The organism is Thermoanaerobacterium thermosulfurigenes (assembly GCF_051201035.1).
GTDB classification, from domain to species: Bacteria; Bacillota; Thermoanaerobacteria; order Thermoanaerobacterales; family Thermoanaerobacteraceae; genus Thermoanaerobacterium; species Thermoanaerobacterium thermosulfurigenes.
Genome location: NZ_JBPODR010000009.1, coordinates 1 through 57,671, shown reverse-complemented (window position 1 = coordinate 57,671; position 57,671 = coordinate 1). Strand labels below are relative to the sequence as shown.

Annotated in this window: 54 protein-coding genes and 2 riboswitches (1 of these 56 running past the window's edge); of the genes, 45 read left to right on the top strand and 9 right to left on the bottom strand. The window is 34.9% G+C overall.

Translation table 11 applies throughout. From position 1 onward, the window contains the following. The 3 genes in view from lpdA to HNR52_RS05160 are tightly spaced (at most 58 nt apart) and all read left to right on the top strand, a layout consistent with a single transcriptional unit that may run on beyond the window. On the top strand, positions 1-1,001 hold the 3' portion of the coding sequence (lpdA, locus tag HNR52_RS05170) for a dihydrolipoyl dehydrogenase (protein WP_435619892.1). Its footprint begins 664 nt before the window's first position; 1,001 of the gene's 1,665 nt are visible here — the last part of the coding sequence; its start codon lies off the left edge, out of view; its stop codon occupies positions 999-1,001. Positions 1,002-1,059: 58 nt separating this feature from the next. Beyond that, on the top strand, positions 1,060-1,392 hold the full coding sequence (locus HNR52_RS05165; protein WP_435619891.1) for a carboxymuconolactone decarboxylase family protein: 333 nt from the start codon (positions 1,060-1,062) through the stop codon (positions 1,390-1,392). Between the two features lie 27 nt (positions 1,393-1,419). Next, on the top strand, positions 1,420-1,863 hold the full coding sequence (locus HNR52_RS05160; RefSeq protein ID WP_013787700.1) for an OsmC family protein: 444 nt from the start codon (positions 1,420-1,422) through the stop codon (positions 1,861-1,863). Positions 1,864-1,883: 20 nt separating this feature from the next. Here the strand turns inward: HNR52_RS05160 and gcvPB are convergent, their stop codons facing one another. The 5 genes from gcvPB to HNR52_RS05135 form a co-directional block, all read right to left on the bottom strand. Then, positions 1,884-3,335, bottom strand: a complete 1,452-nt coding sequence (gene gcvPB / locus HNR52_RS05155; RefSeq protein WP_435619890.1) for an aminomethyl-transferring glycine dehydrogenase subunit GcvPB — start codon at positions 3,333-3,335, stop codon at positions 1,884-1,886. Next, the gene (gene gcvPA, locus HNR52_RS05150; RefSeq protein WP_435619889.1) at positions 3,322-4,677 is read right to left on the bottom strand and encodes an aminomethyl-transferring glycine dehydrogenase subunit GcvPA; all 1,356 of its coding nucleotides are present in this window, start codon (positions 4,675-4,677) and stop codon (positions 3,322-3,324) included. Before gcvPA ends, gcvPB begins: the two co-directional genes overlap by 14 nt. Before the next feature lie 29 nt (positions 4,678-4,706). After that, positions 4,707-5,081, bottom strand: a complete 375-nt coding sequence (gene gcvH / locus HNR52_RS05145) for a glycine cleavage system protein GcvH (protein ID WP_013787703.1) — start codon at positions 5,079-5,081, stop codon at positions 4,707-4,709. A gap of 12 nt (positions 5,082-5,093) precedes the next feature. Then, a complete protein-coding gene (gene gcvT / locus HNR52_RS05140; protein WP_492226507.1) occupies positions 5,094-6,194 on the bottom strand; it encodes a glycine cleavage system aminomethyltransferase GcvT in 1,101 nt (366 codons plus the stop codon). Positions 6,195-6,262: 68 nt separating this feature from the next. After that, positions 6,263-6,331: riboswitch (glycine riboswitch) on the bottom strand. A gap of 3 nt (positions 6,332-6,334) precedes the next feature. Then, positions 6,335-6,435, bottom strand: a riboswitch (glycine riboswitch). A gap of 52 nt (positions 6,436-6,487) precedes the next feature. After that, positions 6,488-7,375, bottom strand: a complete 888-nt coding sequence (locus HNR52_RS05135) for an N-acetylmuramoyl-L-alanine amidase family protein (protein ID WP_435619887.1) — start codon at positions 7,373-7,375, stop codon at positions 6,488-6,490. A 131-nt stretch (positions 7,376-7,506) separates the two neighbouring features. On the opposite strand from HNR52_RS05135, the gene HNR52_RS05130 reads away from it, so the two are divergent. The 29 genes from HNR52_RS05130 (at position 7,507) to HNR52_RS04990 (ending at position 42,459) form a co-directional block, all read left to right on the top strand. After that, positions 7,507-8,208, top strand: a complete 702-nt coding sequence (locus tag HNR52_RS05130; RefSeq protein WP_435619886.1) for a coenzyme F420-0:L-glutamate ligase — start codon at positions 7,507-7,509, stop codon at positions 8,206-8,208. Positions 8,209-8,533: 325 nt separating this feature from the next. Further along, entirely contained in the window at positions 8,534-11,308 is a 2,775-nt protein-coding gene (locus HNR52_RS05125; RefSeq protein ID WP_435619885.1) for a cation-translocating P-type ATPase, read from the top strand. 9 nt (positions 11,309-11,317) lie between these two features. Next, positions 11,318-11,962, top strand: coding sequence for a potassium channel family protein (locus HNR52_RS05120; protein WP_435619884.1), 645 nt, complete (start codon positions 11,318-11,320; stop codon positions 11,960-11,962). A gap of 68 nt (positions 11,963-12,030) precedes the next feature. After that, positions 12,031-12,693, top strand: a complete 663-nt coding sequence (locus HNR52_RS05115) for a potassium channel family protein (protein ID WP_435619883.1) — start codon at positions 12,031-12,033, stop codon at positions 12,691-12,693. 222 nt (positions 12,694-12,915) lie between these two features. Continuing rightward, positions 12,916-15,051, top strand: coding sequence for a sodium-translocating pyrophosphatase (locus HNR52_RS05110; RefSeq protein WP_435619882.1), 2,136 nt, complete (start codon positions 12,916-12,918; stop codon positions 15,049-15,051). A 253-nt stretch (positions 15,052-15,304) separates the two neighbouring features. Further along, on the top strand, positions 15,305-17,371 hold the full coding sequence (locus HNR52_RS05105; protein ID WP_435619913.1) for a ribonucleoside triphosphate reductase: 2,067 nt from the start codon (positions 15,305-15,307) through the stop codon (positions 17,369-17,371). Further along, positions 17,368-18,051, top strand: coding sequence for an anaerobic ribonucleoside-triphosphate reductase activating protein (locus HNR52_RS05100; RefSeq protein WP_435619881.1), 684 nt, complete (start codon positions 17,368-17,370; stop codon positions 18,049-18,051). Before HNR52_RS05105 ends, HNR52_RS05100 begins: the two co-directional genes overlap by 4 nt. 109 nt (positions 18,052-18,160) lie before the next feature. Continuing rightward, entirely contained in the window at positions 18,161-18,391 is a 231-nt protein-coding gene (locus HNR52_RS05095; RefSeq protein ID WP_435619880.1) for a VOC family protein, read from the top strand. A 134-nt stretch (positions 18,392-18,525) separates the two neighbouring features. Then, positions 18,526-18,684, top strand: a complete 159-nt coding sequence (locus HNR52_RS05090) for a hypothetical protein (protein WP_435619879.1) — start codon at positions 18,526-18,528, stop codon at positions 18,682-18,684. Positions 18,685-19,194: 510 nt separating this feature from the next. Then, entirely contained in the window at positions 19,195-20,241 is a 1,047-nt protein-coding gene (locus tag HNR52_RS05085) for a LacI family DNA-binding transcriptional regulator (RefSeq protein WP_435619912.1), read from the top strand. A 71-nt stretch (positions 20,242-20,312) separates the two neighbouring features. Beyond that, positions 20,313-21,650 carry an ABC transporter substrate-binding protein gene (locus HNR52_RS05080; protein ID WP_435619878.1) on the top strand — a complete coding sequence of 446 codons (1,338 nt, stop codon included), beginning with the start codon at positions 20,313-20,315 and terminating at the stop codon, positions 21,648-21,650. A 106-nt stretch (positions 21,651-21,756) separates the two neighbouring features. After that, on the top strand, positions 21,757-22,746 hold the full coding sequence (locus HNR52_RS05075; protein WP_435619877.1) for a carbohydrate ABC transporter permease: 990 nt from the start codon (positions 21,757-21,759) through the stop codon (positions 22,744-22,746). Positions 22,747-22,764: 18 nt separating this feature from the next. Then, positions 22,765-23,637, top strand: a complete 873-nt coding sequence (locus HNR52_RS05070) for a carbohydrate ABC transporter permease (RefSeq protein WP_435619876.1) — start codon at positions 22,765-22,767, stop codon at positions 23,635-23,637. A gap of 45 nt (positions 23,638-23,682) precedes the next feature. After that, a complete protein-coding gene (locus HNR52_RS05065) occupies positions 23,683-25,551 on the top strand; it encodes a beta-galactosidase trimerization domain-containing protein (RefSeq protein WP_435619875.1) in 1,869 nt (622 codons plus the stop codon). A gap of 14 nt (positions 25,552-25,565) precedes the next feature. Continuing rightward, a complete protein-coding gene (locus tag HNR52_RS05060) occupies positions 25,566-26,474 on the top strand; it encodes a beta-1,2-mannobiose phosphorylase (RefSeq protein ID WP_435619874.1) in 909 nt (302 codons plus the stop codon). A gap of 12 nt (positions 26,475-26,486) precedes the next feature. Beyond that, positions 26,487-27,380, top strand: coding sequence for a 1,2-beta-oligomannan phosphorylase (locus HNR52_RS05055; RefSeq protein WP_013787715.1), 894 nt, complete (start codon positions 26,487-26,489; stop codon positions 27,378-27,380). 195 nt (positions 27,381-27,575) lie between these two features. Continuing rightward, complete coding sequence (locus HNR52_RS05050) at positions 27,576-28,901, top strand: ABC transporter substrate-binding protein (protein WP_013787716.1); 1,326 nt, start codon at positions 27,576-27,578, stop codon at positions 28,899-28,901. A gap of 73 nt (positions 28,902-28,974) precedes the next feature. Further along, the gene (locus tag HNR52_RS05045; protein WP_013787717.1) at positions 28,975-29,859 is read left to right on the top strand and encodes a carbohydrate ABC transporter permease; all 885 of its coding nucleotides are present in this window, start codon (positions 28,975-28,977) and stop codon (positions 29,857-29,859) included. Continuing rightward, positions 29,859-30,686, top strand: a complete 828-nt coding sequence (locus tag HNR52_RS05040) for a carbohydrate ABC transporter permease (protein ID WP_435619873.1) — start codon at positions 29,859-29,861, stop codon at positions 30,684-30,686. Before HNR52_RS05045 ends, HNR52_RS05040 begins: the two co-directional genes overlap by 1 nt. 15 nt (positions 30,687-30,701) lie before the next feature. Then, entirely contained in the window at positions 30,702-32,159 is a 1,458-nt protein-coding gene (locus HNR52_RS05035; RefSeq protein ID WP_435619872.1) for a glycoside hydrolase family 32 protein, read from the top strand. 26 nt (positions 32,160-32,185) lie between these two features. Next, on the top strand, positions 32,186-33,136 hold the full coding sequence (locus tag HNR52_RS05030; protein ID WP_435619871.1) for a carbohydrate kinase family protein: 951 nt from the start codon (positions 32,186-32,188) through the stop codon (positions 33,134-33,136). A gap of 29 nt (positions 33,137-33,165) precedes the next feature. Continuing rightward, complete coding sequence (locus HNR52_RS05025) at positions 33,166-34,152, top strand: carbohydrate kinase family protein (protein ID WP_013787721.1); 987 nt, start codon at positions 33,166-33,168, stop codon at positions 34,150-34,152. Beyond that, positions 34,142-35,608: a sucrose phosphorylase gene (gene gtfA, locus HNR52_RS05020; RefSeq protein WP_435619870.1), complete on the top strand. Its 1,467-nt coding sequence runs from the start codon at positions 34,142-34,144 to the stop codon at positions 35,606-35,608. The genes HNR52_RS05025 and gtfA overlap by 11 nt, the downstream gene beginning before the upstream one ends. A gap of 175 nt (positions 35,609-35,783) precedes the next feature. Continuing rightward, positions 35,784-36,761, top strand: a complete 978-nt coding sequence (locus tag HNR52_RS05015) for a LacI family DNA-binding transcriptional regulator (protein ID WP_435619869.1) — start codon at positions 35,784-35,786, stop codon at positions 36,759-36,761. 30 nt (positions 36,762-36,791) lie between these two features. Beyond that, the gene (locus HNR52_RS05010) at positions 36,792-37,205 is read left to right on the top strand and encodes an EamA family transporter (RefSeq protein WP_209453348.1); all 414 of its coding nucleotides are present in this window, start codon (positions 36,792-36,794) and stop codon (positions 37,203-37,205) included. Positions 37,206-37,357: 152 nt separating this feature from the next. Then, complete coding sequence (locus HNR52_RS05005) at positions 37,358-38,782, top strand: PTS mannitol transporter subunit IIBC (RefSeq protein ID WP_435619868.1); 1,425 nt, start codon at positions 37,358-37,360, stop codon at positions 38,780-38,782. A gap of 8 nt (positions 38,783-38,790) precedes the next feature. After that, positions 38,791-40,845 carry a BglG family transcription antiterminator gene (locus HNR52_RS05000; RefSeq protein WP_435619867.1) on the top strand — a complete coding sequence of 685 codons (2,055 nt, stop codon included), beginning with the start codon at positions 38,791-38,793 and terminating at the stop codon, positions 40,843-40,845. 13 nt (positions 40,846-40,858) lie between these two features. Continuing rightward, positions 40,859-41,299 (top strand): PTS mannitol transporter subunit IIA, encoded by a 441-nt coding sequence (locus HNR52_RS04995; RefSeq protein ID WP_013787727.1) that lies wholly within the window; start codon positions 40,859-40,861, stop codon positions 41,297-41,299. Then, positions 41,299-42,459, top strand: coding sequence for a mannitol-1-phosphate 5-dehydrogenase (locus HNR52_RS04990; protein WP_435619866.1), 1,161 nt, complete (start codon positions 41,299-41,301; stop codon positions 42,457-42,459). Before HNR52_RS04995 ends, HNR52_RS04990 begins: the two co-directional genes overlap by 1 nt. A 63-nt stretch (positions 42,460-42,522) precedes the next feature. Here HNR52_RS04990 and HNR52_RS04985 read toward each other — a convergent pair whose 3' ends face one another. After that, positions 42,523-43,086, bottom strand: a complete 564-nt coding sequence (locus HNR52_RS04985; RefSeq protein WP_013787729.1) for a Uma2 family endonuclease — start codon at positions 43,084-43,086, stop codon at positions 42,523-42,525. 191 nt (positions 43,087-43,277) lie between these two features. Here HNR52_RS04985 and HNR52_RS04980 point away from each other — a divergent pair, with 191 nt between their 5' ends. From HNR52_RS04980 to HNR52_RS04945, 8 genes are all read left to right on the top strand, one after another. Then, complete coding sequence (locus HNR52_RS04980) at positions 43,278-46,205, top strand: sigma 54-interacting transcriptional regulator (RefSeq protein ID WP_435619865.1); 2,928 nt, start codon at positions 43,278-43,280, stop codon at positions 46,203-46,205. Positions 46,206-46,258: 53 nt separating this feature from the next. Then, positions 46,259-46,738, top strand: a complete 480-nt coding sequence (locus HNR52_RS04975) for a PTS sugar transporter subunit IIA (protein ID WP_435619864.1) — start codon at positions 46,259-46,261, stop codon at positions 46,736-46,738. A gap of 21 nt (positions 46,739-46,759) precedes the next feature. Continuing rightward, positions 46,760-47,044, top strand: a complete 285-nt coding sequence (locus HNR52_RS04970) for a PTS sugar transporter subunit IIB (RefSeq protein WP_240495873.1) — start codon at positions 46,760-46,762, stop codon at positions 47,042-47,044. A 10-nt stretch (positions 47,045-47,054) separates the two neighbouring features. Then, the gene (locus HNR52_RS04965; RefSeq protein ID WP_435619863.1) at positions 47,055-48,302 is read left to right on the top strand and encodes a PTS galactitol transporter subunit IIC; all 1,248 of its coding nucleotides are present in this window, start codon (positions 47,055-47,057) and stop codon (positions 48,300-48,302) included. A 93-nt stretch (positions 48,303-48,395) separates the two neighbouring features. Further along, the gene (locus HNR52_RS04960) at positions 48,396-49,295 is read left to right on the top strand and encodes a class II fructose-bisphosphate aldolase (protein WP_435619862.1); all 900 of its coding nucleotides are present in this window, start codon (positions 48,396-48,398) and stop codon (positions 49,293-49,295) included. Continuing rightward, positions 49,261-49,950 carry a triose-phosphate isomerase gene (locus HNR52_RS04955; protein ID WP_435619861.1) on the top strand — a complete coding sequence of 230 codons (690 nt, stop codon included), beginning with the start codon at positions 49,261-49,263 and terminating at the stop codon, positions 49,948-49,950. Before HNR52_RS04960 ends, HNR52_RS04955 begins: the two co-directional genes overlap by 35 nt. Before the next feature lie 16 nt (positions 49,951-49,966). Beyond that, positions 49,967-50,488 (top strand): YjbQ family protein, encoded by a 522-nt coding sequence (locus HNR52_RS04950; RefSeq protein WP_435619860.1) that lies wholly within the window; start codon positions 49,967-49,969, stop codon positions 50,486-50,488. A 164-nt stretch (positions 50,489-50,652) separates the two neighbouring features. Then, positions 50,653-50,940 (top strand): hypothetical protein, encoded by a 288-nt coding sequence (locus HNR52_RS04945; RefSeq protein ID WP_435619859.1) that lies wholly within the window; start codon positions 50,653-50,655, stop codon positions 50,938-50,940. A gap of 34 nt (positions 50,941-50,974) precedes the next feature. Here HNR52_RS04945 and HNR52_RS04940 read toward each other — a convergent pair whose 3' ends face one another. The 3 genes from HNR52_RS04940 to HNR52_RS04930 all read right to left on the bottom strand — a co-directional run bounded on the left by HNR52_RS04940 (position 50,975) and on the right by HNR52_RS04930 (position 53,431). Further along, a complete protein-coding gene (locus HNR52_RS04940; RefSeq protein ID WP_435619858.1) occupies positions 50,975-51,376 on the bottom strand; it encodes a nucleotidyltransferase domain-containing protein in 402 nt (133 codons plus the stop codon). Positions 51,377-51,452: 76 nt separating this feature from the next. Then, the gene (locus HNR52_RS04935) at positions 51,453-52,295 is read right to left on the bottom strand and encodes an aldo/keto reductase (RefSeq protein ID WP_435619857.1); all 843 of its coding nucleotides are present in this window, start codon (positions 52,293-52,295) and stop codon (positions 51,453-51,455) included. A gap of 50 nt (positions 52,296-52,345) precedes the next feature. Then, entirely contained in the window at positions 52,346-53,431 is a 1,086-nt protein-coding gene (locus tag HNR52_RS04930) for a GerAB/ArcD/ProY family transporter (RefSeq protein ID WP_435619856.1), read from the bottom strand. 147 nt (positions 53,432-53,578) lie between these two features. Between HNR52_RS04930 and HNR52_RS04925 the strand changes: the two genes are divergently transcribed. The 5 genes from HNR52_RS04925 to HNR52_RS04905 form a co-directional block, all read left to right on the top strand. Further along, positions 53,579-54,145, top strand: coding sequence for a GNAT family N-acetyltransferase (locus HNR52_RS04925; RefSeq protein WP_013787748.1), 567 nt, complete (start codon positions 53,579-53,581; stop codon positions 54,143-54,145). Between the two features lie 75 nt (positions 54,146-54,220). Next, on the top strand, positions 54,221-55,195 hold the full coding sequence (locus HNR52_RS04920) for a hypothetical protein (protein ID WP_435619855.1): 975 nt from the start codon (positions 54,221-54,223) through the stop codon (positions 55,193-55,195). A gap of 99 nt (positions 55,196-55,294) precedes the next feature. Beyond that, entirely contained in the window at positions 55,295-56,257 is a 963-nt protein-coding gene (locus tag HNR52_RS04915; RefSeq protein WP_435619854.1) for a DNA adenine methylase, read from the top strand. Positions 56,258-56,283: 26 nt separating this feature from the next. After that, positions 56,284-57,207 carry a type II restriction endonuclease gene (locus tag HNR52_RS04910; protein ID WP_435619853.1) on the top strand — a complete coding sequence of 308 codons (924 nt, stop codon included), beginning with the start codon at positions 56,284-56,286 and terminating at the stop codon, positions 57,205-57,207. Next, positions 57,164-57,671, top strand: a 508-nt coding sequence (locus HNR52_RS04905) for a TRM11 family SAM-dependent methyltransferase (protein ID WP_435619852.1), incomplete at its 3' end; no start/stop codon positions are given. The genes HNR52_RS04910 and HNR52_RS04905, both read left to right, overlap by 44 nt.

Below are 57,671 nucleotides of genomic sequence, written 5' to 3'. Positions count from 1 at the left end.
AAAATAAGATAAAGGCAAAAAACATAATAATAGCAACTGGTTCTGAGCCTCAAGAATTGCCTATTGAAGGCATAAAATCAAAGAATGTCATAAATAGCAACGACATTTTGGAGATTACATCATTGCCTGAAAGTTTGTGCATAATAGGTGGTGGAGTAATTGGCATGGAGTTTGCCTTTATAATGAACCAATTTGGAGTACAAGTATCTATCGTTGAGATGATGCCAAGACTTCTTCCTCAACTTGATAAAGAAGTAAGCAATTTAATAAAGTCTGAGGCGCAGAAGCGTGGCATGAAGATTTACACATCTTCTAAGGTCGAAAAGATTTTAGAAGAAGAAAATGGTGGAAGCATTGTAACGATAGAAAAAGATGGTGAGACAAAATGTATATATGCTGACAAAGTGTTTATTTCCATTGGCAGAAAACTAAATACGGACGTAGGGCCAATTTCAGAGCTTTTAGAATTCGATGGAAAAGCTATAAAAGTCGACGAATACTTAAGGACGAATATTGACAATGTATACGCCATTGGCGATGTTACAAATAAAATGATGCTGGCACATGTGGCATCAGCGCAAGGAGAAGCAGCAGTTGACAATATTTTTGGAGGCAATGTTGCTCTCGATTATATGAAAATACCTGCTGCTGTATTTACAGAGCCGGAGATAGGTTATTTCGGCTATACAGAAGAAGAGGCTAAGAGCAAATTTGAAAATGTAAAAGTAGGTAAATTTTACTTTGCAGGTAATGGCCGAGCAAAAACGTACGGTGAAACAAAAGGTTTTGCTAAGATCATATCCTCCGAAGATGGAGATGTCTTAGGAGCATGGGTTGTAGGAAGCGATGCATCTGAAATTGCTCAGATAATATCTACTTCATGTCAAAGTGGTGCAAAGGCAGATGATCTTAAAAAAGCCATATACACTCATCCTACCAGAAGTGAGACTATAATGGAGGCAGTAAAAGATATTTTTAAAGAATCGATACATAAAGTATAATAAAGATTTTAAAGCGATAATGCTTTAAAATAAATTAAATTTAGAAAGGAAAGGTATTATGGCAAAGATTGATTTAAATCAAATGTATGCAAATTTAAGCAAGATAGGTCAAAGCATTCCATCAGTTATGAAGGCATTTGAGGAGCTTCATGTTTCAGCTGTTGGCAACGGAGCACTTTCAGCTAAAGAAAAGGAACTAATTGCATTAGGCATAGGCGTTGCTGTTCACTGCTCATACTGTATAGCTGATCATGTAAATTCATGTTTAAAAGCTGGAGCAACTCGAGATGAGATAATGGAAGTATTAGGTGTTGCAATACTTATGGGTGGAGGTCCTGCTGCAGCTTATGCTACAGAAGCTGTCCAGGTATTAGAAGATGCAGGTAAATAAAAATATAGCTAAAAGGAGGTAATTAAAATGGCAGTGGAAACTTTTAAGGCGGTTTCTAAAAAGTTGCCGGAAGGATTGGCAGTGGAAAGCGAAGTAAGAGGCTTTAAGATGGTTTTAGACGAGCCGAAAGAAATGGGCGGTACAAATAAAGGAATGAATCCTGTAGAGGCATTGCTTTGTGCTTTGGGCTCTTGCCAAACCATTGTAGCATCAGCTTTTGCAAAGGCTAAAGGCATAAATCTTCAAGAGTTCTGGGTAGAACTAGAAGGCGATATTGATTTGGATGGCTTTATGGGTAAATCCGACGTAAGACCAGGTTTCCAAGAGATAAGATTTAAGATGCACATGAAGACAGATGCTCCAAAAGAAAAAGCAGAGGAGTTTGCAAAATTTATAGAAAAAACATGCCCAGTAGGCGATTCTATAGCGAATCCTGTAAAATTAGTTTTGTCAGACGTTGTTGTAGAATGATATTAGAAAAGCCGGTGTCATTAGACACTGGCTTTTACTATTGGGTTTCTTGCTGCTTTTACTTCATCAAGCCTTCTTACAGGCGTATTGTGAGGTGCTGTCTTTAATATTTCTGGATTTTCTTCTGCTTCTTTAGCAATTGATTTCATTGCTTCTATGAATTCATCCAAAGTTTCTTTGCTTTCAGTCTCAGTTGGTTCAATCATCAGTGCACTATCTACTATGAGAGGGAAGTAGATAGTAGGAGGATGGAACCCATAATCTATCAATCTTTTTGCTACATCGAGCGTTGTTATGCCAGTTTCTTTATTCTTGAGGCCACTTAAGACAAATTCATGTTTGCATATTGTATCATATGGAAGATCATAGTGGCTTTTAAGCTTTTCTTTAAGATAGTTTGCATTTAAAACAGCCATTTCACTGGCAAACTTAAGTCCTTCAGCACCCATAGTCAATATATATGCGTACGCTTTGACAAGCACGTTGAAATTTCCGTAAAAACTTCTTATTTTGCCTATTGTATGCGGTAAATCATACTTAAAATAATATTTATCATTGTTTTTTTCAACAACAGGTACAGGCAGAAAATCTACAAGATCGCCTTTTACGCCAACTGGTCCGCTTCCAGGTCCGCCTCCACCGTGTGGTGTTGCAAAAGTCTTATGGAGATTTATGTGGACCACGTCAAATCCCATGTCGCCTGGTCTTGTTATACCCATGTTGGCATTCATGTTTGCTCCATCGTAGTAGAGAAGGCCTCCAGCATCATGAACTAGCTTAGCTATTTCTATGATGTTTTTTTCAAAAAGGCCGAGAGTATTTGGATTTGTAAGCATCAACCCTGCTACATCATCGTTAAGCATCAATTTCAATGAATCTATGTCTATAAGGCCATCATTTCCGGATTTTATCTCTACAACTTCAAAACCAGCTGTTGCGGCGCTGGCTGGATTTGTGCCGTGGGCAGAATCAGGTACTAAGATCTTTTTCCTTTTGTATTCACCGATGCTTTCAAAGTATGATTTAATTATCATCATTCCAGTAAGCTCTCCATGAGCTCCTGCAGCAGGCTGAAGCGTTATCCCATCCATGCCTGTTATTTCTTTTAGCATTTCTTGCAAATTGTACATAAGCTTTAAAGCGCCTTGTACAGTGCTTTCGCTTTGCAGTGGATGTATATCAGTAAATGCTTCAAAGCTGGCAATATCTTCATTTACTTTTGGATTGTACTTCATAGTACAAGACCCTAATGGATAAAATCCCTTGTCGACGCTGTAGTTTTTATATGATAAATTTGTATAATGCCTTACAAGCTCTACTTCGCTGACTTCAGGAAGGATTAAGTCTGTATGTCTTAAAAGCTCGTCTGGAATGGATTCTTCTAATTCAAAATCATCTATATCTAATGGTGGAAGGCTGTACGCTGTATGGCCTGGTTTTGATACTTCAAATATAAGTTTATCGTAGCTCATCAATTGCACCTCCCATGACACTTACAAGCTTATCAATTTCTTCCTTAGTCCTTTTTTCAGTGACGCAGACAAGCATTGAATTCTTGTACTTTTTGTACTCTTTTTCAAGGTTGTAACCACCAATTATGCCATTTGACAAAAGAAGATCATTTAAGTCATCTACGTTATTTTCACAATTAATTGCAAACTCCATGAAAAATGGCTTTTCAAATAGAGGCTTAAATTTTCCTGTTTTTAGTAGCTTATTGTATGCATAATGAGCCTTTTTGTAGCACTGTGAAGCAACATCTTTAATGCCGCTTTTTCCAAGTGTTGCCATATATACGGCGGCAGTCAATGCGTTCAGTGAGTGATTTGTGCAAATATTTGATGTGGCTTTTTCTCTCCTTATGTGCTGTTCTCTTGCTTGCAGCGTCAATACAAACCCTCTTTTTCCATCTACATCGTTTGTTTCTCCTATGATCCTACCTGGCAATTTTCTCATTAATTTTTGTGTAGTTGCAAAGAATCCCAGGTGAGGGCCTCCAAAGTTAAGGTTATTTCCAAGAGGCTGGCCATCACCTACTGCTATGTCTGCACCTATTTCTCCAGGTGTTTTTAATATAGACAATGATATTGGTTCAACGTACATGATGAGAAGTGAACCATTTTTATGAACAAGTCTTTCTACATCATCGAGGTCTTCTATTATGCCGAAAAAATTCGGATTTTGTGCTATGAATGCTGCAGTATTGCTATCAATAGAAGATTTTAAAAGATCTACATCTATCGTGCCTTCTTTATCATCTATCTCAACAATTTCTATATCGCTAAATCTCATGTAAGTACGAAGTACTTTCTTTGCTTCAGGATTAACTGACGATGATACAAGCACTTTTTTTCTGTTTGTAACAACGGAGGCCATCTTTGCAGCTTCGCTTAAAGCTGTAGCACCATCGTACATAGATGCGTTTGAAACATCCATATCAGTCAAGTTGCATATCATCGTCTGATACTCATATATGGCTTGCAATGTACCTTGACTTATCTCAGGTTGGTACGGCGTATAAGCTGTATAAAATTCAGGCTTTGATACTATGTGTTTTACAACAGATGGTATAAAATGATCGTATACGCCTGCACCTAAGAAACAAATAAGATCATCTGTCGTCTTAATATCTTTAGCCAATTCTTTCATGCTTTTTATAAGCTCTGCTTCTGACAACGGCTCTGATATATTAAGTTTCTGATTTAACCTTATGTTCTCTGGAATGTCCACAAATAAATCTTCGATTGATTTTACATTCACAGATTTAAGCATTTCGCTTTGTTGGGCTTTGGATGCTGGGATGTATTTGTGCACTATACCCACTCCTTTTAGAAAAATTTTGATTAATTGCAAAAATCTCTATATTCTTCTGGTGACATAAGTTGATCTAATTCACCCTTGTCATTCATTTCGACGCAAATCATCCAGTTTTCGTATGGATCGCTGTTTAAAAGTGATGGATCGTCTGCGACGGCTTGGTTTACTTCAACTACTTTGCCGCTTATAGGGCAGTAGACATCGGATGCTGCTTTTACTGATTCAACAGTGCCTAATGTATCACCTGCATTTAATGCTGTATCAATTTCAGGAAGTTCTGCGTAGACTATGTCGCCTAATGAATGCTGAGCAAAATCAGTTATTCCAACGTATGCCTTGTCGCCTTCAACTTTTACCCATTCGTGATTTTTTGAGTAATAAAGACCTTCTAAAATTTTCATAAAAATAACCTCCTATTTTTTGTAATTTTTCTTGTAAAAATTTTTGCTTGTCACAAAAGCCTTATATGGCTTGTTGCGTATTATTATGTTTATTTCATTGCCAATGGTGGCAAATTGACTTTTTATTAACGCCATACCTATGTTTTTCTTTAGCGTAGGCGATAAATATCCTGTTGTCACATATCCGATCTTTTCGCCTTCTGAATAAACATCATAACCATGGCGCGGTATAGCATTATCTGACATTTCAAATCCTACTATTTTCCTCTTAAGTCCTTCTTCTTTTTGATTTAAAAGAGCTTCTTTCCCTATGAATGATTTATCAAGCTTAACAAATGAACCTAATCCAGCTTCTAATGGCGTTATGTCATCAGAAAGTTCATTGCCGTATAATGGAAGTCCTGCTTCGAATCTCAGTGTATCTCTGGCGCCTAAGCCTGCAGGCTTTATGCCAAGATTTTCTCCGACAGATAAGATTTTTTCCCACATATTTGCTACATATTCGTTTTTTAAAAATATTTCGAAGCCGTCTTCACCAGTATAACCAGACCTTGAAACAAGGCAATTTATTCCGTCTAAATCCATATAATCAAAATGGTAGTATTTTAAACTGTCTAAATCGTAATTTGTAATTTTCTCAAGTATTTCTTGAGATTTTGGCCCTTGCAAAGCAAGTTCTGAGATCTCCCCTGATTCATCTTTTATTTCTACATCAAAGCCATTTTTGTTTTCCCATAGCCATTTGTAATCCTTATCTATATTGCTGGCATTAACTACTAACATGTATTTTTCATAAGAAAATTTGTACACTAATAAATCGTCTACTGTTGTGCCATTATGATAGCACATAGGAGAATACATTGCTTGATTTTCAGTAATTTTTGTGATGTCGTTTGTAACCATGTAGTTTATGAATTTTTCAGAGTCCTTGCCTTCCACAATTATTTCACCCATGTGTGACACGTCAAAAAGACCTGCATTTTTTCTTACTGCTTCGTGTTCTTTAAGTATACTTTCGTACTGTACAGGCATTTCAAATCCTGCAAAATCTATCATCTTTGCACCATACTTTTTGTGGATGTCGTAAAGTGGGGTTCTTTTTAAGCTGTCCAATCGGATCATCCCTTCCTAACTAAATTTGTCAATAAAAAAGGAATATGAAGACAAATGTCATCATATTCCTCTGTATCATGACCTGAGAGTTTCTACCAAAAGGTATTGCCCCATCGGTGCCATACGGCTTTCCAGAGTCCCATCAAATAGCGATTAATTTGCCTGAGAGATTTTATGAAGCCGTGACCCACTTCATATTGCTCCTTCGGCCACCTTAAAAGGTGTCTCTCGCTATTCTCATCTGGATTTTATTAAACTCATAATGCTACTATAATTATAGTGCAGCAAATTTATTAATTCAATATAGGAGAAGAAGAATTAGATTTAAAATACTCCAGTATTCCATTAAATACTGCTAATGCAATTTTGCTTCTGTAGTCTATGTCTCTTAAATGTGCATCATCTAATCTGCTGTTTTCTATGGCAGGTACAATTGTCACAATAGGTATTTCAAAAAGTTCATCGCTGTATTTTTTTGCATGTATTCCTAAATTGTTCAATGGAGATTTTCGCTCTACAGCTTTATTGAGGATTTCAGCAAGCCTTTTGGATTTGTTATTTTGTTCGTCGTAGTATATCTTAAATCCGCTTTCATCTTTTAAAGATGCTTCGGTTGCAAAACTTATTGCAATATCGTATTTTACATCATCATTTATGGCAATTGAGTCGCTGTAATTGCTTTCTATTATATGTGGCTCTGCATTTAGCAAATTAAGCAATTCACTTACCTTTTTTGCGATATCGTTCATTGGCACTTGAGGTAAAAGATTTGTAGGGCTTTTAGTAGTTTTTTTATGTACAGGATTTAGTGCGATTTTTTTGCCTGATAAAATCTTTTTAAGTGGTGTTCTGTCAACGTAGAAATCTATCTTAGCGGGTACTCCATTTGACACTTTAATGTCGCTATCTGATTCCATGGACAGTTTGATCGTCGCCTCTACTTTTTTTTCATCCTGCTTCAATATGATCTTATCGACGATACCATCATCGACTGTATATGTTCCGACTGGCATATTTATTGAAGCATCTTTAAATACAATTATATAATCACTGTCCGATTTTTCTACGCTGTATTCCGGAATATCTGTGTAAAAGTCAAAGCCTATTAAACTTTTATTTTCCTTTATACAGTTATTTGCGGCTTTTGTATCAAGCCTGATGTTTGTCAATATACTTTTCAAATAAAAGACCTCCTTCTTTCTTATATTGTTGACATAAATTTGATACATTTGTGATATAATTATTTATGTACAACCTTAATATATCACAACATCAAGAAAATGGAAATAAGTTTTATTGGGGGTTATATTAATTGCCATACGGGAAAATTCCTATAAGGACCCATGTTATAACAAAAGATGACGATATAGTTGATGTGGTATCAAAATACACAAAAGACATTGCAGAAGAAGGGGATCTCATAGCCATTGCGGAAAGCGTTGTGGCTATTACCCAGGGAAGGGCTTATATGCCTGATGAGATAAAAGTGGGATTTTTGGCTAAAGTCTTATGCAGGTTTACGGGGAGGAATGGGAGCCTAACTTCGCCACAAGCCATGCAGTGTGCTATAAACGAGGTAGGTTGGCTTAGGATTTTTGTGGCTGCGCTTGTAAGTGCAATAGGTAAAATATTTAAGAAAAGAGGACTTTTTTTCAAGATAGCGGGGAGAAAAGTTGCGCTTATAGATGACGTGGCAGGAACCATGGCACCTTATCACGAGTACATAGTATTAGGACCTGCTGAACCTGATTTGGTATGCGATATGATAAAACAGAAAACAGGTATCGATACTGCTATAATCGATGCAAATGACTTGCATTGTGCTGATTGCATTGGCGCGTCTAAAGGTGTCTCAAAATCGTACGTTGAGAAGCTTTTTTTAGACAATCCGTCGGGAAATTCAGAACAGCAGACGCCTATTGTTGTAATTAAATCATATAAAGAACAAACCGCAGAGATTGCTGATGATACAAGATGTGAAAAAGAATTGCATGAGATTTTGCAAAATCAATAAATAATATAAAAATTACTGTAGCAAATTTTGTATTGCTTGATTTTGCTATGGTTTTTATTTTGTAAAACCATGATTTTATGCAATAAATGAAGATTGCAAGACAAAATAAGCTATAAGATTGATAAGAAGAAGATTGTATAGCTTTAATTGAGGATAATAAGGCTAAATTCGCGCTTAACTATGCAGCAGAATAATGCTATACTGGAGAAAAATGTATGAGGTGATAGTTATGCCTTTATGAAGTGTTTTCACTTCTATAAAGTATTACTATATAGACTATGATTAAGAAGGAGGTGTGAAACCTGTTTGATACAGGTTTGCTGCTTTGAAAACAGATGATATATTTAGAATGACAGAAGATCAATTGTTTAAAGAATTAGACACATCTATAAAAGGCATTTCAAAAGAAGAGGCCAAAAAAAGGTTAGAAAAATATGGATACAACGAAATAAAAGAAGTCAAAAAGACATCCATGTTTTCAAGATTCATAGCAAATTTTACACATCTATTGGCAATTCTTCTTTGGATAGCCAGCATACTTTCTTTTGTAGGTGGCATGCCACAACTTGGATGGGCAATAATACTTGTAATAATTGTAAATGCTTTGTTTAGCTTCTGGCAGGAGTTTAAGGCAGAACAAGCGACAGAAAGCCTTAAGAAGATGTTGCCATCGTATGTGAAAGTCATAAGAGACGGTCAACAAGAACAAATATTAGCACGTGAATTAGTTCCAGGAGATGTTATATACCTTGAAGAAGGCGATCATGTGCCTGCAGATGCAAGGCTCATCGAAGCTTTTGAGATGAGGACTATTAATGCTGCATTGACAGGGGAATCAGAGCCTGTAAGAAGGACATCTGACGTTGTCTTAGACGAAGATGTATCGCTTATACAAGCGCCAAATCTGGTTTTTATGGGGACAAATGTTGCGTCTGGTTCTGGAACTGCAGTTGTCTACGCTACAGGCATGAATACCCAATTTGGCAAGATAGCTTCATTGACACAGACTATAAGCGCAGAGCAAAGCCCACTGCAAAAGCAGCTTACGAGAGTTGCAAAGGTAATAGCGTATTTGTCTCTTGTGATGGGAGTATTTTTCTTCCTTTTAGGCCTTTTGATGGGAAGGTCTTTGGTTGATACGTTTATGTTTGCAATAGGTATAATAACAGCTAATGTACCTGAGGGATTATTGCCGACTGTGACATTAGCACTTGCAATGGGCGTACAGCGAATGGCAAAAAGACATGCTTTAGTGAAGAAACTTTCCAGCGTTGAGACATTAGGCGGTGCAACAGTTATTTGCACAGACAAGACGGGGACACTGACGCAAAATGAGATGACTGTAAGAGAAATCTGGACTAAAGTGGCATATTACAATGTAAGTGGTGTGGGATATGAACCAAAAGGCGACTTTTATGTTGATGACCAAAAGGTAGATGTCAAAAATCTTCCTAATGAACTTTCATTGCTGTTAAAAATAGGTTTATTGTGCAACAACAGCCGGTTAGTTAGGCCTACAGATGAGAACCCTTCCTGGGGAATAATAGGCGACCCTACAGAAGGCTCGCTGGTGGTGCTGGCAGAGAAAGCTGGATTTACATTAGAAGAGATGTTGAGGGAATATCCGAGAATATCTCAACTGCCATTTGATTCAAGGCGGAAAAGGATGACTTCTATTCATAAGTATGGAAAAGAAATTTACGTATTTACTAAAGGTGCACCAAAAGAAACCCTATCAGTTTGCAATTACATTTTAAGCGATGACGGCATCAAAAAATTGGAGCAGTCGGATATAGATGATATAGTTAAACAAAATGATAAATTTGCTGAATCGGGCCTTAGAGTGCTTGCAATGGCATATAAGAAAATAGATGATGAGATTAAAGAATATAGTGTTGAAAATGTGGAAAACGACTTGATTTTTGTAGGCTTAGTTGCAATGATGGATCCGCCAAGGCCTGAAGTCGAATTGGCTGTCAAACAGGCACACAAAGCTGGCATAAAGATCATCATGATAACAGGTGACTACGGATTGACGGCTGAGTCAATCGCAAGAAGGATAGGCATAGTGAAAGGACCAAGGCCAAGGATAATAACAGGCAATGAATTGGACAAGATGTCTGACGAAGATCTGAAGAAAGAATTGAAGAATAAGGAGATAATATTTGCCAGAGTTGCTCCAGAACACAAGATGAAAGTTGTGGCTGCTTTGAAAGATATGGGTGAAGTGGTGGCTGTTACAGGTGATGGTGTCAACGATTCGCCTGCATTAAAGAAAGCCGATATAGGCATTGCAATGGGAAAATCAGGAACAGATGTGGCAAGAGAAGTGGCTACGATGGTCCTTACAGATGATAATTTTGCCAGCATTGTAAATGCTATAGAAGAAGGCAGAGCAGTTTACGACAACGTCAGGAAGTTTATAACGTACATCTTTGCACACTTGACACCAGAGGCAATACCATATATCTTGTTTTCGCTGTTTAATATTCCTGTACCTATAACGGTAATGCAGATATTGGCTATAGATTTAGGTACTGAGACGTTGCCAGCTCTTGCTCTTGGCGTGGAGCCGCCTGAGCCCGGTGTCATGGATAGACCACCTAGATCGCCAAAAGAAAAGCTTCTGAATTTGTCGTTGTTTTTAAGAGGCTACGTGTTATTGGGCATAATAAGCTCAATAGCTGTTTTGTCTGGATATTTCTGGGTTCTGTACAGCGGTGGATGGCATTGGGGAATGACGCTTCCTCTGTCTGACCCATTGGCAAGAAAGGCTGCTACAATGAGCTTTTTGGGGATAGTTATTATGCAGGTAGCTAATGTATTTGCATGCCGTACAGAGGTTGCTTCAATGTTCAGTGTAAGTTTCTTCAAAAATAGATTGCTAAACATTGGTGTGGTCTTTGAGCTGGTTTTAACTGCGCTGCTTATATATGTTCCGTTTTTGCAGAAGATATTTGACACGTATCCTGTGCCATTTAAGAATTGGCTGTTTTACGTGGCGTTTATGCCATTACTCATAGGTGCTGAAGAGATAAGGAAGTATATACTTCGCAGGAAAATTGCATCAAATCAAAAGGAGGTGAAAGGCTCTATTTGAGCCTGATTTATGAATATAATTGTTGCTGGATGTGGCAGGCTTGGAGCTGAGTTGGCACAGATGTTAGATTCAGATGGCTATAGTGTCGTAGTCATAGACAAAGACGTAAATGCCTTTAAAAGATTGAAGCCTTCTTTTAAAGGAAAGTTCATTGAAGGAGTTGCTTTTGATAAGGCTACTTTAATAAAAGCAGGTATTGAACATGCAGATGCTGTTGCATCAACTACAAACGGTGATAACACTAATATCGTTACGGCTTTGATTGCAAAAAAGAAATTTAATATTCCTACTATTGTGGCAAGGATATATGACCCCATAAGAGCGGAAATATACAGAAAAATGGGCATAAATACTGTATCTCCTACATTATGGGGTGCAAATAAGATGAAGGATTTGATTTGTCATCCTGATCTTTTTAGGATTTCGTCATTTGGCAGTGGCGAAGTGGAAATAGTAGAGACAGAAGCTTCAGCTTATTTGGATGGGCGTTACGTAAAAGATTTAGTAATTCCGTCAGAAGTGAATGTAGTCAGCATAGTAAGAGATGGCATCGCTATAATTCCAACACAAAGCACAGTTGTGAAAAAAGGAGATAAGATATTTATAGCCGTTACAGCTTTTGGAAAGACAAAGATGAAACAGATGTTTATGTAAATATTGGTAAGGAGGTGAAAAAACCTGACGGAAACAATAAATATGTTTCCAAATTGCAGGTTATAATCATGTCAATAATGATCGTTGGTGCTGGTAGATTGGGCTTATATCTTGCTCAATTGATGAATGAAAGGCAAGAAAAAGTTGTCGTGATTGAAAAAGATGAATCAAAGATTGATAAACTAAGGAAAGAATTAAAGTGTGACATAGTGATTGGAGATGGCTGTAATTCGGATGTTTTAAAAAAAGCTGGAATAATAGGAACGAATATTGTTGTCGCTGCCACAGGGCATGATGAGGACAATCTTATAATTTGTCAACTGGCAAAATACGAGTTTGGCGTATCGAGAGTAGTATCCAGGATAAACAATCCAAAAAATGACTGGCTTTTCACTAAAGATATGGGAGTAGATGCGGCTGTAAGCAGTGCCAGGATAATTGCAAGGTTAATAGAAGAAGAAGCTGAAATAAGCGGGCTTACAACCATAATCAATCTTTCAGAAGGGAAAATCTCTATCGTAAGGAGCATCATTGAAAGAGACTCCAATGCTGCCAATAAAATGATAAAAGACTTAATGTTGCCGAATAACTGCGTTATCATGTCGATAGTAAGAAACAACAAAGTTTTGCTTCCAAACGGTAGTACATACATCTTACCGGGTGATGAGGTCTTAAGCGTCGTAAGCGATGAGAGCAAGGAAGCATTAAAAAATATTTTTGATGCAGAGTAAGAAAGACTTTTGCACAAATGACTGAATATGTCATAGTGCAAAGTCTTTTTTTTATACAAAAAAACAATTTAAGGTTCTATACGATCAGCTATGATTAATACTGACTGGTCAATAAAAAATATAAAATATTTTTTAAAAACATGAAGGAATTTTTTATTCAGTGTAGAAATAATACTTTAGTAAACATATTAATTAAATAAATTATTAAAGGAGATGGTCTAATTGAATTCTTATCTACTTATCATCTATGGAGTTGTTATTATTGCAGCTCTTGCCATCATTGGTTTTATTAGGTTTATTTTCAGTCAAGACAAAGGTGACGAGAAGATGCAGCAGATATCAGATTCCATAAAAGAAGGTGCAATGGCTTTTCTAAACAGGCAGTATAAAACGATAACAGTCCTTGCACTGATAGTTGCTGTCTTAATTATAATTGCCAATTACTATGGACATCAGGCAGAAGGTGTTGGCTCTGCCATAAGCTATGCATGGCATGTTGGATTGGCATTTATATCTGGGGCTTTGTGCTCTGCTATATCCGGCTACATAGGTATGTACATGGCAGTAAATTCAAATGTAAGAGCAGCCAGTGGTGCAAGAAAAGGTCTTAATAAGGCTTTACAAATCGCTTTAAGAGGTGGGGCTGTTACAGGCCTTGCAGTTACAGCATTATCACTTTTTGGCGTGGCAACTTTGTTTTTCGCTTACGGTGGGGCATCTGGTCAGCAGGAATTAGTTAAAAATGCTCCATCATTGATAGTAGGCTTTGGCTTTGGCGCTTCTTTTGTTGCGCTTTTCGCACAGTTAGGTGGTGGTATATACACAAAAGCTGCTGACGTAGGGGCTGACCTTGTCGGCAAGGTAGAAGCAGGCATTCCAGAGGATGATCCAAGAAATCCTGCAGTAATCGCTGATTTGGTTGGCGATAACGTTGGAGATTGTGCTGGTAGGGGAGCCGACCTGTTTGAATCAACAGCCGCTGAAAATATAGGCGCTATGATTTTGGGTGTAGGCTTGTATCCTGTCTTTGGATTAAAGGGAATATTGTTCCCACTTGTAGCACGTGCAATAGGAATAATCGCTTCAATTATCGGCATTGTATTCGTAAACACAAAAGACGAATCAAAAGATCCTATGATTGCTTTAAACAAAGGATATTTTGTGACAACGATAATAAATATAATTGTGCTTTTCTTCGCTGTTAAAATTATGTTATCAGGTCATCTTTCAAATGGAAATAGCGTAAATTATCTGCTTCTATATGGTGCAGCAGTTGCAGGTATACTTTTAAGCTACGTATTTGTATTTTTGACAAATTACTACACATCTATGAGTAAAAGACCAGTTCAAGAGATCGCAAAGGCTTCAACAACCGGTGCTGCGACAAATATAATTACAGGTATTTCTGTAGGTATGGAGTCTCCGGCACTTCCTGTACTGTTTATTTCAGCAGCAATAATTATAGCATATAGGCTTGGTCAGCTTGCACTTCCTAATATAGCAACAGCAGGCTTCTACGGTACTGCTATAGCTACAATGGGAATGCTGTCTACAACTGCTTATATATTAGCAATGGATACTTTTGGCCCTATTACTGACAACGCAGGTGGAATCACTGAAATGTCCGAAGCACCTGAGTCAGTAAGGCTTGTAACAGATAGGCTTGATGCATGTGGAAATACGACAAAGGCGTTGACAAAAGGTTATGCAGTAGGATCTGCAGCGCTGGCTACATTCCTCCTTTTCTCTGCATATCTTGATGAAGTCAAGAAGATATTAGGCAAATCTATCGATTCTTGGTTTGCTGTAGATATAGGTAAACCTGAGGTTTTCATAGGAGCATTTATAGGTGCTATGATAGTATTTCTCTTTAGCTCAACAGCTATAAGAGCTGTAGGTAAAGCGGCACAGTACGTCATACTGGAAGTCAGAAGGCAGTTTAAAGAAAACCCAGGTATTATGGAAGGCACATCAAAGCCAGACTACGCGAAAACAGTTGATATAGTTACAAAAGGTGCATTGAAAGAGATGGTTATCCCCGGTCTTATTGTCGTTGTGGCGCCTATCTTAGTTGGTATTTTGCTTGGCAAAGAATCTGCAGCAGCGTTTTTGATGGTTGGCACTATATCTGGTGTAATAATGGCTTTGTTCTTGAATAACGGTGGTGGTGCTTGGGATAACGCTAAAAAATATATTGAATTAGGTAATTACGGTGGCAAAAAGTCTGAAGCCCATAAAGCAGGTGTTGTAGGCGATACAGTCGGTGATCCATTTAAAGACACTGCAGGTCCATCATTACACGTTTTGATAAAGCTTATAAGCACTATCACGCTTGTGTTTGCATCCTTGTTTAGATAAAAAGATCTATGCTAAGGTGGAGTTTAATGCTCCACCTTTTTTAATTGTCTTGAGCTCTGAAAAATTTTATTGACTGAAGGGTGTATTAATGATATACTATATATTGATATATCAATACAATCAAACACAATATATAGAGCTAATATTAGAAAATTTCAGATATGTTTGCTTATTTGGTTAACTTTTAAGTGGGATTTTAGTGGATCATTTTTACAGATGATAATTAATGGAGGGTTTGAAATTGGATAAAAATATGAAAGTAATTAAAAGAAATGGCAAAGAAGAAGAATTTGACAGAGCGAAGATTGCAAATGCTGTTAATAAGGCGTTTGAAGCTGTCGGCGAAGGGGAATACAATGATGCTTTAAAGGTAGCTGAAGAAGTTACAGAGTACATAGGAAATAATTTTGAAGGGTGCGCAAGTGTAGAGGAGATTCAAGACATTGTAGAACAATTTTTGATAAAACATGGATTTGCAAAGGCGGCGAAAGCTTACATATTGTACAGAAAACAACATCAAGACATAAGAGAATTTAAAAATATGTTTATGGACATTGAAAAAATGGTGGACGAGTACATAGGCAAGTTAGACTGGAGAGTAAATGAAAACAGCAATATGAGCTATTCTCTCCAAGGCTTAAACAATCACATAGCAAGTACGATAACGGCCAATTACTGGCTGAATAAAATATACCCAAAAGAAGTAAGAGATGCCCATGTGAATGGCGATTTGCACATTCATGACTTAAGCCTTTTATCTGTGTATTGCTGTGGATGGGATTTGAAAGACCTCCTCGTATCTGGATTTACCGGTGTAGAGGGAAAAGTGCAAAGCAGACCTCCAAAGCATTTTAGATCTGCTTTAGGACAGATAGTGAACTTCTTCTATACACTTCAAGGAGAAGCCGCAGGTGCACAGGCATTTTCTAATTTTGATACTTATTTGGCACCGTTTATATATTATGACAAGCTTTCGTATAAAGAAGTAAAACAATCTTTGCAAGAATTTATATTTAACATAAATGTCCCAACAAGAGTAGGTTTTCAGACTCCATTTACAAATATAACGATGGATCTGGTGGTGCCAGATATACTGGCTGACGAACCTGTCATAATAGGCGGTAAAGCCATGAATAGATCGTATAAAGAATTTCAGAAGGAAATGGACATGCTTAATATGGCTTTTGCTGAGGTTATGATGGAAGGGGACGCAAATGGAAGGATATTCACATTTCCAATACCAACTTACAATATAACGAAGGATTTTGATTGGGAAAGCCCTGTCATCGATAAAATAATGGAGATGACTGCAAAATACGGATTGCCGTATTTCAGCAACTTTGTAAATAGCGATCTAAACCCAGAGGATGCAAGGTCAATGTGTTGTAGGTTAAGGCTTGATAATAGAGAGCTTAGAAAGCGTGGTGGCGGTCTTTTTGGAGCAAATCCACTGACAGGATCGATTGGCGTTGTAACGATAAATATGCCAAGGATTGGGTATTTATCCGATTCAAAAGAAGAGTTTTTTGAGAGATTAGGAAAGCAAATGGATGTAGCAAGAAAGAGCCTTGAGATAAAGAGAAAAGTGCTGGAGAATATGACTGAAATGGGTCTTTATCCATATTCTAAATTTTACCTAAGAGATATAAAAATAAGATTTGGCTCATATTGGCAGAATCACTTTAATACCATTGGTTTAATAGGAATGAATGAGGCGCTTTTGAATTTCATGGGATGCGACATTACGAGTGAAAAAGGCAGAAATTTCGCATTGGAAGTTTTGGACTTCATGAGAAATAGATTGGAAGACTATCAGATAGAGTCAAATTATCTTTACAACCTTGAAGCATCGCCTGCTGAAGGTGCGTCGTACAGATTGGCAAAAAAAGACAAAGAGTTATACAAAGACATCATCACTGCAGGAGGAGATGTGCCGTATTACACTAATTCTACGCAGCTTCCTGTCGACTTTACAGAAGACATATTTACAGCCCTTGACATGCAGGATGAGCTTCAGACTAAATACACAGGCGGGACAGTATTTCATGGTTTTTTAGGTGAAAACATAAGCGATCCTGATACATGCAAAGCATTGGTGAAAAAGATAGCTTACAATTACAGGCTTCCTTATTACACAATAACGCCGACATTTTCAATATGTGACAACCACGGCTACATATCAGGAGAGCATTTTAACTGTCCATATTGTGGCAATGAATGTGAAGTGTACAGCAGAGTTGTAGGATACTACAGGCCGCTTCAAAACTGGAATGAAGGCAAAAGAGAGGAGTTTTCTGACAGGAAGGAATTCGTAATATGATGTATGATTATCTGCCTGTATCTATGGTAGATTATCCAGGCAAAATAGCTACGACGGTATTTGTAAGTGGATGTAACTTTGTTTGCCCATATTGTCACAATAGCCAGCTTATTAAATCTAAAAAACCTGTTAAGAGTGAAGCTGAGTTTTTAGAATATCTGGATAAAAGAAAAAATCTAATAGATGGCGTTTGTATAACAGGTGGTGAACCTACGCTGTGGGATGGCTTATATGACTTTATTAAGGATATAAAGGATTTAGGGTTTAGCGCTAAGCTTGATACCAACGGTTCTCGACCGGATGTAATAGAGAGGATTTTAAACGATGATTTGGTAGACTACATTGCCATGGATGTAAAGGCACCTAAAAATAAATACGGTTTATTCGTAAAAAACAATGAAGATATAGAGAAGATTGTAAAGAGCATTAATTTAATAAAAAACTCCAGAATAGATTATGAATTCAGGACAACTGTAAATGAAAATATACTTAGTTTAGAAGATTTTTCGTCAATTGGTGATTTGATTTCTGGCAGCAGAAGATATGTGCTTCAAGCCTACAAATATTCTGACGGTGTCTTAGATAAAGACTTGTGCGGCGAAAAACAGTGTGACATTGAATTTTTGAAAAATATAAAAGAGATGTTAAAAGATAAAGTAGATAAGGTATTGATAAGGTAAAAAAAGAGGAGATTTTCTCCTCTTTTTTTTGGGAAAAATTATGGAAGGTGTATAATTTTATTAGATGAGTTACAGGAAGTTCAATTAAAAATTTATTAGGGGGATTTTTATGGACAAGAATTTGTTAGGTACTAACATCGTCACACAGATAGGCATAATAGTAAAAGACATTGATGAAGCATCAAAGACTTTTGCAGACTTTTTTGGAGTTTTAAAGCCTAAGTGGAATTGGACAGATGGCTATGAGAAGTCACACGCAGAATTTAATGGGAAACCATCTGATGCTCGTGCAAAGCTTGCTTTTTTTGATATGGGGCAAGTTCTCTACATAGAGCCATAAACAATCTTGGCAGTGTAAATCTTAGATTCTTAGACATTGATGAGTTACAAAAGGAATTAGAATCAAAACCTGATTGCGTAATATTATTTGAAGAAAATAGATTTAATCCCCAATCAGAGAATGTTAATCTCTGGATGACAGAAGAGATAGAGAAGAAAATAGTAAACTACGTAAAAGACGGTGGAAGCTTATTTGCATGGCATTCTGGTCTATCATCATATTCGGAAGATGGACTGTTAAACGAGTCGTTTTTGAAGACGTTACATGAATGCATAAATTGGTGTATAAAATAGTAAATACATTTAAGTGAAAAGACAAGATAGGCTGTGTTAGATGATAGCTAGTCTATGCGCTAAGATCTTTAGATTGCGTAAAGCAGAGGAAAGAACTTATTAAGAAAAATCTCCAGTTAAACATGAGATAAAAAGCCAGTGCCATTTGGGATCATAGAACATGGTCGCGATGGTGCCAAATACGAAGACTTCTACGGATATAAAGTGGGTAGAAAGCTTTTAGATCTTCTAATAGAGAATAGAGTTTAAGATAAAGGCAAAAAGTCGGTTAAGTAAAAGCCGGCTTTTTTGTGGTTGTTAAAGTTCTTTAAATGGTTACTTGAATTACTTTAATTATAAACTTAACAAAATATTAGATATGGTATAAATTGTATTAGTAATCGTTATTTAATCAAATATAACACTTAATTCAAGCAAAATCATATTAAATTCAAGTAAAAATTGCTTGAAAGTTATATAAGCATAACGTATAATAAAATTGCAAGAAAAAATTACACCGAGGTGTTTAGATTGCCGGCAATCAAGAAGAAAAAGGTTACAATGAAAGATATAGCACAAAAATTGAATATATCTGTAAATGCAGTATCGATAGCGCTAAACGATAAAGTTGGAGTAAGCGAAGATACAAAAAACCTGATTTTAAAAACCGCTGATGAAATGGGCTATTTTGATGAAAATCCATCGTTCATAATCAAAAATCATTTTAAAAATATTTGTCTTTTGATAGAGGAGCGAAATTTTCGCGATACTCATTTTTACACAAAGGTAATACTTGGAATAGAAAATGAGGCCAGAAAAAACAATTTTGACATCTTGGTAAACTTTATGAATAAAGATGATTTTCAGATTCCTAAAAGTGTTGAAAGCAGAAAGGTGTCAGGAATATTAGTTGTAGGAACGATAAAAGATCAACACTTAAGGATGCTTTTAGATTATGGAATACCAATAGTACAAGTCGATCATTCATCATTTTTGATAAATACAGATGCAGTTTTGACTCAGAATATACCTGGATCTTATATGGCGACAAAATATCTCATTGAAAAAGGGCATACGCAGATAGGATTTTTTGGAGAGATAGACTTTTCTCTGAGTTTTAAAGAAAGATGGCTTGGATTTAATGAAGCCATGAGAGCATCAGGGCTTAATATCGACCCTATATTAAATGTAAATCCTGGTTACTGTGTAATAGGCAGCGTTGAAAAGTACGTTTTAAGCAAAAACTACAAAGAAGTGGCAAATATTATATCAAAGATGGATAAGCTACCGACTGCATGGGTATGCTCAAACGACAGTGCAGCTATAACATTGTATAATGCATTGAACATTTTAGGGTTGAAAGTGCCTGATGATATTTCAGTCGTGGGTTTTGATGACATTGATATATGCAAGATTGTCAATCCTCCATTGACTACGGTTCGTGTAAACAAGGAGCTAATGGGCGTCAAGGCAGTTCAAAAACTCTTGTGGAGGATGAATAATATTAAAGAACCGTTTGACCATATAAGGATGGAAGTTAAATTAATTGAGAGAGGATCTGTAAAAGAAATAAGATAGAAATTTAAGGCAACTATGTAAACGTGCTTATCTAACAAAAATTAATTTAAATTTAGGAGGTAGCAATTACGATGAAAAAGAGAATTTCAATTTTGATATCGGCTTTGATGATTTTATCAATACTTGTAAGTGGCTGTTCAAGTAGCTCAAACAAGCAAAATTCTTCTTCTAATGCTTCTAAGAGCACAACTGATAAGGTAACTATAAAATTGTCTACATGGGCAGGAGCAGATGAAGCAAAACAATTGCAGTCAATTATCGATAAATTAAATTCTAGTTCAAAGGATTACGTAATAGTGCAAAATTCAAACCCTGCTGACTATGATACTAGAATAACGACACAGCTTTCGGCAGGTAGTGGACCAGATCTGTTTTGGGTGTCGGCACAGAGAGCAACACAACTTGCTGCACAAGGAGCATTATTTGATATAACAAACTATTTATCTAAATCTGACAATAAGGCAGCTAACGTTTCTGATTATTACGAAAATGCATTGGCTCCATTCAAATATCAAAACAAAATATACGGATTGCCATGGGCTGAAAATCCAGTAGTATTGTATATTAATAAAGATATGTTTGACAAAGCTAAAATTCCATATCCAGATGGTACATGGAACTGGGACAAGTTCTTAAACGTTGCTCAGCAATTGACGATTGATGCAAATGGCAAACATCCAGGAGAGGCTGGGTTCGACAAAAACAACATCAAACAATGGGGTTTCACACTTAACGGTTGGCCGCCAGTTCAAATGTTTGTATGGCAAAATAATGGTGAAGTTATAACGCCGGATTTTAAAAGCTCACCAATAGATACTCCTGAAGCAAAAAAGGCATTTGAATTCTACTCTGAATTGATAAATAGTCCTGCAGTTCCTTCACAGCAGACGATTAAGGATCAAGGTTTTGATACAATGTTTAAGAATCAAGAAGTTGCGATGTTTATGGGTGGTGCTGCAGACAGTTTAGAGACGCAAGTCAAATTTAATTGCGGTGTTTATGAAGTGCCGTCAGGACCTACCGGTAAAAAGGTTACTTTTGGAGACTTGTACGGAATGGCAATAAACGCAAAGACAAAGAATCCGGATGTAGCGTTTAAAGCATTTATCGACTTAACAAATGCGATTCAAGAATGGAAGGTAGTTCCTCCTATAAAATCAGAAGTAAATGTAGATGCATTGAAGAAATTGCATCCAGATAGAAGCACAGAGACATTAGATACAATAGTAAAATCTATGTCTTATGCTGAAGGTTTCAGGTATTTTGTAAATTATCCAGATTGGGATAATATATTCTGGAATCAACTTATGGATCCTATAATAAATAATAAAGCAAATCCAGATGATCTTATTCCAAAAGTTAAGCCGCAATTGGATAATGTCTTAAAACAATACGTTAGCAATAAATAATTATGGAAGGGAGGCTTATCCTCCTTTCCTATTGATGAGATAAGCACGTTTATCTTATTTTAATATAAGGTTGGCATTCCTTTTAAAACTAAAAGGAGGAATTCAAATGGAACAATATTTAGGAACTACAGAACGATGGTTTATAACACCTGTAGTTCTCATGTTTTTTGCTTTGATAATTTATTTTGTGTTAAAGAAAATCGGATGGAAGGCAAGAGCCGCTACTGGCTTTGCTTTAGTATCACCATGGCTTATAGGATTTATTATTTTTACAGCATTTCCGCTAATTTATTCTTTGTATTTAAGCTTTACCAATTACAGTTTGTTTGGCACACCGAAATGGATTGGGCTTAACAATTATATATACATTTTTACTAATGATTATGAATTTTGGCCGTCAGTTAGACTGACTTTGCTTTATGCAATATTTACAGTACCAATTGGTGTTATAGGGTCATTATTGATTGCTATGTTGTTAAATAATCGTATAAAGGGAATAGGTGTTTTTAGAACTATCTATTATTTACCTGCTGTGATGCCTGATGTTGCTGTTGCATTAATATGGAGATGGCTTTTTAATAGTCAATCAGGCCTTATAAATTATGTTCTTTCGCCATTTCTTAAAATTTTTCATATAGGAAAAATAGACTGGTTTGGTGATCCTAAATACGTATTGTGGGCATTCATAATAATGAGTGTATGGGGTATATTTGGGACAAACACAGTTGTTTTCCTTGCTGGACTTCAAGGTGTTCCCAGAAGTCTTTATGAGGTTGCCGAACTTGATGGTGCAAGTTCATGGATTAAATTTTGGAAAATAACTATTCCACAAATATCACCTGTAATACTCTTACAAGTTGTAATGGGAATTATTAGTGCATTGCAGATATTTACTGTGGCAATGTTTGTAAGACCAACAACTGGTGCAGGAATATTCATGAATCAATTGATTTACAATAGAGGTTTTACACAATTGCACATGGGGCAAGCATCAGCAATAGCATGGGTATTATTTGTAATAATATTAGCTTTTACTCTTTTAGTTTTCAAATCCACACCAGCATGGGTACACTACGAAGGGGAAATCAAAAGGTGATTAAGGAGATGTTAAACTATGGTGGGCATATTAAGCACATATAAAAAGTCTAACAGGGTTCGCAATATTACAAAGAAAACTATTTTGTACATTGTTCTTTCAGCAATAGCCATAGTAATATTGATGCCTTTTTTTTGGATGCTGTCAACAGCATTGAAATCAAATGCAGATATTTTTGCATGGCCGCCGGATTTCTTCCCTAAACCTGCATTATGGGGGAACTTTGCAAAAGCATGGCATGCTATGCCATTTAACAAATACCTAATAAATAGTATATTTATAGTTGTTTTGGGAATGGTAGCTGAGATAACTAGTGAGACTTTAGTAGCGTATGGCTTTGCACGCTTTAAGTTTCCTGGAAGAGATTTGATATTTTTCATACTTTTAAGTACAATGATGTTGCCTTTTCATGTAACATTGATACCTACTTATTTGATATGGCAGAAATTAGGCCTTGTAGGCCAGTTTGATCCGTTGGTTATAAGGGCATGGACAGCATGGGGACCTTTTTACATTTTTCTTTTGAGACAATTTTTGATGGGAATTCCTTTTGAGTTAGATGAAGCTGCAGAGATTGATGGTGCGACTCCGCTGCAAACTTTTGTTCATGTTATTTTACCTCAGATTAAACCCGCTCTTTTAGCTATTTGCGTGTTTACATTTAGAGGATATTGGAATGATTTTTTAGGGCCTGTTCTTTATCTCAATGATATGAATAAGTACACGATGACCCTTGGTATGTACTTTTTCATGGGTGGTGTAAATGAACAACCAAGTTGGAACTATTTGATGGCTATGTCAATTGTGATAGCACTTCCTATGCTTGTTTTATTCTTTATCGCTCAACGGTATTTTATTGAAGGAATTACTTTTACTGGTTTAAAGGACTAAGTTTATTCTTCATGTAGATTTATTATTGAAGGGGATGACAATAGAATGGTTACATCTTATGGCAACTATTTTCACAAATTCATAATAGGTGCTAACTACTGGCCAAGAAATTATGGTGTTGACATGTGGAAAAGATGGAATAAGGAAGAAATTAAAAATGAGTTTATTGAAGCAAAATCATTAGGACTTGATGTAATGAGAATAAATCTCTTGTGGGAAGATTTTCAGCCACAACCTGATATCATATCGGAAGACGCGATTAAGAAATTTGATGAACTTATTGAAATATGCCATGATGTAGATATTAAAATTGTCCCTACATTTTTCGTAGGACACATGAGCGGAGAGAATTTCGATGTAAATTGGAGAAATGGCAAAAGCATATACAATGATTCTTTCATGTTGAGGCATGAGGTAAAACTCGTCGGTTTTTTTGCAGAAAAATACAAAAATGAAGATGCAATTTTATTCTGGGATCTTTCCAATGAACCTGACAACTATGTTAAAGCAGAATCGAGACACGATGCATGGCTATGGAACTATATGCTGTCTAATGAGATAAAAAGGTACGACAAAAATCATCCAGTGACATTGGGAATTCATCAGGTATCCCTTCTTTCTGACAATAAATTTTACCCGGAGGATTTAAAAGAAGGCAATGACTTCTTATGTATGCATGCGTATCCAATATATACAGATACATGCATTGACCCTGTGAATTCCATAAGAAGCACGTATATTGCACCATTTGCATCGAAGCTTACTAAAGCTATGGGTGGCAAAGATGTTCTATTTGAAGAATTTGGCGCTACCACACTTATGATGTCAGAAGAAATCGAAGGTAAATACTACAAAACGGTTTTATACAGTCTATTTGCAAATGAATCATTAGGTGCAATAGCATGGTGCTTTGGAGATTTTACAGTTGGAAACAAATTGCCCTACAACACCACACCTTTTGAAACGCACTTTGGCATAACTGCATTTGATGGCAGGCCAAAGCCATCGGGACTTCAAATAAAGGCTTTTTCGGAATTTATAAATAAAATTGAATACGATGAATTAATCCCCAAAAGTTGTGATGCAGCCATAATTGTTCCTGATAAGTATTATAATGCATTGTTTGTTGGCGATGATTACACACCGGAAAGAAATTTCAGAATACTTTTAAATAGCTTTATACTTGCAAAAGAAGCTGGTATAGATGTAGAGATGGTAAAAGCTTCTGATGTTGATTTTAACAAATACAAGATGCTGATACTTCCATCGGCATATAGGAAGGGACATTTAACACACGATCAGTGGATGAGGATAGTTGACTATGTAAAAAGCGGTGGTACATTATACGCATCTTATGATGGAATTGCAGTTGAGAGATTTGACGAAGTTTTTGGCATTGAAACACAGTATTCAATGGTGCCGAAGGATAATATCGCTTCAATTTATATAGAAGACAGAAAGATTAAGTTAAATTATAGCACACTTAAATTTAATAAACACTTAATCGTAAAACCTACTACATGCAGTGTGATTGGATACGACAATGAAGGAAATCCCGCAGTAGTCATAAATAAATTCGGTAAAGGCAATGCAGTCTTTGTAACGTACCCTATCGAACTTTATTTAAGCTACATGCCGGACGTATATAAAGACGATAAAACTTATGAAATATACAAATTGGCAAAAGAAATATCAAATATAAATCCGAAGATAGAAGCGGGATCGCCATTCGTAGAGGTCAAAGAATTTAAGTACAAAGGTAAAGAACTTGTAATATTTATTAATCATGAAGATGTTGATGTGAAGATTGATGCGAACATTTCTGGAAGAGTGAAAGATATAATAAGCAATAAAGAATTTGATTTGGAAAATTTCATGATAAAAGCCGATGAAGCAGTTGCATTTTTGATGTAGAAGGGGGTATTATAATGTTTAGGCTAAGGAGGCTTACAGACAAACCAATATTGTCGCCTATAAAAGAACATGAATGGGAAAGAAAAGCTGTATTCAATGCCGCAGTTATATATGAAGATCATAAGTTTCACCTTTTTTACAGAGCTTCTAACAATGGATTCGTATTAAACACAGAGAAGCCAGAAGAAAAGCATAAATTTGTGTCATCAATAGGCTATGCGATAAGCAATGATGGCATCAATTTTGAAAGATTTGACAAGCCTATTATAGTAGGTGAGACAGAGCAGGAAGCATGGGGTGTTGAAGATCCCAGAGTGACAAAAATTGATAATAAATATTACATGCTTTATACAGGTTTTGGAGGAAAAAGTTGGGATGATTTCAGGATATGTATGGCTGCATCTTATGACTTGAAAAATTGGGAAGGACATAGAGTAGTTCTTGACGAACCAAACAAAGATGCAGCACTTTTGCCTGAAAAAATAAACGGGAAGTATGTCATGTTTCACAGAAGAGAACCCGATATTTGGATAGCATATTCAGATGATTTGATAAATTGGACTGATCATAAGATAATAATGAAGCCTATTGAAGATACATGGGAATCTAAGAAGATTGGTATAGCAGGGCCTCCTATAAAAAGAGATGATGGATGGCTTCTTATCTACCATGGAGTCGACAAAAACAATGTGTACAGGTTAGGTGCAGCACTTTTAGATTTAAAAGATCCATCAAAAGTGGTAGCAAGGCAGAAAGAGCCTATTTTGGAGCCTGAACTTGATTGGGAAAGAGAAGGTCTTGTGCCGAATGTAGTTTTTAGCTGTGGTGCAGTTGAAGCAAATGGAATGTACTACGTTTATTACGGTGGTGCAGATACACATATAGGTGTCGCAGTAGTAGATAAAAATAAAATATCATTTTAAGGAGTGGATAAATTGATAAAGCTAAAAAGGCTAAGCGACAAACCAATTTTAGAACCAGTGACAGAGCATGAATGGGAGAGAAAAGCTGTATTTAACTGTTCTGCAATATACGACAATGGATTGTTTCACCTTATCTACAGAGCGACGGACTTAGGACCACACAAAAAATACGGAAAATATATATCAAGGTTAGGCTACGCTGTAAGCAAAGATGGAATTAACTTTATGAGGCTTGATAAACCTGTTTTAAGTAATGACGTAGAACAAGAGCTAAGAGGGTGCGAAGACCCAAGGATAGTTAAGATTGACGATACGTACTACATGATGTATACAGGCTTTGGAGATAGGACAGATGATGACTACAGAATATGCCTTGCAACTTCAAAAAATTTAATAAATTGGGAGAGAAAAGGTGTTGTTTTAGATGAGCCAAACAAAGATGCTGCGCTTTTTCCAGAAAAGATAAATGGCAATTATGTAATGTTTCACAGAAGGTATCCGGATATATGGATAGCATACTCCAGCGATTTAAAAACATGGTTTGGCCATAAATCAATAATAAAACCTATCAAAGGAACTTGGGAAAGCTCAAGGGTGGGTGTGGCTGGACCACCTATAAGGACTAAAGATGGATGGTTTCTCATTTACCATGCTGCAGATGACGACAATGTCTATAGATTAGGTGCAGCACTTCTCGACATAAATGATCCATCGATAGTTTTAGCGAGGCAAAAAGAGCCAATTTTGGAACCTGAACTTGAATGGGAAAAGAACGGCTTTATATCAAATGTGGTCTTTAGCTGCGGCAATGCGGTAAGAGGCGATGATATATTTGTCTATTACGGTGGTGCAGACACTGTAATAGGTGTAGCGTATATAAATATGAATGATATAAAATTTGATTAAAAATAACCCCCTCACATCAAGAGTATATGTGATGTGAGGGGGTTATAATTATTATAACGATTAAGTTAATTAAGAAAATACAGAATTATTTTGAATATATCAAACGGTTGACATATTTATAAATGCGTGATATAATAAAACCATAATAAAAAGCTTTACAAAAAGCTTTAAAATAATTATGGAGAGGAGATCATCATGAAGAGAAAAAAATTATTATCAATGATTGTATCGTCGGCTTTGATACTTTCACTTGTTGCAGGTTGTGGCACGACGAACAACAACACATCAGCTAAAAGTAATACATCATCTAAGAGCTCTGAAACCGTTAAAATTACTTTTTTAAATTCAAAAGGCGAAATAGAATCACAGTTAGAAGCTGCTGCTAAGCAATTTACAAAAGAAAATTCAAATATTACAGTAGATGTAATTCCAGTGCCTGCAGGACAATCTCCTTTTGAAAAAGTCACTTCCATGTACGCTTCTGGTAATGCTCCTACTTTGGCTATGCTTGATCCTGGTGATGTTGCGAAATTTAAAGACAAATTTTTAGATTTAAGCAATGAAAAGTGGGTATCTGATGCAGTATCAGGTGCATTAAATGTTGCAACTATAGACGGTAAAGTTATGGCTTTTCCTTTTGCAATAGAAGGATATGGTTTTATATACAATAAAGCAGTTTTAGATAAAGCTTTTGGAGGTAATTTTGATCCGAAATCAATAAAAACAAGGAATGACTTGGAAAATGCCTTTAAGAAAGTTGAAGCGAGTGGTGTTAAAGCACTGGAAATTTCTCCAATGGATTGGTCATTAGCAGGACATTTTTTACCTATTGCTTACGCTGATCAATCAAAAGATCCTGCTCAAGTAGATAAATTTATATCTGATTTAAAAGCTGGTAAAGCTGATCTAGCAAATAATAAAGTATTTAACGGTTTAATGGATACGTTTGACATGATGAAAAAGTATAATTTAGATAAAAATAATCCTATGGCACCAACATACGATAAAGGTCCTCAAGTTATTGGACAAGGACAAGTTGGCTTTTGGTTTATGGGCAACTGGGCATGGCCTCAGATAAAGACATTTGATACAGCAAATGGTCAATATGGATTTGTACCTGTGCCAATAAGTAATGATCCAAATGACTATGGCAATTCTGGAATACCAGTTGGTGTTACTAAATTTATAGGAATAGACAAAACACAAAACAACCAAGCACAGCAGGATGCAGCGAAAAAGTTTTTGAATTGGTTGGTGTATAGCCAGTCAGGACAAGATGCGCTTGTGAATCAATGTAGTGTAATTCCAGCATTCAAAAATATCAAGCTTGTGCCAAATGATCCATTAGCAAAGTCAATTGAGCAATATATAACTGAAGGAAACACATTAGAATTTATGACAACATTACCATCTGATCATTGGTCAAAATTAGGTGCTTCAATGCAGAAATATTTATCTGGAGTTACAGATAGAAAAGGCTTAATCAATGATATTGAAAGCTACTGGAAAAGTGTACAATAAATAATTTTACTGAATAACGGATGGAATGTTCTATCCGTTATTCAGCATTATTCAATGTTATGGAGGATTTAATATGAATATGGAGAAAAATTTCTTGAGTAGACTAAAGACATACTTGATATTTGCTGGGCCTGTGACTATTGCTTTTTTTACAGTAGTAATATTGCCGTTTATATATGGAATATATCTTACTTTTACTGACTGGAACGGTATTTCGGCCACACATTCATTTGTTGGATTTCAAAACTATTTACAAGTGTTTAAAGACAAAGTATTTTGGACATCTTTTTTGCTTACTTTAAAGTACGTATTTTTTTCTGTAATACTAATTAACGCTATTGCTTTCTTTTTAGCGTATTTGTTGACAAGTGGTATAAAAGGACAAAACTTTTTTAGAGCGGGATTTTTTACTCCTAACTTAATTGGAGGTATATTGCTTGGCTTTATTTGGCAGTTTGTATTTTCAAATATCCTTGTCTACATTGGTCAACATTTTAATTTGCCTATATTTAGTGCATCTTGGCTTACTGATCCCAATAAAGCTTTTTGGGCGTTGGTTATTGTAACTGTATGGCAATACTCTGGATACATGATGGTAATATATATTTCGGGTTTTATGAATATTCCCAGAGATCTCTTGGAAGCCGCAAGTATCGATGGAGCAAATTCATATCACAGGCTTAAAAATATAATTCTTCCATTAATGGTTCCTTCCTTTACGATAAGCGTATTTTTGACTTTGCAGAGAGGGTTTATGGTTTATGATATAAATTTGTCTTTAACAAACGGTGGTCCGTATAAGAGTACAGAGTTGATTTCAATGCATGTTTATAATACTGCCTTTTTGAGTCAGCAGTATGGTATTGGCCAAGCAGAAGCGTTTTTCCTATTTGCTGTAGTTGCAATTGTCACATTATTGCAAGTGTATTTTAGCAAGAAGATGGAGGTGGAAAGCTGATGAAAAGAAAAGAATATATATTAAATGGCATAAAACTGATATTTTTAAGCATAGTATTTGTACTATATATTTTTCCATTTTTTATTGTATTAATTAATTCATTTAAAGAAAGAAAAGACATATTAATAAATCCTATGATGATGCCAAGCAAGTTAAATTTAAGCAACTATATTGATGCATATACAAAGATGGATTATCTGCATGCATTCGCAAACTCACTAATAATTACAGTGTTTAGCGTTGCGCTGATAACATTGTTGTCATCAATGACAGCTTATATATTCGTGAGGAGGAAGTGGAAGTTCAACCAATTTATGTTTTTCTTTATGGTTGCATCTATGATTATTCCGTTTCAAGGCATAATGATACCACTTGTAAAAATATATGGTTCGATAGGGATGATGGACAATAAATGGTCTTTAATCTATATGTATATTGGTTTTGGTGCATCATTAGCTGTTTTCATGTACCATGGCTTTATAAAAAGCATACCTGTAGAGTTAGAAGAAGCAGCGACGATCGATGGGTGTAGCCAACTTCAGACATTTTTTAAAATTGTCTTTCCACTTCTAAAACCGACGACAGTAACTATCGCTATATTGGATATTTTATGGATTTGGAATGATTTTTTACTACCGTATTTAGTTTTAATATCACCTGACCAGAGAACATTGCCATTGTCTGTTTTCTACTTTTACGGGACATACACAATTGAATATGGTCCTGCAATGGCAGCATTAATGATTGCGACTATTCCTGTAATAGTTGTATATCTGATAATGCAAAAACAGATTATAAAAGGTGTTTTACAGGGTTCAATTAAATAATAAAGGATGAATTGAATGAGCAAAATTAACAATGCGAATGAGTTTATAAGACGTAGTAAAGAAAAGTTAAACCAAATATACAGATTGAAATATCATTTAATGGGTGAATATGGGTGGATAAATGATCCAAACGGATTTGTTCATTTTAAAGATAATTACCATTTATTTTATCAACACTACCCATATGATGCTGCTTGGGGATCAATGCATTGGGGTCATGCTGTAAGCAAAGATTTGATTAAATGGACTTATTTACCTGTAGCTTTAGCACCTGATAAAGACTATGACAAAGATGGATGCTTTTCTGGAAGCGCTATCGAAAAAGATGGGAAATTATATCTTATTTACACAGGACATATATATACTAAGAAAGAAAAAAATGATGATTACAAACAAGTTCAGAATATGGCCATATCAGTAGATGGCATTACCTTTGAAAAGTATGAAAGAAATCCGATAATAGACGTAGCACAGATTCCAGATAAAGCCAGCAAGAAAGATTTTAGAGATCCAAGAGTCTTTAAAATAGATAATACCTATTATCTTTTAATTGGCTCTAATGATGAACATGGAATTGGGCAGGCTCTAATGTATAAGTCAACTGATTTAGTAAAATGGGAATTTGTGAACATTCTTTTAAAGGGCAATGAAAGTACAGGCATTAATTGGGAATGTCCTGACATAGTCAGATTTGATGATAGAGACATTTTATTTGTATCAGCACAGTACATGAGACCTAATGGTATTTATTTCAAAAATACTCATTCTTCTATCTATTTTATTGGCAAGTTAAATGTAGATGAAGGGAAATTCGCATATACAGATTACTACTTGGTTGATTATGGATTTGACTTTTATGCACCACAGACGACTGTGGATAAGCATGGTAGAGTTATAATGATAGCTTGGATGAACATGTGGGAGACAGATTTGGTCACGAATCGTCTGGGCCATAATTGGGCTGGTGCTATGACGCTTCCTAGAGAAGTTATAAAAATAGGTGAGGAGATATACTTTAAGCCAATATCAGAGATAGTTAAGTACAGGAAAAATGAATACAGTTTGCAAGACATAGAATTAAATGGTGAAGTTGATCTTGAAACGAATGGAATATGTTATGAGATTGATGCTGAATTTGAACCACAAGATGCATATGAATTTGGAGTTAAGGTATTTAAGGGAAAGTGCGAAGAGACTGTTTTGTCATATAATTGCCGTGAAAGATTATTTACATTTAATCGAGAAAGATCCGGCATTGGTCCTAAAGGAGAGAGAAAGGCAGAAGTTGATCTAATAGATGGTAGATTAAGGCTTAGTATTTTTGTGGATGTATCGTCTGTTGAAGTTTTTATAAACGGTGGGAAAAAAGTAATGACTGGGAGAGTTTACCCTGACAGTCAGTCTGTAAATATTTCATTGTTTTCTAATGGACTTTGCAAAGTTGTGAATTTTAAAAAATGGGATATAGAGTAAGTTATAAACTATTCGAGGTGGTTTATGTGTATGATGTAGTGGCGTTAGGAGAGTTGCTGATTGATTTTACGCCTGCTGGAAAATCAGAAAATGGGAATACACTGTTTGAAATGAATCCTGGTGGAGCACCTGCTAATGTTTTGACTGCAGTAACGAAATTAGGCGGCAAATGTTCTTTTATTGGGATGGTTGGCGATGATCAATTTGGGCATTTTTTAAAGCAGGTCCTTGATAAAAATATGATTGAAACAAGAGGTTTAAAAAATACTGTTCATGCAAATACAACATTGGCATTTGTTCATCTGGATGAATTAGGTGATAGGAGCTTTACATTTTACAGAAATCCAGGTGCTGATGTGATGCTTAGCAGTGAAGATATCGATAGAACACTAATAGACGAAAGTAAAATATTTCATTTTGGCTCATTATCATTAACAGATGAACCTTCAAAGACAGCAACTTTAAATGCTTTAATGTATGCAAAACAAACTGGAAAAATAATATCTTATGATCCGAATTGGAGACCGACGTTGTGGAAAGACGAAATATCAGCAAAAGAAGTGATATTTTCTCCACTTAAATATGTAGATATAGCAAAACTGTCATTGGAAGAATTGTATTTTTTGACTGATGAATCAGATATTCAAGTGGCCAGCAGCAAGCTGTACGACATGGGAATAAAGCTTGTATTGGTGACATTGGGAAAGGATGGTTGCTATTATATATATTCATCAGGTTCAGGACAAATACCTGCATTTTTTGTAGATGTAGTTGACACTACAGGAGCAGGTGATGGATTTTTGGGAGGAATTCTTTATAACATATCGAAAATCGGATGTCCAATAGAAAAAATTAGCCGTAGCGATATGGAAGAAATAATCAGGTTTTCTAATGCAGTTGGCGGGTTATGCACTACAAAAAAAGGAGCTATTCCAGCTATGCCTTCTATGGACGAAGTAAAAAAATTGCTATCTTAATTTATAAATCTAAATGATGGAGGATAATCATGTTTAATTTTAATGACAAGATTGTGTTTGACGATAAAAAGTATGATGTATTGACAGTTGGAGAAATGTTGGTAGATATGATTTCTACAGATTATGATGATGATTTTGAGTGTGATACTTATAAAAAATATTTTGGAGGCTCACCTGCAAATATTGCTATAAATTCTAAAATGTTAGGTATAAATTCAATTATTGTTTCATCGGTTGGCAATGACGGACTTGGAAAGTTTTTATTAAAAAAATTGCAAGAACACCATATTGAAATTAAATATGTAAGACAAGTCGACTATTCCACAAGCATGGTTCTGGTTACAAAAAGCAAAAGCAGTCCCACACCAATATTTTACAGAGATGCAGATTATCATATTGAATATTCAGATGAGCTAAAATACTTAATTGAGAACACAAAAATAGTTCATTTTTCTAGCTGGCCTATATCGAGAAATCCGTCAAGGAGTACAGTGGAGATTTTGATTGATGAATGTAAAAAACACGATGTTTTAGTATGTTATGATCCTAATTATCATTCCATGATCTGGGAAAGAGGTCACGATGGAATAGAATATATAAAATCTTTAATAGCAAAAGTTGATATTATAAAGCCATCTGAAGATGATGCAGAAAGGATTTTTGGCAAAGATGCACCAGAAGATCAGCTTAAAAAATTTTTGGACCTTGGTGCTAAATTAGTGATTCTTACATTGGGGAAGGATGGGGCAATAGTTTCAAACGGAAAAGAAACAATTAGATTTAATACGTTAGCAGATGAAGTTGTTGATACTACTGGTGCAGGTGATGCATTTTGGTCAGGGTTCTATAGTGGTTTGATAAAAGGATATACTTTAAAAGAATCATTGGAATTAGGATTTGCAGTCAGCGCATATAAACTAAGGTATGTAGGAGCAATAGTTGATTTGCCAGACATTGATACAATAAAGTCTATTTATGATTTAAAAAAAACTGAGGTGGTATTAAATGGCGCTTAATAATAAAGTACAGCTAATAACTTATCCAGATTCATTGGGCGGTGATCTAAAAACTTTAAATGATGTATTAGAAAAATATTTTTATGATGTATTTGGCGGTATTCACATTTTGCCGCCTTTTCCATCATCTGGTGATAGAGGGTTTGCACCAATAACATACAGCGAGATAGACCCTAAATTTGGATCATGGTACGACATTAAGAAAATGGCTGATAATTTTGATATTCTTTTAGACTTAATGGTTAATCATGTATCAAGAAGATCTATTTATTTTCAGGATTTCTTAAAAAAAGGAAGAATGTCAGAATACGCTGATATGTTTATTACATTGGATAAACTTTGGAAGGATGGCAAACCTGTCAAAACCGATATAGAAAAAATGTTTTTGCGAAGGACTTTGCCATATTCAACATTTAAAATAGAAGAAACAGGAGAAGAAGAAAGAGTTTGGACGACTTTTGGAAAGACAGATCCATCAGAACAAATTGATTTGGATGTCAACTCACATTTAGTAAGAGAATTTTTATTAGAAGTCTTTAAAACATTTAGCAATTTTGGTGTTAATATAGTCCGGCTTGATGCAGTAGGATATGTAATAAAAAAAATTGGAACTAGCTGTTTCTTTGTGGAACCGGATATATACGAATTTTTAAACTGGATAAAAGGACAAGCAGCATCTTATGGAATAGAACTGCTTTTGGAGGTACATTCGCAATTTGAAGTACAATACAAATTGGCAGAGCGTGGATTTTGGATTTATGATTTTATTTTGCCGTTTACTGTTCTTTATACTTTAATAAACAGATCAAATGAAATGTTGTATGATTATCTAAAAAACCGTCCTATGAATCAATTTACAATGTTGGATTGCCATGATGGAATTCCTGTAAAACCTGATTTGGATGGACTTATTGATACGAAGAAAGCTAAAGAAGTGGTCGATATATGTGTGCAAAGAGGTGCGAATCTAAGCCTTATATACGGAGATAAATATAAATCAGAAGATGGTTTTGATGTACATCAAATTGGGTGCACATATTATTCAGCATTAAATTGTGATGATGATGCATATTTAGCAGCCAGAGCTATTCAATTTTTTACACCAGGTATACCACAAGTCTATTACGTAGGACTTTTAGCTGGAGTAAATGACTTTGAAGCAGTAAAAAGGACAAAAGAAGGGCGAGAGATAAATAGACACAATTATGGTTTAAATGAAATAGAGGAATCAGTTCAGAAAGACGTCGTTCAGAGATTACTAAAGTTGATCAGATTTAGAAATAGATATGAAGCTTTTAATGGAGAATTTTTAGTAGAAGACTGTAAAGATGATGAAATTAGGCTTACTTGGGAAAAAGATGATAAACATTGTAGTTTATTCATAGATTTGGGGTCATACAGGACAATCGTTAATTATGTAGATGAAAATGGAAAAGATGTGGAATATATAGTGTAAATATTTTTGTTGTTAAAGCAAGTTTACAAGCGATATTGTAGACTTGCTTTTTGATTGCTATTGCATTTTAGATTGTACTTCTATGCCCTTTTATAGACAAGCTTTTTTAAAAGTAATATAATATAGTAGGTTTATATTAAACAAAAGATGGTTTTATAAGTAGAAGGTGGATGCGATGGCTACAATAAAAGATGTTGCAGAAAAAGCTGGTGTGACTGTCACGACAGTTTCGAGAGTTTTAAATAATAGAGGATATATAAGCGAAAAGACGAGAAAAAAAGTATATGAGGCAATGAAAGAGCTAAATTATCAGCCAAATGAATTAGCTCGTTCACTTTATAGAAGGAAATCTTACTTAATAGGGCTTTTGATTCCTAGCGTTTCACACCCTTTTTTTGCAGAACTTACAAACTATATTGAATATTATGCATATCAAAATGATTATAAGATATTGTTGTGCAATTCCCTGCAAGATGTAGAGAAAGAGAAAGGCTACATTGATATGCTTAAAAGACATCAAGTTGATGGTATAATAATCGGAAGTCATACTTTGAAAACTGAACAATACCTTAATGTAAATTTGCCTATAGTTGCTATTGATAGGTACTTCTCTGAAAAAATACCATATGTTGCGTCAGACAATTACAATGGAGGTGTATTGGCAACAAGGCTATTGATACAAAAGGGGTGCAGAAAAATTGCCCATATTAGTGGTCCGTTAGTTTTAAATACACCTGCGAATAATCGTTATAAAGCTTTTATGGATGTGGTAAAAGAGCATAACATTGAAAATGTCGTAGTGGAGACAAAGTTAAACGTATTTGATACCGACGAGTATAAAAAATTGATTATTAAGCTTTTTACAGACCATCCTGATATAGACGGTGTATTTGCCAGTAGTGACTTGATTGCAGCCACGATTATAAATGCAGCTAGAGAAATAGGCAAAGAAGTCCCTAAGGACTTAAAGATTGTGGGTTATGATGATATTAGCATTGCAAAGACGATTGTCCCACCGTTGACTACCATAAGACAGCCTATAGAAGAAATGGCGAAAAAAACTATTGAGATAATTTTGGATCAAATTGATGGCAAGGAAGTAAACATAGAAAATGTTCTGCCCATTACATTGGTTGAAAGAGAATCTGCTTAAAAATAGTTAATTAATTAGGAGGCATTAATCGTGTGGAAGCTTTATGCAATATTGTCTGCTTTATTTGCGGCACTGACATCTATCTTAGCAAAAATTGGTATAAAAGGTGTAGATTCAAACCTTGCAACAGCCATACGCACGAGCGTCATCATATTTTTATCATGGGGCATTGTTTTTGCTACAGGTGTACAGAGCGGCATGAAAGTATTGACGCGGCAAAACTGGCTTTTTTTGATTCTATCAGGTCTTGCTACAGGTCTTTCATGGCTTTTTTATTACAAAGCCATAGCTTTAGGAGATGTTTCAAAAGTTGCTCCTATTGATAAGTCCAGTATAGTCATAACACTTGTCTTGTCATACATAATTTTAGGTGAGCATTTTGATTTAAAGACCATAATAGCAGGAATTTTGATAACGGCAGGTACTTTTGTCATGATCATGTAGCGTATATGCCTTCACAATGCCATAATTTTACCCTTCTTAAAATTTGTCACGGAAAACAGATGACAGAAATGAAATTGTTTAAATTGAAAAGGTGTAAATGGTGTCATACAATAGAATTAGAAAAAATAATAAATTTAAGGAGGGTAAAAATCATGGACAGAAACATGGCTTTGACAAATAAAGGTGGAACTGCAAAAGCAAAACTTCAAAAGCTTGGCGGATTTTTAGCTGGAATGGTTCTTCCTAACATCGGCGCATTTATAGCATGGGGTCTTATAACAGCATTTTTCATTCCTACTGGTTGGACACCAAATGCCAACTTAGCTAAATTGGTAGGACCTATGATAACATACTTGCTGCCTATCCTTATCGGTTATACAGGCGGTAAACTTATATACGATGTAAGAGGTGGCGTCGTAGGTGCTATTGCTACAGCAGGTATTGTAATAGGTTCATCCATACCGATGTTTTTAGGTGCGATGATAATGGGACCACTTGGAGGGTATCTTATCAAAAAGTTTGATGAAGCAGTAGATGGAAAGATACCGACAGGCTTCGAAATGTTGGTAAACAATTTCTCGGCAGGTATATTAGGCGCAATATTAGCAATCTTAGCATTTCTTTTCATCGATCCGGTCGTTACAGGTATATCGACAGGTTTAGGTGCAGCAGCACAATGGGTAACTGCAAAGGGAATACTTCCTTTGATAGCAATATTCATTGAACCAGGTAAAGTATTATTCTTAAACAATGCAATAAACCACGGTATATTGTCACCACTTGGAATACAGCAGGCTAAAGAAGTTGGCAAGTCCATATTCTTCTTGTTAGAGACAGATCCTGGCCCAGGATTTGGTATACTCATGGCATACTGGATTTTTGGCAAAGGCACAGCAAAGCAATCAGCACCAGGCGCTGTGATCATCCACTTCTTTGGTGGTATACATGAAATATACTTTCCATATGTTTTAATGAATCCTATACTGATATTAGCTGTAATAGGTGGTGGAATGGCTGCAGATGCTACATTCGTTCTAACACACGCAGGCCTTGTTGCAACACCATCACCAGGAAGCATCATAGCTGAAATTGCCATGACACCAAAAGGCGGACTTTTACCAGTATTGACAGGTATAACAGTAGGTGCTGTTGTATCATTCTTAATAGCTTCTGTATTTGTAAGAAGAGCCAGCGAGGATACAATGAGCGAAGAAAACATGGCATTTGCTAAGTCAATGGTAAGCAATCTAAAAGCGCAAAGCAAAGGACAAGCTCCTGTATCAAATATTGCAAAAGCAGAACCTAAATTAATAGTATTTGCTTGTGATGCAGGCATGGGCTCATCTGCGATGGGTGAATCAATACTCAAAAAGAAACTTAAAGATGCTGGACTTGATATAACCGTCAAACATTCTGCAGTAAACCAGATACCAAAAGAGGCTGACATAGTATTTACGCAGGAAAGCTTGGCAGAAAGAGCATCACAGGTGGCACCATCAGCACAAATAGTGAAAGTGAATAATTTCCTTGATGGCAAAGTATATGACGAGTTTATTTCGACGATTAAGAAGAAATAATAAAAACGGTGAATGATGATATGAAGGATTTAAGCGATCGTCAAAAATTCATAATTAAATCTTTAATAGAGAAAGGTCCTTTAAGTATAGAGGACCTTTCCAAATTAATGAATATCAGCAAGAGGACTATTGATAGAGAAGTCCATGAAGCGAATAAGATTTTGAAAAACTACCGTTGTGTTATAACTGAAAATGAGTCAAAATATGAAATACACGGTGGAAATGGAAGCTTAGAAGAAATAAGCAAAGAAATCGGCCCTATATCGTATGGCAGCATATTAAGCCAAGAGCAGAGGCAGATATATATGACTTTAAGCATGCTTTTGTCAAAAGAGCCATTAAAATCAACTTACTTCAGCTATCTTTTCAATGTATCAGAAGGCACAATAAGCATGTACCTCGATAAGATAGAGATATGGCTTAAGGTGAGAAACTTAGAGCTTATAAGGAAAAGAGGCATAGGCATAAAAGTTGAGGGGACAGAGATAGACAAGAGAAAAGCGGTAATAGAGCTAATGTATAGTTATTTGCCATTGGATGAAATGCTTATGTACGTGTACGGCGACAAACAGGATAAGTTCATTACGGAGTTTTTTAATAATATATTTAGCAGTGAAATTATAAATACCGCTAAAAAATTGGTGAAGCTTATTAATGAGACAGTCGTAAAGATAAATGACGACAACAATTATTTCGCTTTATTTTTGCATGTGGCAACAGCTATATATAGGTACATGCAAGATGAAAGCATAAAGTTAAATAAAGATATTGTGGATGACATACTGTCGTCAGAACAGTTTAGCTTTATCTATAAAGTAGATGAAATAATGAAAGAACACGGCATAAATCTAACAGATGATGAGCTGGCATACCTGGCAATACACTTAAATGGCAAAAAGTCTATTTACAAGAAAGAAGGTTTCATTGAGCTTGGAATCACATTAGATGACCTTTCGAAAGAGCTTATCGAAGAAGTCGCAAAGATATTGAAGACGGAGATAAAGTGCGATGATAAACTTATATACGGCTTGTCGCAGCACATAGAGACACTTATTTACAGGCTTAGTATGGGCCTTCAGTCCAGAAATACTTTAATAGATCAAATAAAAGAGTATTATGGGGAATTGTTTGAAGCGGTAAATAAAGCTTGCAGGCTTATATTTTCGAAGTACAACATAACAGTGCCTGCAGAGGAAATAGGTTATATAACGATGCACGTAGGTGCTGCTATTGAAAGGCAAAAGGCAGAGAAAAGTTTGAGGGCTTTAGTAATATGTCCTAACGGCATAGGAACGGCAAAGATATTGTCAGAGAAATTAAAAAGCACTTTTCCTGAGATAGATTCTATAGAAATTGGTTCAATACGCAATAAAGACGATGGTAAAGATTATGATATCATTATCTCTACAGTAAAGCTGTATGAAGATGAAGATTCTTTAGACAATGTAATAACGGTATCACCTTTTTTAACTTCTGACGATATACGAAAAATAAGAAATTTAATCGACAAGATAGGCTTTAATGAAGATGACAATTACCTTTTGCCACTTAAGTTAAATGACATAAGCAGATCAGAAAGCGAAAGCAGCATAACTAAGTATTTTGGTGAAACTTTAAAAAATTTGAATATAAGCAAGATAAGCGCAAATGGTTTAAATGAGCTTATAGATGTAATTGTAGATGAAATATCAAATATAGATGTCATGTCAGATAAAGATGAAATAAAAGAGCTTATAAAAAAGCGGGAGATGATGGGCAATACGGTCATACCAGGCACAAGGATCGCTCTTTTACACACAAGAAGCGACAAGATGATCATACCGTACATCGGAATATACAGACTAAGTAGTCCTATCAAAATGAGAAGCATAGGGTTTACGTATGAAGAAGTTGATACGATTCTTGTCATGCTGGCAAGGAAGAAAGAGGATAACACCGTACTGGAAATGCTGGGTGAGATAAGCATTGCACTTGTAGAAAACGACGATTTCAAAGATGCCTTAAAATATGGTAATATTGATGATGTAAAAAATATTATTATTAACGTATTAAAAAAGTATTAGGAGGATTATTACAATGAATAGTGAAATCTTAAATGAAAATAACATCGTATTGAATGAAGCTTCAGAGTCTAAATTTGATTCTATCAAAAGAGCTGGAAGACTATTAGTTGATAGAGGATATGTTGAAAAAGAATATATTGAAGGCATGATAGAGAGAGAAAATGACGTCACCACATACATTGGCAATGGCATAGCAATTCCACACGGTGTATCCGAATATGTGAAATATATAAAGAAATCGGGAATAGTTGTGATACAGTATCCAGATGGAGTGGATTTTGGCGATGGCAATATTGCATACGTGGTTATAGGCATTGCCGGAAAAGACGATGAGCACTTAGAGATACTGTCAAGCATCGCCTTAACATGCCAGTATGAAGAAAATGTAAAAAGATTGAGAGATGCAAAATCGCCACAGGAAATAATCCAAATACTTAAAGAAGGTGGAGAATAATGAAGAAAGCTGTACACTTTGGAGCAGGCAATATAGGCAGAGGATTTATAGGCAGTTTACTATATAAATCAGGCTATGACATATACTTTGTGGATGTATTTAAAGAATTGGTGGACAACATCAACAAATTTAAAAGCTACAATATCTTCATATTAGGGAATGACATCAAGAAAGAAGTTGTAGATGGCGTCAAAGCGATTCACATAGACGATGAAAAAAATCTTTTAAAAGCCATTGAAGATGCAGACGTAATAACAACATCTGTAGGTGTCAACAATCTTTACGGCATTGGTGAAAAATTGGCGTATTATCTAGAAAGAAGATTTGAGAAAAATGATTTGCCACTAGACATAATGGCCTGTGAAAATGCCTTGTTTGCGACAAATATTTTAAGAGATAGCATTTACAAAAATTCCAGTGAAACTTTAAAAGCATATTTATATGAAAAAATCGGTTTTCCAAATACTGCTGTAGATAGAATAGTGCCAAATGTAGACATAGAGAAAGAAACTCCTATAGACGTGGCAGTCGAGGAATTTTTTGAGTGGGACATTGAGAAAGATGCTGTAAAAGGCGACTTTGATATAAAAGGCTGTGAGCTTGTTGATGACTTAGAACCTTATATAGAAAGGAAACTTTTTCTTCTAAACGGTTCACATGCCACGACAGCATATCTCGGCTACTTAAAAGGGTATAAGTACATTCACGAAGCAATATTAGACGATACAATAGATAAAATAGTGAGAAACCTTCAGTTAGAGGCTTCTTTCGGGCTTAACAATAAGCACAAGATAGGGATGGATAAGCTAAAAGAATACTCAGACAAAGTCATAGAGAGATTTAAGAATCCTCATTTGAAAGACGAAGTGGTAAGAGTAGGCAGAGATCCAGTGAGGAAACTTTCAAACGGTGATAGACTTGTATCGCCTGTCAAGTTAAGCTTTGAGACAGGTTTGATGCCTGAAAACATACTTTACGGCATAGCTGCAGGATTTGCATTTGACTACAAAGACGATCCAAAAGCTATGGAAATACAAGAAAGCATAAGCACTTTAGGACTTGAGGAAACAGTGAAGAAAGTGACAGGGCTTGATGAAACAATCCTTATAGATAAGATAGTAAAAAAGTACAAAGAACTTAAATCTGGAAAGATAAAATAAACTTTTTAGCCATGGTCTTAAACCTTAATTATATGGTTTTAGACCATGGCTTTTATTGTAACATCAACTAAAAACATCTTTCAAATCTATAGAAAGATCATCGAAAATAGAAACTCTAATCTTATCTTCTTCAGTATAAATTTCAGGCCTGCCATATCTATTATTTTCCTGCAATACAAATACATTAACTATTTTAAGATCGGGTTCTATTATCCAGTATTCTTTTACTCCATATTTCTCATACAAATTAAACTTTTCTACCCTATCCCTTCTCACAGTTGAAGGAGATGTTATCTCAACAATCAAATCAGGAGCACCTTTGCATCCTTCATTATCAAGCTTCGATTTATCACATACTACTACGATATCAGGTTCTACAACAGTTTTAATATCTTTTTCGTTTTTTTCAGTAAATTTTACTCCAAAAGGTGCATAATAAACATCGCACTTCTTGTCTTTTAAATAATTGGCAAATTGTATATATATTGCACCTGAAATTTCTTGATGTATTCGTGATGGAGGAGCCATCAAATAAATCTGTCCATCTATTAACTCAATTCTTTGATCATCTGTCCAATTTAAGTAATCATCATAAGTGTATACTTCTTTTTTATTAGGTAATCCCATAATTGACACCTCTTTATTATATCTTTATCAAGATAGAAACTATTTATGGATTAATCAAAATTTTCCCTCATTAACTTGATTTTATCATGCGTATATTATATATGCAATATATGATATAATATAACACGTACATTTTATGCCATCCATTATGGCATATTTTTTGCATTATTTTGTTGTGGGAGGATGATAATGTGGATGAAATCGTAAAGATAATAAAGAATGAAGACAAGAAAAATCCTCTGACAGATGAAAAAATAGCTTCTATATTAAAGATAAATAGAGAAGAAGTGACACAATATAGGCTTGAAAATGGAATACCAGATTCTAGAGAGCGGAGAAAGCCATACCTTTATGAAGATGCAAAAAAGATTCTAAGCGAAGATAAAGAGATCTCTGATAGGAAGTTTACAAAGAGATTAAACGATTTAGGCTATGACATATCAAGATTTGCGGCGTCACAGGTAAAGAAAGAAATATTAAGTTCAGAACTTATAGTGGCTGATAATGTAAAATACAATGATGATGGTAAAGATGATGGGATAGGTCGAGAAAGTGATTTTATGTCTTTTAAAGAGATAATAGGACACGATGGAAGTTTAAAGACGCAGATAAGCCAAGCCAAAGCCGCCATTCTATATCCGCCACATGGTCTTCACACATTAATACTGGGCCCATCTGGTGTTGGAAAAAGCCAACTGGCAGAAGCCATGTACGAATTTGCGATAGAATCAGGCATGCTAAAGGATGGTAGCCCTTTTGTCGTCTTTAACTGTGCAGACTATGCGGATAACCCACAACTTTTAATGTCACAGCTTTTTGGATATGTAAAAGGAGCGTACACAGGTGCAGAGTCGTCAAAAGATGGTCTCGTGGAAAAGGCCGACGGTGGAATACTGTTTCTTGACGAGGTTCACAGACTTCCCAGTGAAGGTCAAGAGATCTTGTTTTTTTTACTTGACAAAGGAAAATTTAGAAGACTTGGAGAGACCGACAGCGAAAGAGAAGCTAACATAATGCTTATAGCGGCTACAACAGAAAATCCGGAGTCATCGCTTCTGCTTACATTTAGGCGCAGGATTCCCATGGTTATAGAGTTACCACCTATAAGTGAAAGGCCACATACAGAGAGATTTGAAATCATAAAATTCTTTTTCAAAAAAGAAGCATTTAGGATAAACAAGCCCATAAAATTGAGACCAGATGCTCTTAGAGCTCTAATGATTTATGATTGCCCAGGCAATATAGGCCAAATGAGAAGTGATATACAAGTAGCATGTGCAAGAGGTTTCTTGAAGACTTTAGATAATAGAGATGGCGAAATAACGATAAACCTTGCTGATTTGCCAAACCATGTGAGAATGGGACTTTTGAAAGTCAGCAAAAGGGAACCGTATATAGAAGAATATTCGGATAAAGATGTTATCATATATCCAAACAAGGTAAGCAAATTGCTGCCTAAAGAAGATAGGTATATTTTGCCGGATGAAATATACCAGTTTATAGAGGATAGATTTACTGAGCTAAAAAACGATGGATTAAAAACTGATGAAATCTACAAAATCGTTGGAAATCAAGTAGAATCAGAGCTTAAAAAATTTGCCAACGATATTCAAACAAAAAATTTTGTTTCAAAAAAGGAATTAAAAGAAATCGTAGGCGAGAAAATATTGTATGCCGTTGAAGAAGCCATAGACATAGCAAAAGAAAATTACAAAAATATAAAAGACAACCTTTTTTACGCTCTGGCTATTCATCTAAGCGCAGCATATGAAAGGGTAAAAAGCGGAAAATCTATATTTAACCCGCAGCTTGAAAGCGTCAAAAGTGATTACATGAGAGAATACGTTGTGGCGAAAAAGATGGTTGACAGAATTAATAAAATACTTGACATTGAACTTACAGATGATGAGGTTGGTTTTGTAGCCATGTATTTGAGAACATTTTCAGCCAGCGAAGGTGGAAATAAAGGGAATGTGGCTGTTATAGTATTAACACATGGACATGTGGCCTGTGGCATGGCAGATGTGGCAAACAAGCTTTTAGGCGTAAATATAGCACATGGAATAGAGATGGCACTTGATGAAAGCCCAGAAGATGCCCTTTTGCGTACAATTGAAGTCGTGAAAAAGGTGAATGAAGGAAAAGGCTGCATAATACTTGTCGACATGGGATCACTCATCACTTTTGGCGAGATCATAACAAAAAGGACGGGCATTCCTACAAGGACCATTGGAAGGGTAGACACTGTCATGGTCTTGGAAGCCGTAAGGCGAGCTATTCTGCCAGATGCCACAATCGATGAAATAGCTGATGCATTAGATGAAAATAAATCATATGTAGGACATGTGGAAGGTGTGAAAGATTCAAACAAACTTCCGAAAACCATAGTAACCATCTGCATAACTGGTGAGGGGACTGCGCTTAAGATAAAGAAATATATAGAGGATAAGATACCGGAGATAAAAAGTGGATTAAAAATAATACCTTTAGGTCTTTTTAGCGAAAGAGAACTTGACGCAGAGATAAATAGAATAAGAAGCAAAAACAATATTCAAGCTTTTGTAGGAACCATTGATCCTAAAATAAGTGATATTCCATATATCTCTGTTGAGGAAATAATGAATGGGGAAGGGCTAAAAAGGTTAAAGAAATTTGTAAACATCGATGTTGTGGAAGAAAGCCGCTTAAAAGAAGTATTAGACGATGATCTAATACTGTTTGATGTAGATGTATCCATGAAAAGCGATGCTATAGATAAAATGGTGTATATGCTTGAGGAGAGAGGATACGTTGATGAGAAATTCATACTAAGCGTATATAAACGAGAATCAATGGGTGCTACATGGATGAAAGGAGGCATAGCGATACCACATGGCGACACAAAATATGTCACAAAACCTGTCATAGCCGTAGCAAAATTGAAAGAACCCATCTATTGGGAAGGAGATTTTAAAACAGACTTAATTTTTATGTTGGCTTTGAAAGAAGATGCTAAAGATTACATGCTTGATTTGTATAAAGTCCTGTCTAATGAAGAAATATTAAAAGACCTAAGAGAAGCCAAAAGTTCAAGGGAAATAAAAGAAATAATACTTAGAAATACAATACCGTCCAATTAATTGGCACGGTATTTGCATTATATAAAGGTGTAAACAATGAGGAGGTAGATTATATGAAGATATCGGAGTTTTTCAACAAAGAATTAATTATTACAAATTTTGATGCCAAAAGTCAAAACGATGTATTTGATGTGCTTTTTAAGAAACTATTTGAAAACGGATATGTCAAAGAGACATATTTGGAAGCAGTAAAAAAGAGAGAAAAAGTTTTCCCAACAGGTTTGCTTTTAAATAAGTACAATGTTGCAATACCGCACACAGATCCAGAACATGTAATAAAACCAGCAATAGCAGTCGCAACACTTAAAAACCCTGTTGTCTTCAAAAATATGGCAAATCCATTGGAAGATGTTTTAGTAAATATAGTTTTTATGATTGCTTTAAACGAATCTCACAGTCAAGTTGAAATGCTGCAGCAACTAATTCATCTGATACAAGATGATTCAGTGCTGGAGAAGATCATTGGTGAAGATGGGGGTGATGGGATTATTGAGATCATAAAGAATTGTACTTTAAATAATGGAACTGTTTAAAATATTGAAAGGAGAATGAATATGACAAGAAAAACTGTTATAGTAGCTTGTGGAACAGGAATTGCTACATCAACTGTTGTTGCGGAGAAGATAACGGAAGCATGTAAAAAAGAAAATCTTCATGTAAACATAATCCAATGCAAAGTTACAGAGATCAAGGGATATGCAGAAAATGCGGATCTTATCGTAACTACGACGATTTTAAAAGACAATTTTGGCAAAAAAAGCATCAATGCTCTTTCCTTGATAACAGGTATAGGCGAGGAAAAAGTGCTTGAAGAGATTATAAGTGAATTGAAAAAGTGAGGTGTTATGAATGAGTGTAATAAAATATTTGTTAGACCTTGGAGCTGTTGTAATGCTTCCTATAATAATTTTTGTGTTAGGTATGATTTTAGGTGAGAAGCCTGGCAAGGCTTTTCGTTCAGCCTTAACAATCGGAATAGGATTCATTGGGATAAATCTTGTTATAGGCTTACTTGTCAATAATTTAGGACCTGCAGCACAAGCAATGGTCAAAAACATGGGTGTAAAATTAAATGTGATTGATGTAGGTTGGCCGGCATCATCAGCAATTGCATTTGCATCGAAAGTAGGAGCTTTTGTAATACCATTAGGGCTTGCTATTAATATCATAATGCTTGCCACAAAATTAACAAAGACTGTAAACGTAGATTTCTGGAATTATTGGCATTTTGCTTTTACTGGAGCTCTTGTAACTGTTGCTACAGGTAACTTAACATTAGGTTTAATTGCAGCAGCAATTAATGCAGCTATAGTGTTGAAGCTTGCAGACTGGACAGCAAAAATTGTGCAAGACTTTTATGGATTACCGGGAATTTCCCTACCGCATGGCTTTTCGGCAGCGTATGTTCCAATAGCTATACCATTGAATAAATTAATTGACAAAATACCTTATGTTAACAAGATTGAAGCTGATCCTGACACAATTAATAAAAAGTTTGGAATATTTGGAGAACCTGTAGTATTAGGTTTGATTTTGGGATTGATATTAGGTATCTTAGCAAAGTTTGACGCAAAGACGACTTTAAATCTTGGTATGTCCATGGCTGGTGTAATGTTTTTGATGCCAAGGATGGTAAAAATACTCATGGAAGGACTTATACCAATTTCCGAAGCTGCAAAATCATTTATGCAGAAAAGATTTGCAGGCAAGGAATTCTATATAGGACTTGATTCAGCAGTTGCAGTCGGTCATCCTGCAGCAATATCTACAGCTTTAATTTTAGTACCTATTACGATACTTATTGCAGTAATATTGCCTGGTAATAATGTTTTGCCATTTGGCGATTTAGCTACAATACCGTTTATGGTGGCGATGATAGCACCTATCACAAGAGGTAATGTTTTTAGATCAGTATTAATAGGAGCAATTGTAATTGGTGTAGGACTTTTAATTGCAACTAATGTTGCACCACTTCTTACGCAGGCTGCAACAGATGCTGCATTTAAATTTCCTAGTGGCGCTTCTCAAATATCAAGTATATGTGATGGTGCTAACCCATTAACATGGATAATTTTAAAGATAATGAATCTATTCTAAATAATAAAAAATCTTAATGGGAGCATTAAAACTCCCATTAAGATTTTAAAAATGTTATCTATCTCAAAATATTAAATATAAGGAGATGATCTCTTGTTAGTATCATCAAAAGAATTATTTAAGGTCGCAAGGAAATATAATTTCGCTATACCGGCTCCAAATTTCGTAGATCAGAACTCTATAAAAGCATATATTGAAGTTGCAGAAAAATTAAATTTACCTATTATTTTAGCATATGCAGAGGCACATGAAGATTTCTTATTATTTGATGAAGCAATTTATTTAGGTAGGTACTATGGTGAAAAGGCTAAAATTCCAGCAGTTTTGCATTTTGATCATGGTACAAAAAAAGAATTGATTATACAAGCAATTGACAATGGGTTTAATTCAGTTATGATAGATGCTTCTATGGACTCATTTGAAGACAATGTTAGAAAAACAAAAGAGATAGTCAAATACGCTCATTTGAGAGGAGTGGTTGTAGAAGCTGAAATCGGGCATGTTGGCAACAGCGAAAATTACAGAAATAACGACAATAGTGACATTATATATACTACTGTTGAAGATGCGAAAAGATTTGTTGAGCTTACAGATGTAGATTCTTTAGCGATTTCTATTGGCACTGCTCACGGACATTATAAAGGGAAACCAGTTATAGATTTTAACAGATTAAGAGAAATTAGGAATGCTGTGGATATTCCTTTGGTACTTCATGGAGGATCATCTTCTGGAGATGACAACTTAAAAAGATGTGCTACTGAAGGAATAAGCAAGATTAACATTTACACTGATTTAGTTACTGCTGCATGCGATAAAGTTAAAAACACTCAATTCAACGATTATTATGAGTTACTTTGTGCTCAAAGAGAAGGTATGAAAGAATGCTTAGAACATTATTATGATGTTTTTGAAACAGACAAATACAGACAAGCTAATGTCATAGGAAGAGGTGATAATGATGAAGGGTATAAGAGTTCCATTTTTTATAGTTAATCCCAAGTCATATCTATACGGCGAAGAAAGTTTGCGATTGGCACTTGTTGCAGACAAACTTGCTGAAGAATATGATGTCGACATATTTTTTACTGCGCCATTTGCAGATTTATATTACATTAAATCTAATACAAAAAACATCAAGATTACAGCACAGCATATGGATCCGTTACTACCTGGACGTGGGATGGGCTATGTACTGCCTGAATCCATAAAATCATCAGGTGCTGAAGCAGTATTTTTAAATCATGCTGAGCATTCATTAAAACTATCGGATTTGGTCAAAACGATAAAAAGAGCGAAAGATTTAGAACTTGTTACAATTGTATGTGCTGATTCTGTAGAAGAAGCTACAGCTATAGCTATGTTGGAACCTGACATACTATTGTGTGAACCAACTGATTTAATTGGTACAGGGAAAACCAGCGGTTATGAGTATATAAGAGAAACTACGAGAAAGATAAAAGATATAAATAGCAATATCTTAGTTATGCAGGCAGCGGGAATAAGTTCTGGAGAAGATGTTTATCAGACGATAATAAATGGTGCAGATGGAACTGGAGCGACAAGTGGCATAATCAATGCGCCGGATAGAATAAAAATGTTAGAAGAAATGATACAGGCTATTATAAAGGCTAAAAATGAATTAAGATAAAGAAGGAGGCATTCGAATGAAAATATATAAAGAACAAATTTATTTAACATCTCATGGAGGAACACCTAGCTTTTTTAATATAACTCCTTCTGTTAAGGAAATAATCAAAAAAAGCGAAATACAAAATGGCATCTGTGCTGTGATTTCTCCTCATACTACATGTTCTGTGTTTTTTGAAGAATTTGTTCACGATTATACTGAAGATGGCGATGAGTATCTGCAGGTTGATTTAAACAATGTCCTTAAAAAGATTATTCCAGATCAAGTTGAGGAAGGACAATATAACTATCCTGGTGAAAAACATTATGAAGCAGTATTATCATGGCCTGATGTAGAAGACTATCTTCCAAATGGTGATCGTTCAGCACTTCTAAATTGTGATGCACATTTAAAAGCTACATTGATTGGTTCTAGCGAGATATTTGAAGTTGATAATGGAAAATTGGGGGTAGGACCAACAGGCTATATTTACTTTGTAGATTTTGATCGCACAAGATCACGCATTCGCAAATGTAAGATAATTGTGTTAGGAGAATAATTTTTAGATTGAAATTATTATTAGTTGAAATGGTATTAAAAGTCAAGAATTACCTTATATTTCAGAACTCCACTTTATTGAACAAATATTGTGGAGTTTTAGGCTATATTTTAATATCAAGTATATTTCATCAAAATCAAGAACAGTCTACAAGGGGTGTTTTTATGATAAAGTATATGGAAGCCGACCTGTTTTGTTTACACTGCAATAAAAATACCAATCATGTGATTTATTACAATGGTGATGAAAAAATCATTAGAATAAAATGTCAAGATTGTAAAACCGAGATAGAGCTAAAAGATGACTTTATAGCCCAAAATAAGAACATCGGATTTATAGAGAAATCCTTCAAAATAACAGAAGAATTGATAAGCGAATTAAATAAATTTTTATTTTCAATACCAATCAAAATCTTAAAACCACCAAGTGATTTTATAAATAGAAAAAATTAAAAGATTCAATGATTGCGGCTATGATAGCCGTTTTTTATTGGACTTCTCCAACCTTTTCCGAAAGAATATCTTTTTTTAATTTATCCCATATTCCATCATCATAAATTACAATACCTTTTTCAATTGCTTCCACAGAAATTGGATTTTTTTTAAAATACAGCAATTTAAATTCATTAGTGTTATAGCCCTTTGGTTCGATTGCATCAAAAACATGATCGTATAATAGTTTCATCCTTTCCTTATAATTAGCAGGTATTTTATCAGATATTAATATTACGTCAATATCACTGTTATCGTTAAAATCCCCTCTGGCAACTGAACCGATTATAATAGCACACATAGGATGTAAAACATCGCTAATAATTTTTGAGTATTTTTTGCCTATATCTATAAGATTATTTCTTTTCTTTTCCCTTATTATCATTGCTGCATTCATTTATGTATTCCTCCACACAATTTAAAATAAACCTCCAACCACCCCTTACATCAATAAGTGGTTGGATTTTTCATCTTTATGCATGAAATATTGGTTCTACACCTTTAGCGATTTCTTTTAGATGATTTATTTCATCCTCTGTGATTTCTTTAAAGTTTTCTGCCACTTCCAGTGCCAATGGGAAATATGATTCATCACCAGGTGGTATTGCGGCAGTAACTGGCTGAGACAATGTAAATCTCAATGCCAGCTTTGCGATTTCTTTGTCTTCTACTGGCATATACCAAGTTTTTGGATGTGATGTATCATTTTGAGATTTTGTCGTAAATGCCATTGCTTTTATGGCAAGCCTACCTATATTTTTTGAAATTGCTTTTTCAATAACTTGAGGTCCAAAATTTCCATTAAAATAATTTACAAAATTTACTGGAAACAATATTGCATCGAAATCAAAGGCATCCATAAGCTTTAAAGCAATATCGACAGAATGTGCAGAAAATCCTGTATATCTTATCTTTCCATCTTTTTTAGCTTTGTCTAAAAGCTCCAGCACACCGCCGTGGCTTATAGCTTTATTGTAGTCATCTTCTGTCTTCATTTCATGCAATTGATATAAATCAAAATAGTCAGTTTTTAGCCTTTTAAAAGACTCTGTCATTTCCTTTAAAGCACTTTCTTCTGTACGACCGTCAGTTTTACATGCCAAAAATATTTTTTCTCTTTTGCCGACCAAAGCATTTCCAAGTTTAATCTCTGCATCGCCATAACTGGGGGATACGTCAAAATAATTAATTCCTCGATCTATAGCGTAAGATACCAAGTCATTAGCTTTGCTTTGCTCCATATTCATGACAAGTATACCCCCAAATCCTATTATTGAAAGTTCTTCGCCGGTATTTCCTAAAATTCTTTTAATCATTTACACCACCCCTTAAGGCTATGATATAACATAAAGGTGGCAAAATCAAGTTAAGAATGAAGTTTATGCCTTTTAAAAAAATAGATTATCAATAAAAGAATAGGTACTATTACTTGCAATGGAATATGAACGTAAAGGGCCATTATAGGAAGCTCTACGGGCACTTGAACAAAATACGATTCTGCTGTGACAATTGACAAGGCATATATGATTGCAGCAATAGGTATAAGCAAAAATTTATATTCTTTAATATCAAAAACGGATTGACAGGCTTTTAAACCGGCAAAGGCAAAAATGATTATCTTGATTAAATTGCCTATTATCATAAGAGCTATGTATAAAGAATCCAGATTTCTAAAAAAGCCTAATGTGATAAGTCTTGTTACAGTGTAAAATGGGAAATTTACTCTGGATGCTTCTTTGACGCCTATTGCAGATATCATGTTTATATCATTGAATGCAAGTAAAATTCCAGTAATCAAATAAACAAGATAAGAGTACTTTAATAAATCTTTATTGCATTTTAATTTTGGAAATACCATCATAAAGACGAACATCTCTCCAAAAGGAAAAGTAAGTATACGCGGGTATGCTGCTTTTAATATAGGTATTATTCCACCTGCAAATACCGGAAAGATCTTGCTGAAGCTATAGCCTGGTATAGTGAAAGCAAAGATAAAAACGACTGATACTAAGGATAGAAAAAAAGGCAGCAGGATGCTAGCTACTTTTAATGTTACGCTTATGTCGAACAGCAAAAAGTACGCAGTTACAACCATCAAGAAAATGGCAATAAATTTAATAGGTGCTAAAGGAAATATACTGCTTGTGCTTAGCTCTAAGTAATCTCTTGTGACGCGAGCTGCCATGTAAAAAAAGTAAAACATGTAGATTATTGATATCATCTTTCCAATGATCTTTCCAAAGCTTATTTTCAATATTTCAGTTAGATTGATCTTGTATGTGTTGTATAAAAAGATGTACAAATACAAAAGCGGTATGGCCGAAATCATCGCCAATAAAACCGCTATCCATGAATCTTGCTTTGCTGATATTCCATGTGCAAATAAAATAGTGTTTCCTATTTCAAATAAAAACATGGTTGAAAAAAGTTCCTTAATCGTTACGCTCTTCATACACAACATCTCCACATACATACAAGTGTCACTATTAGTTTTAAATCTTAAGTATAATTTATGCGAGTTTGACAAAAGTAAATTTCTTGACATGTTTAACCTATAGGAATAAAATTGTTTTAATATTTAATGCGAGGTGAGATGAAATTGTATTACAAGAAATTAATAGGAGAAAAATGTTATCTATCACCGATGAATGTGGATGACTACGAGAAATATGTAGAGTGGATTAACGACATGGAAGTTGCGGCAGGAATGCTTTTTGCATCACAGATCGTTACTAAAGAAAGAGAAAAAGAACTTGTAGAAAGCTTTTCTAAAGATTACAATTTTGCTATTATAGATATTAAGCAGGATGAACTTATAGGCAATATCGGTTTTCCTAAAATAGATTATATAAATGGAGTTGCTGAGGTAGGACTATTTATTGGCAATAAAGAATATTGGAGCAAAGGTTATGGTCAAGATGCGCTTAAACTGGCACTTGATTTTGGATTCAATATCCTCAATATGCACAATATTTATTTAAGAGTTTACTCTTACAACAAACCGGCTATATCTTGCTACAAAAAAGTTGGCTTCAAGGAGGCAGGAAGGATAAGAGGAGCGAAAAAAATTGCAGGTGAAAGGTATGATGAGATAATCATGGACATTTTGGAAGACGAATATGAATCAGTCTATATCAAAAAAATCGTAAGCCAAAAAAATTTTTAAAAGCGCATATAAGATTTTTTGACTTTCCCTATATTATAATTGAAAGCCAAAATAAAATATAGGGAGAGGATTAAGATGTTAGGAATAGGTTACATATACGAAAATTTAGATATTCTTTCAGGAAGCGAGATAAAACTTCTGCTGTTTTTATTAAAACATGCTGATAAAGCTCCAGCCCACATTACAACAGATGAATTCCAGAATGGCAAACTTGACGATACTAAAAAGAGGTTAGACAGTGGTACAGGATTATCAGCCGGTGCAATTTCGGAGACAATCAAAAAATTGATCGACAAAAAGCTTCTAATATGCTTTATTGACAACACAGACTTAGGCAGGATAAAAAAGTACTACATGATTTCAAAAAATGAAAGTGACAAAAATGTGACGTATGCTTATGACAAAGAAACATGCCAATATTTTACATACGAGGATTGGCTTAAATCAATTAATGTAAATGGTTTTTCAGAAAGTGAAACCACATCACAGTTTAGTAAACCCGAAGGTGGATCATCATTTTCTGAAACCATTAAAAAATCACCAGTTTCAAAAAGTGATGACATATATACAATGAGTAATAATATATATAAATCATATCAATCAGATAGATGGATTGATAAAAATAATATGATAGATCGATCTATCAATCATGAGGATTTTCCTACGGTAAAAAAATTTGAAACGGAGAAGCAAAGCACATCAAAAAATGTTAAGCTTAAAAGCAATACGCCAATATCGAATGCCTTGATAAATACCATTAAAAGCAAATACGGTCTTAGTGACGATGATGTGAAGGTCTGTCTTTTCAGAATGAAAGGGAAAGAAATAAAATATCCAGCAAAATTTTTAGAGAAAGTTGCAGAAAACTACGTTAAAGAAAAGGAACTATTTTCACAAATAGAAAGTGCACAACAGCCGAAACGTGATTATGAAGTACCGAGAAACTACTTCAACTCATATCCACAGAGAAAGTACAACATAGAAGAACTTGAGAGATACCTTTTGACTGGTAGAGCCAGCGAGGACCACGTATTTCCGTCGTATACGTAGGGGGGAAGATGAGTGGTGGATGCTGAAATTGTTTATACAAAATGATTTATGATATAATATAAAAGACATGAAGAATGAACGATTGGATGGGATTTTACAATGAATGAACAAGTTTTGATAAATGGCTTTGAAGATAAAAAATACTCAAAAATTAGCGCAAAACCTTTTTTAAAATGGGCTGGAGGCAAAACTCAACTTTTAAATGAGCTAAATAGCAGATTACCATTACAAATAATGCAGAAATATGAAATAGAAAGTTATATTGAACCTTTTGTAGGTGGAGGAGCTTTTTTCTTTTTTTTAAAAAATAATTATAACGTAAAAGAAACCTTTTTGATAGATTTAAACAAAGAGTTAATTGTAGGATATAAAGCTGTACAAAATAATGTAGAAGATTTAATATTCGAATTAGAAGATATTGAAAGTAGATATTTACAATTATCAGATGAAGAAAGGAAAGAATTTTATTACAACGTTAGAGAAGAGTATAACACTCAAAAAGATACATTTGATTATTTTATGTATAATTCCGATTGGATAAAAAGAGCTTCTTACTTGATTTTTTTAAACAAGACTTGTTTTAATGGTTTATTTAGACTAAATAGAAATGGAGATTTTAATGTGCCATTTGGTAAATATAGTAAGCCTAAGATTTGTGATAAAGAAAATTTATGCGAGGTTAATAAAGCATTAATAGATACAGAAATTATATGTGCGGATTTTGAAGAATCAAAAAAGTTTATAAGAAAAGGTAGTCTTGTATACCTTGATCCGCCATATCGCCCACTAAATTCGACTTCTAATTTTACATCATACAATGAATCGGGATTTAATGATAGCGATCAAGTTAGGTTGTCTGAGTATTTTAAAGAGATGGATAAAAAAGGAGCTTATTTAATATTAAGCAATTCAGATCCTAAAAACATTGATAAAGATGATGATTTTTTTGATAAATTGTATGAAGAATTTATTATAGAGAGAGTTAGTGCTAAAAGGTATATAAATAGCAAAGGTAATGGGCGGGGGCCAATTAATGAACTTATAATTAGAAATTATAGATAAGTTGGAATTAAATGAGGGGGCATAGTATGGATTCGAGCTATTTTGATTTTTTAGGAATGAAAAATTTAGAAGAAGTCATAGAAGAATTTCACAATACATTGGTTGATACAAATAGGAACTACAAATTTTTTGTGGATTGGGAGAAAGTAAAAAGACACGTTGATAAGTATAAGATTGAGTTTAATATTCTAAATACATTGATTGGAAATAAACAATTTGATGACGATTTAAGAAAAATTTTGTCAAATTATCCTCAAGTTCTTTCTACTATCCCAATTTTATTAGCAATACGAGAACAAAAGCTGACAGTTATTGATGATTTTAATGATGAAAATTTTAACATAGTTCATTATGATTTTAATAAAAAGACGTTGACAAATACAGATATTGAAAATATTGTTATGTTCTTTGAAAAAACTGGTTTAAAGAGATTTTTCCTTGAATTATCTTCAAGAAGTGTACAAGATTACGTCTTAGGCGTCGAAGTTGGCATGGATACCAATGCACGTAAGAATAGAAGTGGAGATGCTATGGAATTGATGTTAAAGCCGATGATTGAAAAAATAGCATCTAAGGGAAAAAGTTCTTTTGATATATTGTTTCAAAAAAAGTTTCAGTACTTAGAAAATAAATATAATATACGTGTAAATTCTTCAGTTAAGAACAGAAAAGCTGATTTTATCATAATAAAAGATGGAAATAAAGTTATAAATGTAGAAGTCAATTTTTATTCAGGGACAGGCTCAAAACCTCAAGAAATAGTTGATTCATATATAGAAAGGCAAAATGAACTGAAAGAAAATGGCTTTGAATTCATCTGGATAACTGATGGGGTTGGCTGTAGAGGTCAAAAAAATCAATTGCATAAAGGTTTTGAACGAGTTAATTACCTATTAAATCTATATTTTGTTCGGAAAGGATTGTTGGAGGAAATTTTATGGAAAATATAAATTCAAAAAAGAAATAACAACTGTTTGGTCATTCCCAGAAAGAGGAGATTGGGCAACACATAATGGAAAATATAGAGGGAATTTTGCACCGCAAGTTCCAAGAAATGTAATACTTCGCTATTCAAAAGAAAACGATGTTGTTTTAGATCCCATGGTTGGAAGTGGTACTACTTTGGTAGAGGCAAAACTACTAAATAGGAAGGGTATCGGCTTTGATATCAATCCTGATGCGGTAAAAATAGCAAAGCGAAACATTGATTTTGGTGATATTAAAGGGAATAAATATAAGTTTGAACCTGTTGTAAAAGTAGGAGATATTAGAAACCTTAAAGAAATCGATGACAACAGTATTGATTTAATTATAACGCATCCTCCCTCTATAATCTTTGATTTTCTTTTAATATCTCACTCATTCTCAGATTCTCACAATCTTCAAAGAAGCCCTCATGTATATCAATGCTATT

Coding starts and splice junctions, on each gene's coding strand:
- HNR52_RS05005 (WP_435619868.1), top strand. CDS start 37,358: ATGGACAGAAACATGGCTTTGACAAATAAAGGTGGAACTGCAAAAGCA.
- HNR52_RS05080 (WP_435619878.1), top strand. CDS start 20,313: ATGAAAAAGAGAATTTCAATTTTGATATCGGCTTTGATGATTTTATCA.
- gcvPB (WP_435619890.1), bottom strand. CDS start 3,335: ATGAGCTACGATAAACTTATATTTGAAGTATCAAAACCAGGCCATACA.
- HNR52_RS04930 (WP_435619856.1), bottom strand. CDS start 53,431: ATGAAGAGCGTAACGATTAAGGAACTTTTTTCAACCATGTTTTTATTT.
- HNR52_RS05040 (WP_435619873.1), top strand. CDS start 29,859: ATGAAAAGAAAAGAATATATATTAAATGGCATAAAACTGATATTTTTA.
- HNR52_RS04995 (WP_013787727.1), top strand. CDS start 40,859: ATGAATAGTGAAATCTTAAATGAAAATAACATCGTATTGAATGAAGCT.
- HNR52_RS05015 (WP_435619869.1), top strand. CDS start 35,784: ATGGCTACAATAAAAGATGTTGCAGAAAAAGCTGGTGTGACTGTCACG.
- HNR52_RS05070 (WP_435619876.1), top strand. CDS start 22,765: ATGGTGGGCATATTAAGCACATATAAAAAGTCTAACAGGGTTCGCAAT.
- HNR52_RS05090 (WP_435619879.1), top strand. CDS start 18,526: ATGACAGAAGAGATAGAGAAGAAAATAGTAAACTACGTAAAAGACGGT.
- HNR52_RS05075 (WP_435619877.1), top strand. CDS start 21,757: ATGGAACAATATTTAGGAACTACAGAACGATGGTTTATAACACCTGTA.
- HNR52_RS05120 (WP_435619884.1), top strand. CDS start 11,318: ATGAATATAATTGTTGCTGGATGTGGCAGGCTTGGAGCTGAGTTGGCA.
- HNR52_RS05060 (WP_435619874.1), top strand. CDS start 25,566: ATGTTTAGGCTAAGGAGGCTTACAGACAAACCAATATTGTCGCCTATA.
- HNR52_RS04945 (WP_435619859.1), top strand. CDS start 50,653: ATGATAAAGTATATGGAAGCCGACCTGTTTTGTTTACACTGCAATAAA.
- HNR52_RS05065 (WP_435619875.1), top strand. CDS start 23,683: ATGGTTACATCTTATGGCAACTATTTTCACAAATTCATAATAGGTGCT.
- HNR52_RS04940 (WP_435619858.1), bottom strand. CDS start 51,376: ATGAATGCAGCAATGATAATAAGGGAAAAGAAAAGAAATAATCTTATA.
- HNR52_RS04965 (WP_435619863.1), top strand. CDS start 47,055: ATGAGTGTAATAAAATATTTGTTAGACCTTGGAGCTGTTGTAATGCTT.
- HNR52_RS05025 (WP_013787721.1), top strand. CDS start 33,166: ATGTTTAATTTTAATGACAAGATTGTGTTTGACGATAAAAAGTATGAT.
- HNR52_RS04920 (WP_435619855.1), top strand. CDS start 54,221: ATGTTAGGAATAGGTTACATATACGAAAATTTAGATATTCTTTCAGGA.
- HNR52_RS04970 (WP_240495873.1), top strand. CDS start 46,760: ATGACAAGAAAAACTGTTATAGTAGCTTGTGGAACAGGAATTGCTACA.
- HNR52_RS04910 (WP_435619853.1), top strand. CDS start 56,284: ATGGATTCGAGCTATTTTGATTTTTTAGGAATGAAAAATTTAGAAGAA.
- HNR52_RS05050 (WP_013787716.1), top strand. CDS start 27,576: ATGAAGAGAAAAAAATTATTATCAATGATTGTATCGTCGGCTTTGATA.
- HNR52_RS04935 (WP_435619857.1), bottom strand. CDS start 52,295: ATGATTAAAAGAATTTTAGGAAATACCGGCGAAGAACTTTCAATAATA.
- gcvH (WP_013787703.1), bottom strand. CDS start 5,081: ATGAAAATTTTAGAAGGTCTTTATTACTCAAAAAATCACGAATGGGTA.
- HNR52_RS05095 (WP_435619880.1), top strand. CDS start 18,161: ATGGACAAGAATTTGTTAGGTACTAACATCGTCACACAGATAGGCATA.
- HNR52_RS05045 (WP_013787717.1), top strand. CDS start 28,975: ATGAATATGGAGAAAAATTTCTTGAGTAGACTAAAGACATACTTGATA.
- HNR52_RS05035 (WP_435619872.1), top strand. CDS start 30,702: ATGAGCAAAATTAACAATGCGAATGAGTTTATAAGACGTAGTAAAGAA.
- HNR52_RS04955 (WP_435619861.1), top strand. CDS start 49,261: ATGAAGGGTATAAGAGTTCCATTTTTTATAGTTAATCCCAAGTCATAT.
- HNR52_RS05115 (WP_435619883.1), top strand. CDS start 12,031: ATGTCAATAATGATCGTTGGTGCTGGTAGATTGGGCTTATATCTTGCT.
- HNR52_RS05160 (WP_013787700.1), top strand. CDS start 1,420: ATGGCAGTGGAAACTTTTAAGGCGGTTTCTAAAAAGTTGCCGGAAGGA.
- HNR52_RS04985 (WP_013787729.1), bottom strand. CDS start 43,086: ATGGGATTACCTAATAAAAAAGAAGTATACACTTATGATGATTACTTA.
- HNR52_RS04950 (WP_435619860.1), top strand. CDS start 49,967: ATGAAAATATATAAAGAACAAATTTATTTAACATCTCATGGAGGAACA.
- HNR52_RS04975 (WP_435619864.1), top strand. CDS start 46,259: ATGAAGATATCGGAGTTTTTCAACAAAGAATTAATTATTACAAATTTT.
- HNR52_RS05105 (WP_435619913.1), top strand. CDS start 15,305: ATGAAAGTAATTAAAAGAAATGGCAAAGAAGAAGAATTTGACAGAGCG.
- gtfA (WP_435619870.1), top strand. CDS start 34,142: ATGGCGCTTAATAATAAAGTACAGCTAATAACTTATCCAGATTCATTG.
- HNR52_RS05100 (WP_435619881.1), top strand. CDS start 17,368: ATGATGTATGATTATCTGCCTGTATCTATGGTAGATTATCCAGGCAAA.
- HNR52_RS04915 (WP_435619854.1), top strand. CDS start 55,295: ATGAATGAACAAGTTTTGATAAATGGCTTTGAAGATAAAAAATACTCA.
- HNR52_RS04990 (WP_435619866.1), top strand. CDS start 41,299: ATGAAGAAAGCTGTACACTTTGGAGCAGGCAATATAGGCAGAGGATTT.
- HNR52_RS05165 (WP_435619891.1), top strand. CDS start 1,060: ATGGCAAAGATTGATTTAAATCAAATGTATGCAAATTTAAGCAAGATA.